The organism is Bacteroides sp. D55t1_190419_B8 (genome assembly GCF_015558905.1).
Lineage (GTDB): Bacteria > Bacteroidota > Bacteroidia > Bacteroidales > Bacteroidaceae > Bacteroides > Bacteroides vicugnae.
In genome coordinates, this window is record NZ_JADMOU010000014.1 from 1 (window position 1) to 57,671 (window position 57,671).

Consider the following 57,671-nt stretch of genomic DNA (forward strand, 5'->3'; position numbering starts at 1 on the left):
AAGGCTAAAAGCTGGGTGGGATGAAAAATATTTATCAAAACTTTTACAGGATAATGATTTTTAATGCGTCTGCCCTGTAGAGTGGAACGAATGAGATCCTCCTTATAAAAAACAGTATAACTTAGTGATTCACAAATGATTAAATAGTACATTTCATACAAATAAACAATGAACTGTTTGCAAGATGCTATTGCGTAGGAATAAGAGAACAGTACACAGAGAAAGCCATCCCTTCTGTGAATGAGAAATGCGACAGAATACGATGAGAAATACCTCTAACGAGTATGAGAAATGACCTGAATCCTGCGATATTTTGCCATAGTAGTATGAGAAATGCCTATTTAGAAATCATTTCTCATAGACTATCTATCTGATAATCTCTGCTTTATGCGAACATTATGAGAATATGAGAAATGAAAATGAAAAATCTTTTGCAGGGAAGCGGAAGTTGACAGAAAGAATGATAACCAATGAAACATATAAAATGATCATTAGCGGCATAGATAAACAGAAGAATTATTATCTTTGTTACTTGAATAAACAAAAGCAAGAATATTATGAAGAAGCTTTATCCCATCGGAATACAGAGTTTTGAAAAATTGCGTAAAGAAAATTATCTTTATATAGACAAAACTTCATTCGTGTATGAACTGGTAAAATCCGGTTCCTACTACTTTCTTAGCCGTCCCCGGCGTTTTGGGAAAAGCCTTCTTCTATCCACTTTCGAAGCTTACTTCCAAGGCAAAAAGGAGCTATTTCAAGGTCTTGCTGTTGAAAAAATGGAGAAAGACTGGATTCAATACCCCATTCTGCATCTCGACTTAAATACGCAGAAGTATGACAGCCCCGAAAGTTTGGATAATATACTTAACATGAAGCTGGATGAATGGGAATCGCTATATGGATCCAATCCGGTGGAAATAGGTGCACCTCTCCGTTTTCTCGGCATTGTTCGCCGCGCCGCTGAACAGAGTGGTCGGCGGGTAGTGATTCTCATTGATGAATATGACAAGCCGATGTTGCAGGCCATTGGGAATGAAGAATTGCAGGATAGTTATCGTGATACTTTAAAAGCGTTCTATTCAGTACTCAAAACGATGGATAAGTATATTCAATTCGCTTTTCTCACAGGAGTGACAAAGTTCGGGAAAGTGAGTGTATTCAGCGATTTGAATAATCTTAAAGATATTTCTATGGATAAACGGTATACCGAACTTTGCGGTATCACAAACGAAGAAATCCACCATTATTTAGAGACGGATTTACATATCCTTGCAGATACGCAAGGCATGAGCTATGAAGAGACGTGCCAAGAATTGAAAGAGTGCTATGACGGATACCACTTTACTTTCGATTCGGCAGGTATATATAACCCTTTCAGTTTACTGAATACATTCGACTCTATGTCATTCGGTAATTACTGGTTTGAAACCGGTACTCCTTCCTATCTCGTCAAACTTCTGAAACGGGATAATTATGACTTACACCAATTGGCCAATGATAAAGCGACTTCCGATACGCTGAATAGTATTGATTCTTCTTCCAAGAATCCTGTGCCCGTGATTTATCAGAGTGGTTATCTTACCATCAAAGATTATGATAAACGTTTCGGTATCTACTATTTAGGATTCCCCAACCGGGAAGTAGAAGAGGGATTCATTAAATACCTAGTCCCTTTTTATACTTCAATCGACGAAGGAAAGACCGCTTTCTACATTACAGAATTCGTCCATGATGTAGAAGAAGGTAATTATGAGGACTTCTTCATACGTCTGCAGAGTCTCTTTGCCGACACTCCTTACGAACTGATACGCGATTTGGAATTACATTATCAGAATGTATTATTTATCGTCAGCAAATTACTGGGGTTCTATGTACAGGCAGAGTATCACACCTCTGACGGACGCATTGATCTTACTGTACAAACTGATAAATACATTTATGTAATGGAATTCAAATTTGACGGAAGTGCGGAAGAAGCTCTTCAGCAAATTGAAGAAAAAAGATATATACTACCCTTTGCAAAAGATAATCGTAAGATTGTAAAGGTTGGGGTTAATTTCAGCTCAAAGACCCGGAATATAGAAAAATGGCTGGTGAAAGAAGTAGAATAATCAGACTTTATACCACTGTATGGATGGATGCATGTATGTATGCCATGCATAAAGTTATAAATGTACGCTTTTTGAGATAAGAACCCACGCCCGATAACTACTTTTTTTATGAACCGGCACCAATGGCAAATAGCCTGATTTTATTCTTCCTTGTTCTATCTCCAAAGGATAAGTCTCCTCCATTTCTTTATGTGCGCTCCAGGCTGCTCCTTCCGAAGGGTAATAGCTTATCTGAAAAGCTCCTGTCGAAACAGGATATATATAACGGTCATATATATGACGCGCCACCACTCCCATATTCATCCGCAAGTTGATTTCCACGCAGGGATGAATACGATAAACAGGGGAATCCGGGAAACGGCAGATCATCATATCCACTCCCAAATAACCATTATAAATAGTTCCGAACCGAAGAAGCAACTCTTGTTCAAGACGGTTACGCAGCTTATAAATTTCTTCAACAGGGATATATTCCGAAAGGTTCCGTTCGATGGCAGCATCCGAAATCAGCAAATTACCCTCATATGCCCCACTCCCACCCGTACGGAATTGAGAATATCCGGCAAAGTCAAATCTACCGTTACCCGAAGAACGAAATTCCATAGCGAAATCTTCCATCTTATTATATAAAGGTTCACCAATAACACCTCCTTGCTGATTGCCAATGCGTGAGCACCAACCGGAAATGGAAGGAGTATATACACCTTTGCACCAGTTCAATCCTTTTCCACTACCGGATAAAGGAGCTTTCAGTAAACAAGTATCATGTGATTCTACAAATGACTTCCATTCTTCGGGAATCGTCAGGTAAAAAGACTCTCCACAAAAACAAGCTCCCAGTTGTAACTGTGGTAATAGTTCCACAGCGCAGGAACGATGGGAACAAGAACGCAGTTTATCCAATTGCTCAATAGAAGGAAGTTCGCTTTCTTCCACTCCCAAATCCAACAGTCGTTTTCTTACTGCTATATCCCAGCCCCAAGGATGAATATCCAAATTCCGCTCGGAAGCAAGTTCAGGTTCTGTCATCAAATCAACCGAAAGTCCTAATAATTCCTGTATCTTCTTCACATAGTCGAGATTATAAGCGGAAGGAGCCAATACAACACTTCCCTCTTCCGCATACCACATCGGCAACAAAGCCAATTCGGATGCCATTTGCCGGGCGGAAGCCGGTGCCATATAGTTTGTTTCACCGCTGGCTAACGCCAAATCATGTTCCGGATTGAATATATAAAGAGCCTTTTTTGTCATTTTAAACGAATTCAAAACTTTATTCTGCAAATATATACAGGAAATAATCAGGAATAGCTACAATAAACAGAAAGTTGGAATTAAAAGCACAATTTTGCCATCTCTACTTTGCAAATCCTAAAAAAAGCAGTATATTTGCCACCCGAAAAACAAAGAACTGAAATGGAATCATTCTATCGCACACACGCCTACCTCGTTGAGCACACCAATGCCCCCGTTCGCCGCGATCTTATGGACGAGATCGACTGGAGCGACCGCCTGATTGGTATCAAAGGGACACGTGGCGTAGGAAAAACCACTTTCCTTCTCCAATACGCCAAAGAAAAATTCGGGAACGACCGCTCCTGCCTGTTCATCAACATGAACAACTTCTACTTCTCTGGCCACAGCATTGTAGATTTTGCTAACGAATTCCAGAAACGTGGTGGAAAAGTATTGTTGATCGACCAAGTGTTCAAACACCCGGAATGGAGCAGAGAGTTGCGCATGTGTTACGACCGTTTTCCTAATTTGAAGATTGTCTTTACCGGCTCATCCGTAATGCGACTGAAAGAGGAAAATCTTGAACTGCGTGATATTGCAAAGAGCTATAACCTGCGCGGATTCTCTTTCCGTGAATTCCTGAACTTGCAGACAGGCATGAAATTCAGGGCATACAGCCTCGAAGAAATTCTTAGCACTCACGAACAGATTGCCAAAGGAGTACTCTCCAAAGTTCGTCCGCTGGATTACTTCCAGGATTACCTGCATCATGGATTCTATCCATTCTTCCTCGAGAAGCGTAACTTTTCGGAGAATCTGCTGAAAACAATGAACATGATGGTAGAAGTAGATATCCTGCTCATCAAACAAATTGAACTGAAATATCTTTCAAAGATAAAAAAATTGCTATATTTGCTCGCTGTCGACGGACCGAAGGCTCCGAATGTGAGCCAACTGGCAAGCGACATACAGACATCTCGCGCCACGGTGATGAACTATATCAAGTATCTGGCAGATGCGCGACTCATTAATCTGGTTTATCCGAAAGGGGAAGAATTCCCTAAAAAACCGTCGAAGATAATGATGCACAACTCCAACCTGATGTACTCCATCTATCCGGTGAAAGTGGAGGAGCAGGATGTGCTCGACACATTCTTTGCAAATTCTTTATGGAAAGACCATAAGGTACATAAAGGAGATAAAAACGTCTCTTTTATGGTGGACGAAGTAATGCCGTTCAAAATTTGCCAGGAAGGCGCAAAGATCAAGAACAATCCGAATGTGACGTACGCGTTGCATAAGGCTGAAATAGGTCGGGGCAACCAGATACCTCTCTGGATGTTCGGCTTTTTATATTAAAAGATTTATTTACTTAAATATTTAATTTAGTTATGACTAAACAGAAGAAATTCATCACTTGTGATGGTAACCAGGCTGCAGCACATATCTCGTATATGTTCTCTGAAGTAGCGGCTATCTACCCCATCACTCCTTCTTCGACTATGGCTGAGTACGTAGACGAATGGGCTGCCGCAGGACGTAAGAACATCTTCGGCGAAACAGTATTGGTACAGGAAATGCAATCTGAAGGTGGTGCTGCCGGTGCAGTTCACGGTTCTCTTCAGGCTGGTGCGTTGACTACTACTTACACTGCTTCTCAGGGTCTTCTCCTGATGATCCCTAACATGTACAAAATTGCCGGTGAGTTCTTGCCTTGCGTATTCCATGTATCTGCTCGTACATTGGCTTCTCACGCATTGTGTATCTTCGGTGACCACCAAGACGTAATGTCAGCTCGTCAGACTGGCTTTGCGATGTTGGCTGAAGGCTCTGTACAGGAAGTTATGGATTTGGCTGGTGTTGCTCACTTGGCTACCATCAAATCCCGCGTTCCATTTATGAACTTCTTCGATGGTTTCCGTACATCTCACGAAATCCAAAAGATTGAAATGTTGGAAAATGATGATCTTGCTCCGCTGATCGACCAGGAAGCTTTGGCAGAATTCCGTGCCCGCGCACTGAATCCGATGAAACCGGTAGCTCGTGGTATGGCTGAAAATCCTGACCATTTCTTCCAACATCGTGAATCATGCAACAACTACTATGAAGCAGTTCCTGCTATCGTAGAAGAATACATGAATGAAATTTCTAAGATTACAGGTCGTAAATACGGTTTGTTCGATTACTATGGTGCAGAAGATGCAGAACGCGTAATTATCGCTATGGGTTCTGTAACAGAAGCTGCCCGCGAAGCTATCGACCACTTGGTAGCAAACGGCGAAAAAGTGGGTATGGTTGCCGTACACTTGTATCGTCCGTTCTCTGCTAAGCACTTCCTGGCCGCTGTACCTAAGACTGCCAAAACTATCGCAGTTCTTGACCGTACTAAAGAACCGGGTGCTAACGGTGAGCCTCTTTATCTTGACGTTAAAGACTGCTTCTACGGTGCAGAAAATGCTCCGGTTATCGTTGGCGGTCGCTACGGTTTGGGTTCAAAAGATACTACTCCTGCTCAAATCCTTTCAGTATTCGAAAACTTGGCTATGCCAATGCCAAAGAACCACTTCACTATCGGTATCGTAGACGACGTTACTTTCACTTCTCTTCCTCAAAAAGAAGAAATCGCTTTAGGCGGCGAAGGTATGTTCGAAGCTAAATTCTACGGTTTGGGTGCTGACGGTACAGTAGGTGCTAACAAGAACTCTGTGAAGATTATCGGTGACAACACCGACAAACACTGCCAGGCTTACTTCTCTTACGACTCTAAGAAATCTGGTGGTTTCACTTGTTCTCACCTGCGTTTCGGTGACACTCCGATCCGTTCCACTTATTTGGTTAATACTCCAAACTTCGTAGCTTGCCACGTTCAGGCTTACCTGCACATGTACGATGTAACTCGTGGTTTGCGTAAGAACGGTTCTTTCTTGCTGAACACAATCTGGGAAGGTGAAGAACTGGCTAAGAACCTGCCTAACAAGGTTAAGAAATATTTCGCACAGAACAACATTTCTGTATACTATATCAACGCAACACAGATTGCACTGGAAATTGGTTTAGGTAACCGTACCAATACTATCCTTCAATCTGCCTTCTTCCGTATCACAGGCGTTATTCCTGTAGAACAAGCTGTTGAGCAGATGAAGAAATTCATCGTTAAGTCTTACGGTAAGAAGGGTGAAGACGTTGTCAACAAGAACTATGCTGCCGTTGACCGTGGTGGTGAATACAAGACTTTGGCTGTTGATCCTGCTTGGGCTAACCTGCCGGATGACGCTAAAGCTGAAAACAATGATCCTGCATTCATCAACGAAGTAGTTCGTCCGATCAATGCACAAGACGGTGACTTGTTGCCAGTATCTGCATTCAAGGGTATCGAAGACGGTACTTGGTATCAAGGTACTTCTAAATACGAAAAACGTGGTGTAGCCGCATTCGTTCCCGAATGGAATCCTGAAAACTGTATCCAATGTAACAAGTGTGCATACGTTTGTCCTCACGCTTCTATCCGTCCGTTCGTACTCGATGCTGAAGAGCAGAAGGGTGCTAAGTTCGAACAACTGAAAGCGGTAGGTAAAGTATTCGATGGTATGACATTCCGTATTCAGGTTGACGTTCTCGACTGTCTGGGTTGTGGTAACTGTGCTGACATCTGTCCGGGTAATCCGAAGAAAGGTGGCAAAGCATTGACAATGAAACACCTCGAAAGCCAATTGGCTGAAGCTGACAACTGGACTTACTGTGCTGAAAACGTGAAGACTAAACAACATCTTGTTGATATCAAGTCTAACGTGAAGAACTCACAGTTCGCTACTCCGTTGTTCGAGTTCTCTGGTGCTTGCTCTGGTTGTGGTGAAACTCCGTACGTGAAATTGATTTCTCAATTGTTCGGTGACCGTGAAATGGTTGCTAACGCTACCGGATGTTCTTCTATCTACTCTGGTTCAGTTCCTTCTACTCCGTATACTACAAACGAAAACGGACACGGTCCTGCTTGGGCTAACTCACTGTTCGAAGACTTCTGTGAATTCGGTCTGGGTATGGAATTGGCTAACGAAAAGATGCGTGCCCGTATCGTGAAAGTGATGAACGAAGCTATTGCTGCTGACTGTACTCCTGCTGAAGTGAAAGAACTATTCGCTGAATGGATCAACAATATGCTGGATGCAGACAAGACTAAGGAATTGGCTGCTAAGATCATTCCTATTGTTGAAGCTAACAAAGATAAATGCAACCACTGCAAACAAATCGCTGAACTGCAACAATATCTTGTTAAACGCAGCCAGTGGATCATTGGTGGTGACGGTGCTTCTTATGATATCGGCTACGGTGGTCTTGACCATGTAATCGCTTCCGGTAAGGACGTTAACATCCTCGTTCTGGATACTGAAGTTTACTCTAACACAGGTGGTCAGTCTTCTAAGGCTACTCCGGTAGGTGCTATCGCTAAGTTCGCTGCTGCTGGTAAGCGCGTACGTAAGAAAGACCTCGGTCTGATGGCTACTACTTATGGTTATGTATATGTTGCACAGATCGCTATGGGTGCTGACCAAGCTCAAACTCTGAAAGCTATCCGTGAAGCTGAAGCATATCCTGGACCATCTTTGATTATCGCTTACGCTCCGTGTATCAACCACGGTCTGAAAGCAGGTATGGGTAAGAGTCAGGAAGAAGAAGAAAAGGCCGTTAAGTGCGGTTACTGGCACTTGTGGCGTTACAACCCTGCTTTGGAAGAAGAAGGCAAGAACCCATTCCAGTTGGATAGCAAAGAACCGAACTGGGAAGAATTCCAAGGTTTCTTGAAGGGTGAAGTTCGTTACGCTTCTGTAATGAAACAATATCCTACTGAAGCTGAAGAACTGTTCAAGGCTGCTGAAGAAAACGCAAAATGGCGTTATAACAGTTACAAACGTTTGGCTAGAGAAAACTGGGGTGCTGAATAATTAATCACACTCAGATAAATATAAAAAGGGAGTCATGCATTGAGCAGACTCCCTTTTTTATGTCTAAGCCAATTTCATATCTAGGCCGGTTTTGAATCAATTTTAGACCGTTTTTACTCTTATTCAACTACAGATTCGCATTATTTAATCAGTCTATTCATCTATTTATTCCTTTGATTTCGGTATCCAGCTATCAACCAGTTCCCGGTGTTCATCCCTCCATTTACGGGCTATTTCTTCTTCATCCATCCGGGCATCCTTCATAGCTGTCATAAAAGAGCTAAGTTCTTCTGTCGTTAATTTGATATTACCGAAAAATTCAGCGGCAAACGGGTCTTTTTCACTGAAACCTTTCCAGGCAATGGCATGTATTTCTTCCAAATCTCCATATACTTTCTTCGGATCATCCAGGAATTTCAAGTCAAACTGATCGAACATCCAATGTGGTGTCCAACCTGTAATGACAATCCATTCTCCCTTATCCATCGCTTTTTTCAAAGATGCCAACATGGTTGAACTACTTGAAGTCATAAGAGCATATCCGTCAAGTCCATAAGCAGCAATGGCCTTATCCGTAGTCTTCATAATTCCTGCCCCGGCATCAATTCCCACTATTTCAGAAGAGAAACGGTCTTTATAATCTGCCAGTTCACTAATAGATTGAATCGTGACATATTCAGGTACGACCAGCCCGATGCGAGCTTCTTCATATACCTCACCCAAGAATTCGATGCTATCACCATATTGGTCCATATAATCTTTCATCGTTATCGGTAGCCAGGCATCCAGAAAGACGTCTGACTTTTTCCGAGACATGGATACAAAAACAGGGGCAAGATCCGCATTTTGCAGTTCAACCTCATATCCATGTTCCTCCAATACCACCTTAGCCAAATGACTCATGGCAATGCCTTCCAGCCAATTGGCATAAGCTATTTTTACTTTTTTCTTATTTGGGTCGGAATTCGTGCAGGAAGCTAGCAAAAGCAGAGCGGACAGTACTATTCCTACTAATTTATATATTCTCATTTTTCTTCCTTTCTGTTTTTAGTCCTTTTGGGGTTAGTTCTTTCCATTTTAATCCTGTTTATTTTTTCTTCCTGCCATTCCTTGTGTGATACGGTCCAGAATGATAGCCAAAATAACAACTGCTATACCACCTTCAAACCCAAGTCCGATTTTCATTTGGGTAATACCTTTCAATACGATTTCTCCCAAACCACCGGCAGCAATCATTGCAGCGATTACGACCATAGAAAGTGACATCATTATTGTCTGGTTTACACCAGTCAGGATGGTGGGCAGCGCCAAAGGAAGCTGTACTTTATATAACAGCTGCCAACGGGTAGCTCCGAACGAACGGGAAGCTTCCACTACATTTTTAGGAACCTGCCGGATTCCCAACCCGGTAAGACGGACCACAGGAGGCATGGCAAATATGATTGTCGCAAAAACTCCGGGCACTGTTCCCAATCCGAAGAACAAAACAGCAGGAATCAGATAGACAAAGGCAGGCATTGTCTGCATCAAATCGAGAATAGGGCGAAGTATTTTATCCGCACGCGGACTGTTTGCTGTCCATATTCCTAAAGGTACTCCAAAAATCAGAGCCAGGCAGGTAGATGATAAAACGAGAGCCAGAGTTTGCATGGTTGCCTCCCAAAACCCCATTCCATAAATCAATAATAATCCTAATACGGTAAAAATGGAAATACCCCGTCCTGCCTTTACCCATGCAATTGCGGCAAGTACCAAAATCGTCAGATAAAATGGAATTCCGAAAAGAATGTGTTGGAAACCTGTAATGAAACTACCGATGCCTGTATTCACGGCATCAAAGAATGTGGAAAAATGTACCATCATCCAATTGATGGCAATTTCTATATATTGTCCTATATTTATCATAAGTCTATTGCGTTTTGAATTATTTCATTTATTTCTTCTTTATCTTTCCCGGTCACTTCTATGATTAAGGATGAAAGTGGGATTGTTCCCAAAAACTCGTGTGTTTCATCTATCACCCATACCGGTGAATTGCTCTTTGTCATTAGAGGAAGTATATCCTCGAGCACTGTATCACACAACACTGAATGTACTTCTTTACGCACAACCGCTTCAATGGATTTTTCCTGTTTGCTACGCAGCTTAAGCAAATCGTTCAAATGTACTTCTCCGACCAGTTTATCGTCGGCATCTATTACTGGTAATACAGTTATATTCTTCGCACGCATCTTACGAATCAAAACTTCGGGACCTTCTTTCTTCAGACGGGCTACCAACGGTTTGTCAATCATTAAAGAAGAGGCGGTAATAATTTTGCTCCTGTCCACGTTTTCAACAAAACGGGCTACATAATCGTTAGCCGGTTCAGTCAGGATTTCCTCCGAAGTACCTACCTGCACCACTTCTCCGTCTTTCATAATTGCAATACGGTCACCTAGTTTAATCGCTTCACTCAAGTCGTGGGTAATAAAGACAATCGTCTTTTTCATCTTTGATTGCAAGGCCAGTAGTTCATCCTGCATCTGCACGCGAATCAGAGGATCGAGCGCAGAGAAAGCCTCATCCATTAAAAGTACTTCGGGATTATTGGCCAGGGCACGTGCCAGTCCGACACGCTGTTGCATACCACCGGAAAGTTCACCTACCATCTGATTCTCATATCCTTTCAGCCCGACTAGCTTCATACTTTCCATGGCTTTCTTTTCACGCTCTTCTTTCTTCACTCCCTGAAGTTCAAGGCCGAACGCAATATTACTCAATACAGAACGGTGAGGCAACAAACCGAAATTCTGGAAAACCATCGCCAGCTCTTTCCGGCGAACCTGCAACAATTCTTTTTCGGATATTTTAGATATATCTACTCCATTTACAAGCACTTGTCCGGCTGTAGGACGTATCAGACGATTGATACAACGCAGTAATGTCGATTTTCCACTTCCCGAGAGCCCCATTATCACAAAAAACTCTCCTTCATTTATTGAAAGATTGGCGTCTTTCACTCCTACCGTACAACCGGTATCTTTCAGTATTTCCGCCTTACTCTTATCTTTTTTCAGCATCTTGAGTGCTTTCTGCTTCTCGTGACCAAAGATAAGGTACAAATCCTTTATTTCTATTTTACTCATATAATATATTGGTTTAGATTATAATATTTGTTTTGTTCTCAACTGCTGCGTCCATTATTCTCACTTACGATAAACAAGTTGAATATCCGCATGGTTCAATCCTGTCACATGGCAACATGACAATCCGATGAGTTTCTTAATGATAAAAAAACAGACTGAGTAGTTTAAAAGGAATAGAATTTGATAAGATTATCCTCTCAATGAACAGTAAAAAACAGTATTTTCATAAATAAATAACAGTCTGTTCTTGCATATTGTTGGCACAAAGGTAAGGAAAATAGATTAAACATGCAAATTTTATTCAGAAGTGGAGTAATTCCAAAGATGCTTTTTCAGGTCTACACATCCATTTTGCTTGAAAGAAATCCCCTCTTCCAGCAAGAGCTGCTTTTGCTCTGTCCAACCGGGTACAAGGCGTCCCGACACATTGACAACCCGGTGACAGGGTGCAGATAAATCATCCGGAATCTGCTTCAAAGCACGCCCCACCATACGGGAACATTGAGGCATTCCCAATAATGCTGCGATTCCTCCATAGGTAGAAACCTTACCTACCGGAATTTCCCGGACAACCTGATACACCTCTCGACAAAAGGATGCGGAAAGGCTCGCCTTGTCTACTTTATAATCTTTCATCACCTAAACTTTACTTATTCACTCCTAAAACTAAATAAAAAGAAAAGAATCTGCAAATAATATCGCCTCTACAATCATAAACACCCCAACCTTAGCCGTTTCTTCTATATGTATGTACGCCAGGTTTGCGCAATTCACGCCTAAAACATAGTACATACACTTTTACTATACCTCAATCAAAGAAATAAATGCTATCCTTTCCGCTTCAACAGATCCGTCGGGCTTTCTCCAAACTGTTCCCGATAACATTTGGTAAAATAAGAGGGAGAACTGAAACCAACCTCATAACCAATCTCCGCCACTGTCATATCCGAGGAAGCAAGCAAAGAAGCTGCTTTTTTCAAACGGGCGATGCGAAGCAATTCATTCGGAGAATAATTAGTCAGGGATTTGATTTTACGATAGAGTTGCACACGGCTTAATCCCATATCTTTGCCCAAGTCTTCCACATTCAGATTAGAGTCTCCCATCTTAGCCTCAATCAAAGCCTTGAATTTCTCCACAAAGTCTTTGTCCATATCGCAGACATCTTCTTTGGCCAATGTCTGCCCGTCACCAAAGAATTGTTTCAGACGACGATGTGAGTCTATCAGGTTGCGGACACGTGCCACCAGTAATTGCGAACTGAAAGGTTTGGATATATAGGAGTCTGCTCCGCCATCATATCCTTGAATCCGTTGTTCGTCCAGAGAACAGGCTGTCAACAGAATGACAGGGATATGACACGTTTGCAATTCGCTTTTCAAACGACGACAACATTCAATTCCATCTATTCCGGGCATCATTACGTCGGAGATAATCAAGTCTGGGACATATTTCATAGCTTTACGAATACCTTCCGAGCCGTCTGCAGCTTCTATAACAGTATAATCGGTATGGAGCAATCCGTGCACATATAAGCGAATATCAGCGTTATCATCAATAATCAGAACGCAAGGTTTGGAAGAGTCGTAGCTTTTTTCCAATTCCTCTTCTTCGTAAGTTAAAGCATCATTCAAGCTCGAAGAACCGGAATAACCGGAAGTTGCAGGAGTTACGGGAGCCCCAGCAACGGCAGAGATTGCTGCATCGGTGGAGGTTACAGAAGTAGCAGGCACAGAGAATGCCGGAAAGTTTTCAGAAATAACAGTCTCGCAAGTCTGTACAGGCAAATCAATGGTAAAGATAGTTCCCTGCTTTTCATCACTTTCCACCGTGATGGTACCTTTATGCAATTCCACAAAAGCCTTTACCAATGCCAATCCAATACCCGAACCGGCATGGTGCATATCTATCTTATAAAAACGGTCGAAAATATTCCGGATATGCTCCGCAGAAATCATTGAACCGGTATTGGCAACGGTAAAGCGAATCCAGCAATGATCGTCTTTAGTCAGGGAAGATAAGCGTACAGTTACTTTTCCGTTTTCCGGAGTAAATTTGAAAGCGTTGGAAAGGAGGTTGAAATAGATGCGTTCCAATTTCTCTGCATCTGCCAACGTGCGGTAATCCGTATCCGGCATATAATCGAATGAGAAATGAATATGTTTCTTCCGGGCTGCAGCCATGAAAGATTCGTTCCATCCCTCAAAAGAAGAAAGAATGTCTAACGAAATAGGAGTATATTCCATTTTTCCATTCTCATACTTACGAAAATCCAGAATCTGATTGACAAGATGCAAGAGGATATTCACGTTTCGCTGAACTAACAATAACATTCGTCGCTGGTCTTCATTCAAAGACGAATCAGCCAGTAAATGCTCTACCGGGTCGGCAACTAATGTCAGTGGAGTACGAAAATCGTGAGATATATTTGTGAAGAAAACCAGCTTGGCATGAGTCGCTTCTTCCAGTTGGTGAGAAAGCTGGATAAGCTGATCCCGCTGTTCCTCAAGTTTGTCCCGCTGTTCTTCAAGAATATCCCGCTGCTCTTCGAGTTTATCGCGTTGTTGCTCTACTTGTTTCTTCTGTTCGGACAACTCTTTATTCAGGCGATTCTTGGAACGGAGGGATTTATAAACTACCAACAACAATCCCGCTACTAATAAAAGAATAACCAAGCCGCCATACATCACGACCTGCTGCGTAGCTACACGCGACAGATACCCACCGATACGTCCGTTCAATGTTTCAATCTTCTGATCCAGTTCCGAGATATGGGTAGTCTGAAGTTGCATAACGTGCGCGTTCGTGCGGTCTACAACGGCAGTATTCATGACCGTTTCGCGAGGATAAGGCTTCTTCTCAAGAATATTCATAGCCAGTTGCATCACTTTGTCCCCATTAGTCGGATAAATAAAAGTTGCATCCAGCACATTGTCAAGCACCAATTCAAGCCCATTTCCTTTGCCGGGCAGTGCATCAATGCCAACAAAAATCATTTCTTTTTCACGTCCGGCTTTCTTCGCAGCCTGATAAGCTCCCGGAGCGATACGGTCGTTATGTGCATACACCGCATCAATCTTCGGATGACGGCGAAGCATACTATCCATTTCCACTTCTGCCGGTTCACGTTCCCAAGCAGCATCCGCTTTATCAATCAGTTTGATATCCGGATAATTGCTGATAGCGGCCATAAATCCCTGATGGCGTTCCATGGCAGGGGTGGAACCACCCAGTCCGGTAAGCTCCACTACATTCCCTTTCCCTTTCAGACTTGATGCGATATAATTTCCTACCGCACGACCTATTTCATAATTATCGGCACCGATATAGGCAGTATATTTATCAGAAAGTATCTTCCGGTCTACAAGAATGACGGGTATTCCTTTCTGATAGGCCTCCTCCACAATTGGAGTCATGGGAGCCGCTTCATTGGCGGAAATTATCAGTAAATCAACTCCTTTATCTATAAAATAATGAACATCTTCCGCCTGCTTACGGTTATCATCCGCCGCCGAGCGGATTTCAACCGATACTCCATCATAAAACATCGCTTCACGAAGAATCTCATCATTCATCTTGTGCCGCCAAGAGTCATCGCTGCATTGGGCCACCCCAATACGGAAACGAGGCGCATCCTGCCGACAGGCCGCCAAGCCCAAAAGACAAAACAAGACTGTTATCCACTTCGTATATTTCATCGCTTCAATCATTCCCTTTCTTTCGTATATCTTTTGTATTTCTTTCTGTAATCCAAATTTCTCTCCCCGCATTATTTGCATTCACCACCGGGAAATACATCAGTTCCACTTTCACAGGGTTCAGCGTGTATTTTCCAGTAAAACGTGGAAGCAAAAGAACCGTAAACTGATAAGTACCTACCGGTAATTTTTCGCTAAAGATAACAGTTTTCTCTTTAAAATACTCACGATACACTTCAGAACGAGAGAAATTAACAGGTTTTGAGGCATAACTACAACCTGCCGGAACAGGAACTTCAAGCATCACGTATTGCGCACCCTCCTGTTTCACCTGCAAGGTAACTGTCAATGTAACAGGTACACCCGCCACCAAAGAATCTTTGTCCAAAGTCGCCTCCACCTTGAAAGCATCACTCTGACGAGCATCCATCACACGCTTCATTGAATAGACACTATACAATAAAGGCTCTTTTCCCGTTTTTGAAATAAGCAGACTGTCGCCTGCTGTCAGCCGGGTATGGTAAGGAAAATCCGTAATCCGTTGGTGATCCTTACCGCTCACAGATACCGATGTTCCTGACATCCCTCCGGAATCTGCCAGCAAATCGGTCAGAACAGTTGTCACAGCCGAAGAAGCCTGATACGTATTCCATCCGTGCTCCTTAGTCCGCAAAATATGCAATTGCATATTTTCTTTCAACTTACACAGAGAAGAGTCATTTTTAATAATCCGGTAGGCTATCAATGTATTTATCAGCTGATTTCCCTCCCAATAATAAGTACGCCGTCCGTCGTCACAGTAAACACCTCCGAGCAGATCCTTTTTCAGATAAGGACGTACACTATCACCCACATTCACCGAATCCACCTGTTGCTTGATTTCCCAGAGAAGCAGTTTCTCTTTCAGGTAGGAAAGAGGACGATAATACTTGTTTCTATTTGCCAACGAGTCTTCTTTCTGTTCCAATTGCCGGACGAAAGGTTCCAATAATCTGACTGCCGAAGAATAATCCGCCTCCACTTTCCACTCATGAAGAGCATGAACTATTTCTATATCTTCCAGTTTCATTCCTCGATAAGGACTCGTATGAGCATACTCCACTTTCAAACCATTCAGATTCAACTCCACAGGATAACCTGCATCTTGCGCCATCTTCAAAGCCCGCAGGATATGCGCAGACATCCAGAAAGAAGTATTTTCAGAGTTCCCCCACCACGACCATAACTGATGTTTGTTCTGATGATTCGTCAGTCGATGGATAATAGATCGGATCGCTTTGTCTACTTTCACCTTTTCCCCCTTACTCTGCATATACTGTTGGTAAGCCAGCAGACCGATCAACTTGGATGCCAGCTGCTCATTGCACAAATATTTGTATCCTGTCAGATAATTCACCGATTCTTTATAGATATCCAACTGATTATCGGTGATACTCACTATCACTTCTTCATCCTCGCCGGATTGCACTTTGACCGTTTTTGCATCGGACAGAATCCCCAATGTGCCCTGTGCCAATTCAGTTCCCTGTGGTAGTATCGGAATCGTATATTCCTCTCCATCCTGATAGCCATCGTCGCGAGTGAAAAGATAGCTGATGGTCACGCTATCGGCATGAGCTGCCTGCATCGGCACTGTTTCATGAAATCCCTCCGTGAAACTCACCTCCTGCCGTTTCAATGTATCCGTTCCGACGCAGAACTGTGTTTTTCCGGCTATGTGCTGCCCATCCAGATAATTGCGGATAGTCCCGACCACCGTACTCTGATCCCCCTCCACCAAGAAACGGGGAGTTTTCAACTCCGCCATCAACGGTTTGTAAGAGCGGACGGAACGTCGGAAAGTACCCGTCTGCAAACGACGGTTCATACCATAAACGACAGTCTCCCATTTCGTTACGTTATCGGGGAAAGTTGTTTCAAACTGTACCGTTCCGGTTTTATCCGTAAACAAACGAGGTTGCCAGAAAGCCACATCCGAAAAATTCCGACGCAAGCCGTTCAATTGCATAAGTTCATTATACAACTGTTCGGTATCCGCTTCTTCTTTCGCTTCCCGATCCTGCTCCTCCAATTTCTCCAAAGGTGCGGTTGCAGCAGCAGAAGAAGAACCAGTCATTAGTCCGGCAACGGATCCCGTCAACGAATATCTTGAACGCGTGCCGTATCCTACAACGACCACTTCCTCCAGCGTCTGACTATTTTCTTCCAAAGTAACCAACAGATTGGCTCCGGGAGTTGCTCTCATCTCCTGCTGTTTAAAGCCGACATAGCTAAACAAGAGCTGCTCCCCTCCCCTGTCACAATCCATTTCAAAATATCCGTCCATGTCGGTGATCGTTCCCTCCGTCGTTCCTTTCACCACCACGCTACACCCGATTAAAGGCTCTCCGGTAGCATCCGTCACATAACCGGAGACTTTACCGCCATAATTGCGTACATACTGCCTGATTCTCATTTCCCTGTGACCAAGAAAGTTTGTACCGATCCTGCCAATTCCTCTTCCCAGCAAGAGCCACCCAGATGACAACGAATCACGTTCATGTAGAGGCAGAGACTCCATATCTACATCCAGATAGGTATATGATTGTATCTTCAGAGCATCCTGTTTCAGATACTTTCCATTGTTATAAAGTAAAATCGCATCATACGTTCCGGCAGGAAATTTGGAGTATATCCTGTTCATCTGCACCAAGGTATCCGGATAAACCAGTTCTCCGGTAGTGCAGTCTTTAAAGAGCAAATTAGCCACTCCGGTAGAATCTTTTTCTTCCGGAAGCCGGAAATTCAGCGTCTTATCCGGTAGGGAGAAATAAATCCGGGTAGGATGCCAACTCTTCCCCTTGCGAAGTTCTGCCACCAGACTACAGAATCTTTCCGGTGATAAGTGGTAATCATTCAAAGTCGGAATCTTTGCCACAGACGAAAAATTCAAATAAGCCGGACACAGTTCCTCATCCTTATATTTATAAACCACATTGCCCTCGAATTCATAAGAGAAACCTCCCTCATGCCGATACAACACACCATTCATATATTTCCAAGGTCCCGGCTCCACAGGACCTGCCAATATCTTTTTCTTGTAGCGCGACAGCTCCATGAGTGAAACCGGAAACTGCTTTCCATTATGTTCGAGCGAAGTATATACCGCCCCATCCATCACCGGAAGACGGCAAAGATACCGTTCATAACGCTTCTTCTCTTCCGAAGTAAATTTATACTCATCATATTTCCCTTTCTTCTGCCGCAACCAGACTACTTCCACTCCTTGCGGCAACTGATTCATATCGAAACTCAAAATCGTTTTCTTGCCCCGGTCGAAAGCCAGAGAATCAATGATGAAAGCCCTGTCGTGCATTCGCAACGTTATCTTCTGCTTTCCCGAAGGATGCAATACAGGAAAAGAATACTGCTTGGGCTGTTCCGTCCACGAAAAATAGCAGGGAACATCGTTCTGCTCAATCACATAGATATTCACCGCTCGTCCGTTCAGCATCACATAAGGAGCAAACTGGGTGGTTCCATCCGGTGTGTCAACCGTCTGACGGAACAGCTTTCCCGCAGGATAAGCAAACTGATAATAAGGCAACTTATCCAAATGAAGCAACTGGTTCCAATGCTGATAATCCAATGTGGCCGTATGCAGATACTCTTTTTGCTTCATTGAGTAGGAAGCACGTTGCTCGCGTGGACGGGGTGCACTCCCGTAATAGGGTAAATCAGGTACGTGATAATCCAGCTGCGTGTTGACCGCAAAAGCTGTCAGATCGACGTTGGATACCGGACGCCCTTGTATATTGGTCACGTTCAGTTTTGTTTTCACTTTCTGACCGGGATACACTCGTTCCGGCAAATCAGATTCAATCACCAGCCGTTCGGAGGGTGAAGTGTACGAGCGTTTCAACATACATTCCTTATTCCCCATGAAATAAAATACTTCTACGTAATAGACGGAAGAGGGATCGATCTCTCCGGATTTGTGTTCCATCTCTTTTCCCGAACCTTTCTGCAACAGGCGGTTGCCTTGATACACATACCAGGAAAGCTCCAGCTGCAAAGGATTGGAAAGGGAGACACAGAACGAATCTTTTTCTATGCCGCCATTCAGTTCCAGTTTGGAGTCAAGTGCGGCGGAAGCAATCGTCGTTTCATATCCTGTTTCCGGTATTTTGAAACGATAGTCCGTCACTGCCTGATTGAACGGTTCGCGATAGGGCAAACGCACTTTCTTCACTTCTTTCTTTTCACCATAGGTCAGTTCGGCTGCCACAGGACGCTCCACTCCCAAGTCGAAGAATGAAAAGCAAATGGTATCCGCCTGCGTAGTGCACTGCATATCATAGCACGAATAGTAGAAAGTCGCTTTGCTCTGCTGCTCCAAACGGTTATTGTCTGCCGTAAGCAAAACTACATTCACTGCATAGAAGCAATCGGAAGCTCCGAATATCCGAGCAGGAATATCTACCGAGGCTTTCCCGGAAGCATCCAGTTCCGCCTGCACGGACATCAGTGTATCGGGCAAAGAAAGTATCTGCGCATACGACTTCAGTACCTGCTGTCTGCCCACAGTCACTTTTACATTCACCTCCCGCAAAGGAAGTCCGTTGGCATCCGTTGCACTGATATCCATGCGGTTACTCTGCGGTGCATATTGCACATTCGAAGCCAGCTTCACCAACAACTTGTTTCCGTTCAGTTCGTAGTCTTCATATTTGAAATTGGTGGAGGCTACGATGCGTCCCCGCTTATCGCGAAGCTGTACAGTATATCTCTGATCGAGCTTCAGATTCAATGAATCCGCCAACAGGAATTCTCCGGCGAAGCCTCCCGGATGGTAAGGGACGACGGACATTATCTTCTTATAGTCACGCCAGGAAGAACCGACACGCATCCACAATGAAAGTTCCTGTTTCAAAGGGCGTTTATGTTCGGAGAGAGCATAAGACTTGAAACGGACAGTTTCGCCCGGTCTGTATTTATTCTTGTCAGTAATCAGGTAACTATAAAACTCCGGTGCATCTTGCCGGTCATAATCATTTTTATACCAGGGTGGTACAAGGTGTTTCCTCAAATCGAATACCGCACGAAACTTATCCACTTCAACCGTCAAAATGTGCTGTTCTTTCTGGGACCAGTTATCGTCAGTATATGTCTGACTGTCTTCATCGTAATAAACAACCTTGCTGCCTACCCGCACTTTGGCATCTTTCCTGATTGTTCCCCCGGCATCAACCACCTGCAAGGTAAGTACACCATACTCCTTGAAAAGGAAAACATGAAAAGGAATCACCGGAGCATAACGGTAATGAACTTCGTTCCGCTCTACATCAGCCAGCAGAAAATGCCCTTTGACCGGAGGGTTGTTCCAAGTTTCCGTGAAACGGGCAAAAGGAGTCTGCTGTATTTTTTTCCACTGTTTCTGTCGGAGTTTGCCTTTGAGAAGTTTCAAGGCCTCTTTGTTGGTCAGTTCGAAAACGATCGTTTCGGAAGAGGCATCGTCCCAGAGCATCGGTTGTCCGAATGCTCCATTGGCAAAAAGCAGGACTCCCAATAACAACAGGCTCTTTAGCTGGCATAGCATTGTGTTCATGGTATTCGATAAATAGATTGATTGAGAACAAAAATAGAAAATAAAACTGTGAGTATGCTATAAATCATCCGATTATTCGCAATCTTATCCTCTGAAAAAAAGTAAAAATAGTCCCCATACTTACCCAAGAAACCATTAACAAACGTATAAAGCGTGATACAAACACTTAATTGATGTTATAAAACATCTCTTTTTATTTGGATTATTTGCAAAGTTGACAGAAGTCCGTATCTTTGCAATGTGTTTTTCATAGTATTAGATTTAAGGTTAACAAAGGTTGGAGCAAGGCGTTGCTCCTTTTTTTATGCCTGTATCTTTCGTACGTACAAAAAACAAGAGGTACACCCCCACGAAATGAAATATACCTCTATGCTTACTATCAATAAAAGAATTACATCAGTCTATCTTTCAAAACCTGCGGAAGTTCGGGCATCGCACCGCTCTGTGTGCAGACATAAGCAGAAACCTCGACAGCCAGTTTATGCGCTTCGGGCACCGGTTTTCCATTGAGAATGGAAGCACAGAAAGCAGCCGTAAAAGAATCGCCTGCACCCACTGTGTCGGCAACCGGTACTTTGGGCGTCTCCTGGAAAGAGACAACGCCCGGAGTGAACACATAGCTGCCATTGATTCCACAAGTGAGAATCAGCATCTTCAGGTTGTATTTTGCCAACAGAATCCAGCATTTATCCTGCAAGTCGATACCGGGATAACCAAACATGCGGCTGATAGTTACCAATTCCTCGTCATTTATCTTCAATACGTTGCAACGACGGAACGATTCGCGCAGTACCTCTTTAGAGTAGAAATCCTGGCGGAGATTGATATCAAATATCTTGAGCTGTCCGTCTATATCGGGCATCGTATCCAGAAAGCGATTGATAGTGGCACGGCTCACGTCATTACGTTGAGCCAGCGAACCGAAGCAAACAGCACGTGTGCTCAAGGCCAGACGTTTCAGCTCATCCGTAAAGGGAATGTTGTCCCACGCCACACCCTCTTTGATTTCGTAACAAGGCACGCCCTCGTCATCGAGCGTCACCTGCACCGTACCGGTAGGATAGTCTACCTGTTCAATCTGCATCTTCAACTTCTTCTCGTTGAATACTTTCAGAATTTCTTCTCCCAGTTCATCCCTGCCTACGGCACTCACTACACGACTGTCAAAACCAAACTGTGATACATGATAGGCAAAGTTTGCCGGAGCACCACCGATTTTCTTTCCTTCGGGCAACACATCCCAAAGTGCTTCGCCCATTCCTACAATTATATTATTCATGATATACAGGTTTTATTATTTCCAAAGTTATAAAATTATTTTCTGATACGGAACGTATAATACAAGAGATAAAGCACGCCCACCGTCATTACGGCGATAGCACCATTCTGTCCCATGGAAGTATCCGAAGCCACTCCCATTGCCAACGGAAACACCGTCCCACCGAAAAGTCCCATAATCATCAAGCCGGAAACTTCGTTTTTCTTACCCGGCAGATAAAGCAATGCCTGCGAGAAGATAACGGAAAATACATTAGAGTTGCCGAAACCAATCAAAGCAATGCAAGCATAGATAATTGCCTTTTCATGGAAGATAAACAAACCGATCATGGCAATCAACATCATCACCACACTAATGCCGAAGAAAGATTTCGGAGACATCTTACGCAAGATGAAAGAACCCAGAAAGCAACCTGCCGTACGGAAAATAAAATAAAGACTGGTTGCAAAAGCAGCATCATCCAATCCCATGCCGATGCGCTCCATCAAAATCTTCGGGGCGGTAGTATTCGTACCTACGTCAATGCCGACATGACACATGATACCAATGAAACAAAGCAGAATAAACGGCTTGCCAAGCAGGGCGATGCATTGTCCGAAAGTAGACGGTTTGCCCTCTTCTTTTTCCTCTTCAATTTGTGTGACATTGAGTAGAAGAATAGCGATGACGGCCACAATCATATAAATAGGGAACAGGATGCGCCAGCCTAGATCGAAAGTCGGAATGGCCTGTGTCGCTCCCCACATGGCGATGTAAGGTGCCAGAAAAGAAGCAATGGCCTTCACAAACTGGCCGAAAGTCAGACTACTTGCCAGGCGGTCGCCACGCACGATATTGGAAAGTAACGGATTCAAAGAAGTCTGCATCAACGCATTTCCGATGCCCAGGAGGGAGAAAGAAATCAGCATCAGCATATAGCTGTCGCCGAAAACGGGTAGCAACAGAGAAGCGAAAGTCACAATCAAACTAAGCAATACTGTTTTCTTCTGACCAATGCGGCTCATCAGCATGCCGGTGGGTACGGAGAAAATCAGGAACCAGAAGAATACCAGTGACGGAAAGATATTCGCCTGTGAGTCCGACAGACCGAGGTCTGCCTTTACGTAATTGGAGGCAATGCCTACCAGGTCAACGAATCCCATGGCGAAGAAGCAAAGCATCACCGGGATTAGTTTGGAGAGGGAAGAGTTTTTACTGTTTTCCATTATTTTATCTTTTATATGATGAATTCTGTTTCCATAGGGCGGAGCACATAACCCTATAGCAATGTATGCATCAGTCCTTTATATAGTTGATGTATCTCCCGTTCCTTGTTACTTTAAAGCTACGGTCTTGTTGGGTTACCACGGCCGTGACGAACTAACAGAACCGTAGCTTTTGGAAAGTGTCTCCGCACTTTAGTAGAACTCTTCCACTAGGACAGACGTACTCTTCCATAAGGAAAGAAGTATTCTACTCTAAAGAAACGAGAAAAGAGCGCATAGAGTAAGAAGAATGAGCTTATTTCTTCAACTTATAGATCACAAACGATTCTACTTTATACGCTCCTCCTTTACTGTAAAAGTCGATATGAGTGTAAGGTTCCGACGGGAATACCTGATTAGTCATCACAAAACGTCCGCCATCACCAAAGGCTTCCACACTGGATTTATCGACAAAGAGACGGAGTTTCAATTCGTCTTTTCCACTTTCAATGGTCGTCCAGGTCAACATTGGGAAGTTCTCATTGAAACCTACATCTCCGCTCTTGCGGCGGTCCATCGAGAATTTCTTTTCTTTCATGTCATATTGCATATCCACTTCTTCGCCTTTGTCATTGTAGAGACGGAAGCCGATTACATCCGCATGTTGATTTTCGATAGTCAGTTCTATTTCGTATGCCCCCTCATTGCCGGCAATCATGTCTTTGATGGTACGTGTTCCGTTCACTTTAAACGAGCGTTTCTTGGAGATGTCACGCAGTTTCAGCAGTTCGGGAGAAGGAGCAGACTGAAGATAAGTCTCGCCATCTACGGTGAACAGGCTCAAATCGCGAGGAACAGAGTTCGGGCTACGGTATTGAGAGGTAGGAACATCGTTTGCATATTGCCAGTTGCTCATCCATGCGATAGCGATGCGACGGTTGTCGGGAGCATCACTCCAAGTTACAGTGGCATAATGGTCTTTTCCCCAGTCCATCCATTTGGTTTTGGAGGGTGATTCGTTTACAAATTCTTTTCCGTTGAATGTTCCGACAAAGTATTGAGTGGCCGAGTCACCGAAAGGACCGTCGCCCAAGCTGCAAAGTAATACCCATTTCTTTTCATTCGTTCCCTCTACCGGAAGTTCGAACAAGTCGGGACACTCCCAAACGTTTCCGTGAGCACCCTGTCCTTTGCCGAAGCTACTTTCGAATGTCCAGTCTTTCAGGTTGGGAGAAGAGAAGAATTGCATCTCCTGCCCTACTGCCAATGTCATAATCCAGCGTTGAGTGCCTTCATACCAGAAGACTTTCGGGTCGCGGAAGTCGCGTGCTTCGGATACTAGTACGGGATTGTTTTCATATTTAGTAAAAGAGCGTCCGTTGTCGGTGCTGTAAGCGATACTCTGCACTTGGCGGTCGCCATTTTGGGTATAAATAGCGATGATGGCGCCAGCACCGAAGCCAGCAGTGTTTTTGGAATCTACCACAGCCGAACCACTGAAGATGGTTCCGAATGCATCCGGCGCAATGGCTACGGGACGATGTTCCCAGTTGATGAGGTCTTTGCTGATGGCATGTCCCCAGTTCATATTGCCCCATTTGGAACCGTATGGGTTGTATTGATAGAACAGGTGATATTCTCCGTCTTTATATACCATTCCGTTGGGGTCGTTCATCCATCCGTAGAGAGGTGAGAAGTGGTAGGTGGGACGGAACTTTTCGCGATTGCTAGTGTCGAACGTGTCGGACAACTTCATTTCCTTGCAACAAGCCGTGTTATCCGGTGAAAGGTTGACACGAATCGGATCGTTCGAATTCATTTTAAATTTGAAAGAGATTTGTTTGCCGGAATAAGCCGAAAGGTCTACCGGGACAAAGTAATCGACTTTATGGATGGCCAGGCGGACATCGAAGTTATCCACTTCCTTATTATCGACAATCATGCGGATACGCACGTCGGGAGATGCATCTTCTACGGGCAACAACAGATATTTCTGATTAGTGTTGACACGTACAAGGCAATGTCCTTCTCCTAAATCTTTTATTAATAGAGGAGAGTTATCCGCGCGAGCGGATAGGGAGATATTCATCACAATCATGCAAAGTAAAACCGCGAAGGTTTGAATTTGTTTGGAAGAGAGTTTTAAATTCATGCTTTATGGTATTAAGGTTGTTACAGTGCAAAGATAGGCGCTCCGGAATGAAGCGCCTGTCACTTTTGTTTCAAACACTGTAAAAGATGTTACTTTTCTATTAATATGTGCTCACCTGAATGTTTGATACGGTGATTTCACCTTTATAACAGCAGAGTGACCATGGATTCTTCTGCATCTGGTAGATACGGTTTGTGAAAGATAACTGGTCGTTGATGTAAGTCACACAAACCGACTGGTCACTATAAATTGTCACACGGTATTCGTTATCGGCCGGAATGTTGAATTTGTTATCAAACAGATATTTGGCATCATCGCCATCTTTCTCGAAGTTAGCTTTGCCTTCATCAGCGTTGACATGGATACTGTACCATGATTTGGAGTCCGTTCCACGAACGAAAGAGATTCCAAAACGATCTGTATTCGAGGATGCCTTTACGGTAAAGGAAATCTTGTTATGTACTTTCAGTCGGTTGAAAATGACAGAAGCACCTTCGGCCAACGTATATGTCTTACCGCTTTCTGTTACATTTCCTTCTTTAGCCATTACTTTCACTTCTTGGGCAGAAGTGTATTTACGGTCGATTGCATCGGGAACTCCGAGCGTCAACGTACCGTCTTCGTGCTGAATCAAGCGTTGTGCCACCAGATTGCCTGCCCATTCGGGTTCTGCCTCACCTACGTTTCCGTTATCATTGCCGGCACGTGTGGGACACCAGCCCCAGATGTAACGGTTCGTTCCGTCGGAAGCGGTCTTGCCTGCGTAGAATGCACGACTGTCCAGCATACCTTCGCGACTGTCCGGCCATATTCCGGCGTCATTGGCAGTAGTTGCCTTTAAATCTTCCAGCGTTCTGCCTTTGAAGTATTGTACTTTGCGCATAAAAGAAGCCTGTTCGGAGTAAATCAAATACCACCAGTCTCCCATCTTGAATACGTCCGGACATTCGTAGAAACGATCCCACATCATAGTCATAAATGTTCCGGCAGATTCCCACTCTTTCAAGTCGGTAGAGGTAAATTCGGCAATGTGCCCTTTTCCGTTTTTACGGGTAGCGATCAACATGTGATAAACACCGTCTTCGGTCTGAAACAGGAACGGGTCGCGGAAGTCATTCTTATCATAGCCGTAAGTATCTCCTTTCAGGTAAAAAGTACGGTTTTTAGTCCATGTTTTGAAGTCAGGCGAAGTAGCTACCATCACGACTTGTGCATTCTGGTCGGAAGAGGGTTTGAACTTATTGCCGGTATAGAATGTGTAATAGAGTTTATCAGCCGGATTGTAGATTGTACCTCCTGTACCGATTGCCGCATCCTGTTCATCGCGGGCTCCGCAGGGAATCAGTTCGCCAAGGGATTCATAAGTGGCACCGTCTTTGGTTGCCACCCCGAAAATGGGGTGGTAAGTAGCTTCAGGGTTCGGACGGTAATCTTGCAGATACATCACTTTAAAATCCTTGGCAACCGGATCATAAAATGGCATCGGGTCACCGATAAAGCCTACCTGCGGTTTGTAATACATGGAGAAGCCATGTTCGTCGGTCGATTGGAAATAAGTGGCTGTACCATCCCAGTCTTTCTGGGTCAATACGGGGTCCATCTCATCACTGCAGGCGGTCATTGAGGCCAACAGCGTGGTTAATGCTATATGTAAGATCATATTTTTCATAATTATCGCTTATTCTTTTATTTACATAAGTAGTTGATTGCATTCAGAGTCATTTGCTCTACGTTATAGTGGTAGTAGTCGGCAGAAGCGTCTACTCCTTTACCATACCAGTCGTAACAACCGGAACCGATGCAGATCGTACGTCCACTATTGGAGCGCGGCTCGAATTCGGCAATGATTACCGCACCGTCGTCTCCGCATGCCACATCGATTCCTCCTGTTAGGTTACGCCATGCGTCCAGATCCTCATAACCTCCCCAGTCTGTTCCGATATGCCATTGGGCTGTGCTATTGGTAATCGCGTAACCTGCATCAAAGGTATAGACTCTTGTTTGGTCACCATCTTTCCATCTTAAATTCTGGAATAACGGATGTGATTCGTTGCCGGTAATCGGGAAGCTCCATGGTCCATCAACGATTTCGGGTGAGTCTTCGTTTCTTCCCCAACTGTTGTTCGGTACACATTCATCTTTTGCAATGCTAAGGTCCTTAATATAGAAAGTTGCGTAGCGGGTCAATAGAAGGTTACCACCATTCTGGTAATAGACTTTAAACTTCTCTACGGCTGCTTTTGCATCGTCCGGCAAAGGAGGATTGTCGCCATTATCTGCGTGGAAGTGCCACCAGATTGCGGTATATTTACCTAAATCAACTTTTCCATCTACTATATCTTTGAACGAGATATATTCGGACATTGATATATTATCCATCATCCATTGGGCAGCGGCTTTTTCTTCAGGACTTGTCAGCTGGCTCACGGAAGAAGCTGTACCGACAAAAGCAGTCGGAATCACATTTCCTTGAGTGACTGTCACTACATAAGGAGTAACTGCCGAACGGTAAGTTGCCGTATAGGTAACAGGATTTGTAAAGTCCTGGATACTTCCGGATGCCGGAGTCACAGTGGCTCCATCTGATACGGCAAATGTAGCTTTCAACTGGGTGATGTCCACCGTCAGCGGCACAACCACGGATATCGTTTTGGATAACTGATCTACTTTACCCACATAAGTATCATTCAGCTTGAAGGTCAGAATCTTCGCTTCATCTCTCTTCACGGTAATCGTGTAGCTCATTTGTACATCACCATTCTTCACTGTCAAAGATACGGGAAGAGAAAAGTCGATGGTCTCACCGATAGCGATGCTAGCCGTAGCTCCTTCGGAAAGATTCATTTCTGTGACTGCCATCCGGGTTACGTCATAATCGTAAGGAACTCCTACTACGATTGTTTTATTCTGATAATCGATCGTTCCCGCGTATGCATCCAGCTTGATAGCGTTCACCCATACATCTCCGTCCAGACGAAGATTGGATTTGAAGTCATCACTACATCCCGTGGCTGTCAGACATGCTACAGTCACCAACAGGATTATATAAAGTTGTTTTATGATTGATTTCATGTTATTCTTTGTTTTAAGATTGATGGTTACCAACCGAAATTCTGTGTATAATTTCCGTTACTAGCACTGATCTGTTCGAATGGAACAGGGAGGTATTCGTTCTTATTTTCTGTGAAACCTGCATTCTTGTAGACAGAGCAACGGGATGCTTCGGTTACATAATAAGCATTGATGACGTCTTTGGCTTCTCCCCATCTTACGAGGTCGAAGAAACGTGAGCTTTCCATTCCAAACTCTACACGACGTTCCCATTTCAGCATTTTCATTGCTTCGTCCTGTGCATAGGCTTTCAGTTCATAAGGGGTTACTTTGAAGTTTACTCCGTACTCTTCTTTGTAATTGAAAATCAGCATGGTACTTCCGGCTGCACGGCTGCGTACATCATTGATAAGTGAGATAGCGTCAGCGATACGTCCATCGTTCAACTGTATCAAGGCTTCGGCACGCATCAGCAATACGTCTGCATAACGGATGACAATATGGTTCAGAGAACTTGCCCAATAAGAACCTTTCTTCAAACAGTCACAATCCGGGTCTACATTCTCTTTGAGAGAAACATAATATCCGTAAAGTCCCTTGCTACGGCTCCAGTCATCATTCTTCTGAATCATGTAGCCTTCGTTGTATTTATAAGGGAAGCCCGGCATACCTACCGTGTGGAATAAACGGGGGTCTACATTGTCTGACGTAACCTCGTAGTTCTCATTATCATAAGTGCTGAACAGCGGTTTTCCCTGCGAATCAGTTTTGAAAGCATTCACCAGATTCTGGCTCGGCTTGTGGAAATCACAGCAACCGAGTATCTGCGGAGTTGTCAATCCCATTCCCCAGTTCAGGTTACCGTTGTAGGTTCCGTCGTTGATAGAATACTGAATGGCCCATACAGATTCTGAACCATTTTCGTATTGCGGCAGGAAGTTCATGCTATAATCAGTTTCCAGTCCGTAACCGGCTTTGGCCATGATAAGGGGATCGGTATATTTCACCACCTGTTTCAAGTCTTCTTCGTTGATGCCGGTAAGGTTGTTGTTCACTCCGTCTTGACGGTAAGCCTTATACAGGTAGGTCTTTGCCAGATAAGCGGCAGCGGCAGCCTGGGTAGGACGTCCTTTTTCCATTTGTATCTCCGGCAGATTATCGTAAGCAAACTGGAAGTCGTCTGCTATCTTTTGCCATTGTTCATTATTGGTATAAGTGGTATTCGAAAGCTCGTTGTAAGCATCCGGGTCCATGTTTTCATCGTTCACGATAACAATCTTCTTGAACAGTTGCTTCAACATAAAGTGAGCATGACCGCGCAAGAATCTCATTTCAGCAATGCGCTGGTTCTTCAGCGGATAAGTTTTTTCATCCATCAGGTCGAGTGACTGTAAGGCTGTGTTGGCACGAGTGATACATTGATACAGTCTTTTCCATATATCGTTGATGTTCCAGTCTGTAGTGTTGATACCTTTGGAAATCTCCAGTGCGTTGAACACACCACCGTCTTCTGTTCCGGAACCACCTTTATAACAATCGTCGGAACGTACATCATAATTCCAAAGAGAGAAAGAAGAGTTGATATCGTCACCTGTCGCCCAAATGGCGTAGGCTGAAATCACGAGGTTGTCCACGTATTCGGGAGAAGCGATCTGATCTCCGGTCACAATGCCCTGCGGAACCTGACGATCCAAGAAATCGTCACAACTGCTTGTCAGCAAGGTAAATCCGATGGTTGCTATATATAATATCTTTTTCATAATCGTTCGTTTTATAAATGAGGTGAATTAAAATCCGATGTTAAGTCCGAATGTGATATTCACAGGGATCGGATAAGAGAAGTTCGGATTCTCCGGATCTTCTCCTGTAAAGTCCTTACTTTTGATAGTCAGCAGGTTTTGTGCACTGCAATAGAAACGCAAGCGTTCCATTCTCAACTTCTTGGAGATGACTGCCGGAACTGTATATCCTAATTGGATATTGCGCAGTTTCAGGAAAGAACCGTTTTCTACAAAATAAGTGGAGACTCGCTGTTCATTGTTTGTATCGCTACGAGTCAATGCCGGGATATTGGAATTCGGATTGGTAGGCGACCAGGCATTGAGCAAACGGGTTCCTTTGTTCAGGAAGCCGACATTGGCTGCACTCCAGAAATCGCTTTTCTTCTTCACGTCACTAATAATATCCACTCCCTGCACGCCTTGCCAGAACATAGTCAGATCGAAGTTCTTATATTCCAGATAGATATTCAAGCCGTAGCTGAAAGAAGGAGTAGGATCGTAAATCCATTCCTGGTCTTTTTCATCAATCACACCGTTGTGGTCGATATCACGATAGCGAATACGGCCGACAGCTGCTCCTTCCTGGGTAGCATGATTGTCAACTTCTTCCTGTGATTTGAAAATACCATCGGCAATGTAACCCACTTGTGCATTGTAAGTATGTCCGACTACACTCTTTACTCCATTACCACCAAACTTTCCATTAGCAGCCACCGTCTCCGGTAATTCAAGAATTTCATTCCGGTAGGTGGAGATGTTTCCGTTCAGGTCGTAAGTCAGTCCGAAAGCAGTCTTGTTACGATAACCCAGATTGAATTCAAAGCCTTGGTTTTTCATCGCACCCGAATTAATCCAACGGCTGCCACCTTCTCCCAATACTCCTACACCGGCCATTTCGGTCAGGATGTCGGTTGTTTTCTTATAATAGTATTCCAATGAACCATAGAGGGATTGTTTGAACAGGCTGAAGTCGATACCGACATTGGTCTGTGTGGTTGTCTCCCACTTGATATTATCATTTCCGATCTGGTTACGTTTGAATCCGGAAGGTAGAGTGCTGCCTCCATTGGAACCGGTAATATCGTATGCCGTACCGTAGCTCTGACCTCCGAAGGAATCTGTTGTACCATAGTTAGGCGCGTAAATCGTGTAACGGGCAAGGTTGGAGATTTCCTGATTACCGGTCTGTCCCCATGAAGCACGCAGTTTCAAATCGTCCAGCCAAGTCAACTCTTTCATAAAGTTTTCCTGCGTGATGCGCCATCCCAAAGATACGGAAGGGAAAGTGGCGTAACGATGATTTTTACCGAAGCGGGAAGAACCGTCACGACGAATAGTCAATGAAAGCAGATATCTGTCAGCATAAGAATAGTTCATTTTACCAAAGAAAGAGACAAGTGAATAACCTTCACCGGCACCGTAAGCCTGTGCCGTACCACTACCTGCATCGGGCCACATATAATCCGGGGTAAGGATAGAGAAGTCTTCTTTATATCCGGAGAAATGGCTATCATCTTCACGGTTCAACTCCATACCTGCCATCACGTCTCCACGATGTTTGCCTATCTCCAACTGATAAGTGGCAATGGCATTCCACATCCATTTGGTCCAGTGTTCCTGTTTGGCTTCTACTGCGCTCTTGCCGTTGTTGGTCTGTGTTCCTTCCTGATAAGGATAAGTGAAGTAACGGGCTTGTTTGTTAGCATAGTCCAGACCGAAAGTAGACCGTACATTCAATCCTTTGAAAAGGCTTAGATTCACATAAGCATCACCGAACATACGCCAGTACGTGTATCGATTGTCTTTATTGTATTCGAGTACGGCACGAGGATTACGACGGTCCGGCCATCCTCCTACCGGTCCTCCCCATGAACCATCCGAAGCATAAACGGGAATGGCGGAAGGAATATCCAAAGCAGTTTCGATAATTCCGCCAGGAGCTTGCACTTCCGAAGTACGGTTTAATGTGAAATGCTGACCGATAGTCAATATATCATCAATTAATTTATAATCGCTGTTCATACGGGCCGAGAAACGGTCGAAGTCCGTATCTTTAATAACGCCCAAGTTTTTATAGTAGCCCAATGAGAAGAAGGAAGAACCTTTTTCCGAACCGTTGCTGACAGACAGATTGTATTGCTGGATAACACCTGTACGGGTGATTTCATCAAACCAGTCAGTATCTGCCACAGGCATCGTATTCTTCGAATCCAGATATTTGGAAAGACTCATACCATATAATACCGGATTTCCATCGGCGTTATATCCCCAGTTGTAGTTATATCCCAAGGCATTACCATTCGGATTCTCGCCATCGTTTACATAGGCCTGCCACATGGCACGTCCGTACTGTTCCGTATTGAGCACATCCATCTTGCTTTGGTACATGGAAGCAGAAACCGAAGCATCAAAGTTTACTTTGATCTGTCCTTTTTTGCCTTGTTTGGTAGTAATGATGATAACACCATTTGCAGCACGAGAACCATAGATAGAGGCCGAAGCTGCATCTTTCAGCACTTGAATGGATTCAATATCATTGCCATTCAATTCGTGCATACCAGCTTTGGTAGGAACACCGTCGATGATATAAAGCGGGTCGTTGTTGTTCAACGTACCAATACCACGAATACGTACGGTAGCCGATCCGCTCGGATTACCATCAGCAGTAATGTTCATGCCGGGAACACGTCCTTGAAGGGCTTTTACCGGATTATTTTCACCTTGTTTCTGGATTTCATCTACTTTTACTACGGAAACAGCACCGGTCAAGTCTGCTTTTCGCTGGGTAGTATAGCCTGTTACGACCACTTCATCTACCATTTGAGTGTCTTCTTCCAATAGTACATTAACGATTGTAGCCGATTTTACGGTCACCGGTTTATAACCAATATACGTAATCTTTAAAGTAGAGTTAGCCGGAACCGAAAGGGTGAAATTACCATCTAAATCAGTAATTGTTCCATTAGTAGTAGCTGAAGCTTCAACAACAGAGGCACCGATGACCGGCTGTCCATCCGTTTTAGAAGTAACGTTTCCCTTCACCGTTATGTTTTGTCCCCAAAGGACTGACATGAAAGTAAACAGGAAACAAACGCTGCAAAGAAGTTTTTTGTTCTTCATAATACTAAGCATTAGTTTGATGTTATTAAATTAAAAGTACGAATTTTATCTTTATCGATAATGCAAATTACGGTTGATTTACGTCAATCGACTGAAAAAAATGTTTCAAAGGCTGTAACATTTGTTGCATAGAACGCTATTTTATAGGGTTTTATACATTATTTTTCTCATCACAAGAATTATGGAGAAGATATTCTCTTGTCAGTGGGAAAATATTACCTTTGCGTAGTGATATAAGCTTTTAAAAAGTAGTTATAATTAAAACGATTAATAAAAAAAGTCAGTTACCGATTGTAACCAACTGAAAATTGAACGATATGAAAACAATCTCCAACGAACAACTTACCATTCAAGTATCTCCGCATGGAGCGGAACTTTGCAGCATCTTCGCCAATGGAAAAGAATACCTGTGGCAAGCGGATCCTGCTTTTTGGAAACGTCACTCTCCTGTCCTATTCCCTATTGTCGGAAGCGTATGGGAAAATGAATATCGCAATGAAGGGATTCCTTATACACTTACCCAACATGGATTTGCCCGCGACATGGAATTTACGCTTGTTTCCGAAAAAGAAAATGAAGTACATTACCGCCTTATCAGCAATGAAGAGACTTTGCAAAAATATCCGTTTCCATTCTGTCTGGAAATAGGTTATCGCATTCAAGGAAAACAAATTGAGGTGATATGGAAAGTAAAGAATACCGGCGACAAAGAAATGTATTTTCAGATTGGGGCACATCCTGCTTTCTACTGGCCGGAGTTTGATGCGAACAGTTTAGAAAGAGGGTTCTTCGGATTCGACAGGAAAGATGGTTTGAAGTATATTCTTATTTCTGAAAAGGGATGCGCTGATCCTTCTGTTGAGTATTCCTTAGAGTTGGCAGACGGATTGTTACCATTGGATACTCATACTTTTGATAAAGATGCTTTGATCTTGGAAAACGGCCAGGTTCGCAAAGTCACCTTATTTAATAAGGAGAAACGGGCTTATTTAAGTTTACACTTCAATGCTCCGGTAGTCGGCCTTTGGTCGCCACCTGCAAAGAATGCTCCTTTTGTCTGCATCGAGCCTTGGTATGGACGTTGCGACCGCGCACATTATACAGGGGAATATAAAGATAAAGACTGGATACAGCACCTGCAACCGGATGAGATATTCCAAGGGGGATATACAATTGAAATCGAAGAATAATCGACAATAGCCAACAAGACCCGGCAAATAAAAAGTAGCTGCCGGATTTCACATCTGACAGCTACCAACACCTAATTCTAATCTACAAAACCTAACTTATAAATCTAACCTATGAACCTTTAAGCAACTAATACCCATTGCTCTTACTGAATCTATGAAAATATCTATTGTGTAAACCTCTACCTTATATTATAAACCTAATCGATACGCATTGAATGAATCAACATTGAACGTTCCTCCTTTACTATAAAAACACATACGGTTGTATGGTTCCGATGGAAAAACCAGATTCGTCATTGCTATTTTTCCTCCATTCAGGAATATTTCTACAGAACACTTATCAATAAAGATATCCAAAGCGTATTTATTTTCTTTTTTTATCGGCGCCCAGGTAGCTAATGCGAAATCATCGATATAATTGATCGAAGTCGTCTTTCTACGGTCATGAGCTTCTATTTCATGAGGGACGCTATTCTTTCCGAAATCTACGATACCACTTTTCGTCCGGTCCATTACCAGTCTTTTTTCAGGAAGATTGAAATAGATATCTACCTTTTCACCTTTATCATTAAAGAGACTGAAGCCCATAATCTCCGCTTTGCCGGTAGTAATCTCCAATGCTAATTCATAAGCTCCGTTATTATCAGTCAGTAGAGAATCAATATGATAATCATTGGATACGGTGAAAGAAGGAATCTCCTTGTTTTCTTTCCGCAAAGTTTTCGTCTCTGCCACCGGAGCCGCTGAAAGATAAAGCTCACCGTCTTGTGTATAAAGTCCCAACTCACGCGGTAAAGCATTGGCACTACGGAATTGCTTTGTCGGAACAATATTGCAATATTGCCAGTTACTCATCCAAGGTATGGCAACCGTCCGATCACTTGTGTTCGAAAAACAGACCGTAGCATAATGATCCTTTCCCCAATCCAGCCATTTCGTGACATTTGGCTGATTGTCACAAATAAATTTCGTTCCGTCAAAGTTTCCTGTAAAGTACTGGGTTGCACTCCCTCCGAAATAGCATCCCGGATTCACGTTTACTATCAACGCCCATTTCTTCCGATTTATGTCTCCATCTATCGGAAGTTCCACCATATCCGGACATTCAAACTGACAAGGTTGCACTCCGTACCCTTCTCCGAAACTGCTCATATAATTCCAGTCTTTCAGATTCTTCGAGTCATAAAAACGCATTTCCTTATCGGCAGAAACAATCATAACCCACTTATCTTCCGGTTCATACCGGAAAACTTTCGGATCGCGGAAATCTTTCAAACCGTCAGAAGGACAAAGGATGGGATTCTTCTCGTATTTAGTAAATGTCCGTCCGTTATCTTTGCTAAAAGCAAGACATTGGATCTGCCCGTTTTTGTCACTGGCAGAAGTATAAAAAGCCAGAATACTCCCCGCTCCATAGCCAGCCACATTCTCCTTATCAACAACAGAACTGCCGGAAAAGATATGTCCCAATGTATCACGGGCAATAGCCGGAGGCAAGTGTTCCCAATGCACAAGATCTCTGCTGACGGAATGTCCCCAATGCATATTTCCCCATTTGGAACCGTAAGGGTTGTATTGAAAGTACAAATGATATTCTCCATCTTTATAGACCAACCCGTTGGCATCATTCATCCAACCATACAGAGGAGTATGGTGATAAACTGGACGAAACTTATCTGTATTGGCTGTATCAAATGTATCAGATAGTTTGATTTCTTTCCAGCAAAGTGCATCCTTTGATTTATTACGCACACGTACGGTAGCAGTCTTTGCTCCGGCAGGTAAGGCAAGCGGAACAAAATAGTCCACTTTTGTCTGTGCCAGACGAATATCCATATCGGTATCTGTAGCCTCTCCTGTATCCAGAAGAACCTGACTTTCCATTGCTTCCTCTTCTATAGGAAGCAATATATAATTAGCCGGATAGGTGATGTGAATGACAGTCAGGCTATCACCTTTCTGTTCCAAAGTCAACTTGCTTTTAGTTGTATGGCAATAAGTCAGTCCGTAAGAGACTGCTAATGCAAGTGCCGCACCTTTACATAGTTTTATCCAAGGGGTTGTTTTCATGGCAACAAAGTATTCCTGATTTACACAAGCTTTTAATCAAAATAGATGAAGGCAAAGATAGGGGGTATATTCACCTTCGTCTATAAACCTTGTTTCAAAGGGTATCAATTTTGATACATCACCTTACTATTTTTCTACCAGAATTCAAAACAATCAATATTCATAGGACCGAGTATATGAATTTTCATCATATGAATACCGACTGATAATTGTATGTTTGATACTATAAAATCATCATAAACAGTCCAGTTCCCTGTAGTTGTGACAATGGTCCAACTGTATCCCTCCATCAAAAGAAAGGGCGAACTTTCCATCTTCTTCCACTGTCGTACAAACTTTGACTATAGGGATTCTTATCAATCACCTGAAAAATAAGCTGTCAAGCGTAAAACAAAATCATCCTTATTCATAATATTATCCAAGCCTACAAAAGATGATTAAAAGTCTTTTTTCTCCTTTACTTAAAGGAAAAACAAATATTTTTATGCAATTAATCACTTTTTAATCCCAGATTAAGCCATTTCATTCCTCCTTTTTAATACTTTTCCTTTTACTTTGCCGTTAACTAATAATATCAGAAAAACTATTAATGTACAAATATGAAAAAAAATCTAATCCTATTGTGCAGTTTGCTGGCAAGTTTTACCTTACAGCCCGTACAGACAAATGCACAAACGGCGACTAACAGTCAAAAATTACTCTATCCCTATCCTTTCGCTCCCAGTGAAGGTCTGGTGAATAAAACCGAGAAAGAGCATCGCCAAGAAATTTGTTTAAATGGCTATTGGGATTTCCAACCCATTGCTTTACCGAAAGACTATAAACAAGGTAAAGGAGCAGCTCCCGAATTACCACTCCCGAAAGATGGTAGTAACTGGAGTAAGACACGCATCAAAATACCTTCTCCATGGAATATCAACGCTTTTGGTTATCGTGATCTCGAAGGTCCCGACCACCGTAACTATCCGTCTTATCCGAAAGAATGGGAACAAGTGAAAATGGCATGGATGAAAAAAAATATAACAATTCCTTCCAACTGGACAGGCCGGCAAATCAAACTTTACTTTGAAGCCGTCGCAGGATATTCAGAAGTCTATGTCAATAAGGAAAAAATAGGTGAAAATTTCGATTTATTTCTGCCATTTAGCTTCGACATCACGGATAAAGTCACTCCCGGTGAAACAATAGAGGTGCTTGTAGGCGTGCGCAGCCAATCCTTATTTGAAGATAATTCAACTATCGGCCGCCGTATTATCCCAGGAGGCTCTATGTGGGGATATCACATCAACGGTATCTGGCAAGATGTATATCTGTTAGCTTTACCCCAAATACATATAGAAGATGTATATGTGAAACCATTGGTTGCCAAGAATACATTAGAAATCGAAGTAACCATACAAAACAAAACCAACCGGAAAGCTGACATACAACTGCAAGGCAATGTCAGAGAATGGATAAATTACGCCGGAACGGACATAAACTCCGCTCCCGTTCCCGCATGGACACTGGGTACGGAAGCATTACAGGTCGCACCACGCAAAGTTTCAATTGCAGCTAATGCATCACAGATAATAACACTGCAAGTACCTGTCAATGAGAATATACTACAATATTGGACTCCCGAACAACCGAATCTGTATGCCTTGTTACTTTCTATCAAGGACAAGAAACAAACTATCGACACGAAATACGAACGTTTTGGTTGGCGTGAATGGACATTACAGGGAACCACACAATACCTCAATGGCAAACCTTATGCTCTACACGGAGACTCCTGGCACTTCATGGGTATCCCGCAAATGACACGCCGCTACGCATGGGCATGGTTTACCGCTATTAAAGGCATGAACGGCAACGCAGTTCGTCCGCACGCACAGGTTTATCCTCGTTTTTATATGGATATGGCGGATGAAATGGGAATCTGCGTACTGAATGAGACCGCTAACTGGGCTAGCGACGGCGGTCCGAAACTAGATTCAGATCACTTCTGGGAAGCATCGAAAGAACATTTAAAGCGTTTCGTCCTGCGTGACCGCAATCATGCATCCGTTTTCGGTTGGAGTATCAGCAATGAAAATAAACCTGTTATCCTGCATGTATATAACCGTCCCGAATTAATCCCCGCCCAACAAAAAGCATGGAAAGAATGGCGTAACATTGTACGTCTGTACGACCCTACCCGTCCTTGGATTTCATCTGACGGCGAAGACGACGGTAATGGTATATTACCCGTGACCGTAGGACATTACGGAGACATCAACTCCATGAAAAACTGGATTAATATCGGAAAGCCTTGGGGAATCGGTGAACACAGTATGGCATATTACGGCACACCTGAGCAAGTATCCAAATATAACGGAGAACGTGCCTACGAATCACAAGAAGGACGTATGGAAGGGTTAGCTAACGAATGTTACAACCTAATAGCCAACCAACGCCGGATGGGGGCTTCATACAGTACGGTTTTCAATATGGCATGGTATGCGCTGAAACCACTCCCACTCGGTAAAAAAGACATTACCAAAGCACCTGATGTTAGAGAAGATGGTGTATTTTTCGGTGAGTACAAAGAGGGGATTCCGGGTGTACAACCAGAACGTGTGGGACCTTATTGCACTACATTCAATCCTGGCTATGATCCCACCTTGCCACTCTATCAAGAATGGCCGATGTATAGTGCCTTACGTGCTGCCAATGCTCCGGGCGCACCAGCATGGTCTCCTTATGCCATCATCGACAAAGAGCAATATAAAGCTCACAAAACTACCAATCCGGACAAAAATTATAAGGAGGTAGTATTTATCGGCAATCCAGAAAGCAAAGTAAAACACCTGTTAAATGCACAAGGAGTAGCATTCGCTTCTAAAATCACCACTCCCTCCTCACTGCTTTACATCATAGATGGCAGCCAAGTGTTAGATGACACTACCCAAAAGGAAATACAGAAACAACTCGCCAAAGGTGCAGATTTATGGATTTGGGGAATTACACCGGAAACAGTAGGCAGATACAATGATATTCTACCACTTCCTGTCGCACTGGAACCACTGAAACGTTCCTCTTTCCTACCTGTGCAGAAAGCATGGATGCAAGGACTTAACAATTCTGATTTCTATTTCTGCGAACTTCAAAAAGCGGATGCTTCCAATTATTCATTAAAAGGCACATTCGTAGAAGAAGGGGATATCTTGTTGAACGCTTGTAAGACTGACTGGCGCAAATGGAACAAGCGTCCGGAGGAAATCAAAACTGCCGGAACAATCCGCAGTGAATACGAATGTACGTCCACTACTCCGGTATTTGTTAAATACCAGCAAGGTGCTTCCTCCTTTTATTTAAGTACATTGACCGAATTCGCCAATTCAGAAAAAGGATACAACACATTAAGTATGATCTTAAAAAATGCAGGAATAAGCTATCAGAAGCCAGAAACCAATATTAATGAAGTATTCTTCCTGCGTGATGAACAGATAAACTTCCCCGTAGCAACCAAAGAAAAATTCGTAAAGAAAGATAACGGATGGACACTGGAATTCTACGTATTCAGCCCGCGCCCTCTGGATGACCTGCTGATAGAGCCTAATATGCCAAAACTCTCTCTGATGTTAAAAGCAAAAACTCGTGAATTATTCATTAATGACACCCCCTATACAAGCATATCTCACGACGGACGTAACGAGGTAATCTATAAAGAAATCCCTCTATTGCAAGGATGGAATAAACTGGTTATTAAAATAGGAGACGGAGACCGGAATGATTTCAGCGGTTTCTTTAAATGCGATAACAAGAAGGATTTTCTTCCGACTTTGAAAGCTGCCTTCACAAACCCGGAAGCCAGATAAAATGAAGATAAAAGAGGATTAAAAACGATTAAAAATAAAAGTACCATGAGAATCTTACATTTCTTTGCTACGATCACAGTTGCTGCAATGTTAAGCGGATGTAATAGAGAGCAATCACAAACCACTAACCGGACACCGGTCGACTATGTCAATCCATACATAGGGAATATCAGCCATCTGCTAGTTCCCACGTTTCCGACCATTCAATTACCAAACAGTATGCTTCGTGTCTATCCCGAACGTGCGGATTATACCACCGAATTGTTAAACGGGCTGCCGTTGATTGTCACCAATCACCGGGAACGTTCCGCGTTCAACCTTAGTCCTTATCAGGGAAAAGAGCTTCGTCCGATCATAACCTACAACTACGATAACGAACATATCACGCCTTACTCGTATCAAGTAGACCTGAACGACAACAGCATGAAAGCAGAATATGCCCTTTCCCATCAGTCGGCTCTCTACCGGATCACATTTGAGGCAGACAAACCTGCCTATATCATTATAAACTCCCGTAATGGTTCGATTCATGTAGGCGAAAACTTTATCAGCGGGCATCAGCAATTAAGTGCCAACACCAATGTGTACGTATACATCGAACCACAGGAAAAACCGGTAAGCACTGGCATCTTAAAAGACGGAGTCATCGAAGCCAGCAAAGACAATGCGGAAGGCATCAATGCTTGTGCAGCATGGCGTTTTGCCGATGGTACAACAACAGTCAGTCTTCGTTACGGCATATCTTTCATCAGTGAAGAACAAGCAGAAAAGAATATGCGTAATGAACTGAAAGACTACAATATAAAAAACCTGGCAAAAGCAGGACGCCAAATCTGGAACGAAACTCTAGGACGTATCAAAGTGGAAGGAGGAACAGAAGATGACAAGACTGTATTATACTCTTCATTCTACCGTACTTTCGAGCGCCCTATCTGCATGAGTGAAGCCGGTGGCCGTTACTTTAGTGCTTTTGACGGCAAGGTACATGATGACAACGGTACGCCTTTCTATAACGATGACTGGATTTGGGACACATACCGTGCGGCACATCCACTTCGTATATTGATCGACACCAAAAAAGAAGAAGACATCATTGCTTCTTTCCTGTTAATGGCGGAACAGATGGGAACAATGTGGATGCCTACCTTCCCTGAAGTTACAGGTGACTCACGCCGCATGAACTCCAATCATGCCGTTGCCACCATAGCCGACGCTCTGGCTAAAGGACTGAACATAAATGCGGTGAAAGCCTATGAAGCGTGCCGGAAAGGAATGGAAGAAAAAACTCTTGCGCCCTGGTCGGGAGCCGCTGCCGGATGGTTGGACAACTTCTACCGCGAAAACGGATATATCCCCGCCCTTCGCCCGGATGAAAAGGAAACAGATCCGAATGTACACCCTTTCGAAAAGCGTCAACCTGTCGCTGTCACATTAGGAACCAGCTACGACCAATGGTGTCTTTCTCGTATCGCAGAATTATTGGGTAAGAAAGACGAAGCCGCCCACTATCTGCAATGCTCTTACAACTATCGGAATATCTTCAATAAAGAGACCGGTTTCTTCCACCCGAAAGATAAGGAAGGCAAGTGGATTACACCGTTCGATTACCGTTATTCCGGTGGTATGGGCGCCCGCGAATATTATGGAGAGAACAATGGTTGGGTTTACCGTTGGGATGTACCTCACAATGTGGCCGACCTCATCAACCTAATGGGAGGAAAAGAGCAGTTCATCTCCAATCTCGACCGTACTTTCAGTGAACCGCTGGGACGCAGTAAATATGAATTCTATTCAAAACTACCTGACCACACGGGTAATGTCGGGCAGTTTTCTATGGCAAATGAGCCATCATTACACATACCTTATCTCTACAATTATGCAGGTCAACCCTGGAAAACGCAGAAGCGTATCCGTCAGATGCTGAAAACATGGTTCCGTAATGACCTCATGGGAATACCTGGGGACGAAGATGGCGGAGGTATGACTTCATTTGTTGTTTTCTCTTCATTGGGTTTTTATCCTGTCACTCCGGGCTTACCAATCTACAATATCGGAAGTCCACTTTTCACAAATACAAAAATAATACTCAGCAACGGTTCCGTATTTGAAATCGAAGCCCAGAATGCTTCCGACGAAAATAAGTACATCCAATCGGCTACACTGAACGGTCAAAAATGGGAAAAACCCTGGTTCAGCCATGACGATTTGAAAAACGGAGGTAAATTAGTACTGACAATGGGCAATAAACCTAATAAAGCATGGGGCAGCGAAGACAATGCCGTTCCTCCTTCAGCAAAAGCCAAATAAGTACTGCCCGATTTATATGAAGATGTCGCAAAATAGAATTTTCATTTCCTACATTCTATTTTGGGACATCTTCATATTTCATTAAACGTATGATCGTAATAACAAACGGTAGTTTGAAAGTATTGCCTTATAAATAAATTCTGATTCTTGGGGATATCATACAGTTTTTTGTATTTTTGCACTATAAATAAAGTACTATGAAATATCAACTACAAATTTTGCTCTTCGTCCTGCTTTGCATGGTAGGTAAAGTGGACGCATCTTCTTTGTATGATTATGGACTTTCTCTCAAATCCCATGCAGTAGCTGGAATTGAGAGAACAACCTTGTACTTGGATGATAACCAACCTTTCTCTATAAAAAACGATTTCACGATTTCTTTTCAAATGTATGTACGTGTCAATGAGCATGACTTCGGCTCTATTCTCCATCTGCATACAAACACCAATCAATATATCCGTTTTTCATTTGTCGCAGGTGAAGAAAGACATTTTCCAGCGTTGGTTCTCAATGAAGGCATCGTCAACATTAACAGCCCCATAGAACGAGAAAAATGGCTGGATGTTTCTTTGCACTTGCGTTTGAAGGATAATGTCATAGAAATAGATTACGATAACAAGAAAATATCAGCTATGGCTCCCTTACAAGGAGTGAAAAGTGTTACCGCTTTATTCGGACAAATGCAAAACTATCTGGCAGATGTAGCTCCAATAAATCTTAGAAATATAACCATCATACAAGATGGAAAACAGATACGTGAATGGAAGTTGTGGAAGCATAATGATAATGTCTGTTATGATGAAATAGAAAGAGCTGTGGCACGTGCTGTCCATCCCTTATGGTTAATAGACAATCATATCGAATGGAAACTTGTTCATCAGGCTAAAATTCCGGGAAAACTGAACGTGGCCTTCAATGCCCGTGAGGCCTTATTTTATTTAGTCAAATCCCAATCAATCGAAATCTTAGACGAGAATGGAGTTTTGCAGAACGAAGTGATAGTGCGTGGAGGCTATCCGGCTGTAGAATTCCCCAATCATCTCTTATATGATACTTTAAGCAATAAGCTTGTGTCTTATTATCCCAAGAAAGGCATAATTTCCAGTTTCTCATTTGACACAGAAAAATGGAGTAATGAGATACGCAACACAGAAGAAGCCACCAATTATAATCATGCCAAAACTTTTAATCCGGCAGACTCTTGTTTCTACTTTTTCGGAGGTTATGGTTTCTACCAATACCGCAACGATCTTTACCGGATGAAATCCGGTACTAACAAAGTGGAACAAATAGAATACGAACGTCCCCTCTACCCCCGTTATTCGGCAGCTATGGCTCTAGTGGGCGATGAATTATATATCTTCGGCGGTAGAGGAAACAAGTATGGCAAACAAGAGTTGAGTAGCCATTATTATTGGGGATTATGCTCCATCAATCTGAAAAATAAGCAGTCACGTATAGTCTGGCAACAAAATAATCCCAAAGAAGATGGTACGATAATGGCCTCTTCCATGTATTTCGAGCCATCGGATAGTTCCTTTTATGCTGTTTCGACAAATAAAGGAGGTGTGTTATGGAAGATTTCAATGAAAGATTCCGTCTATACGGAAGTTTCCAAGCCCATTTATAACGAATCAACTTATCAGGATTGTGACTTCAGTCTTTATACTTCTCCGTCACATGGAAAGTTATTCTTAGTATTAGATAAAATACTAAGTAACCACACACATGATGTGGCTATTTACGCCATCAATATGCCTCTCGTAAATGAAATGGATATCCGGCAGTCAACAGTTGAAGAAAGCGCTAACAGCCGATGGCATTTCTATACCGCCGGAGTCTTACTGCTACTTGCATTGGTCGGTTTAGTATTCTACCGTTTCAAATACAGCAGTAAAAAGAAAAAAGCATCTGCAGCCGGGAGGATTATAGAAGAAACTCCCACTGCAACAACTGAAGACAGCCTCAAACAACCAGGAATGTCTGAATCCAGAATCATACCGAAAAAAGAAAGAATACAAGACACGGAATCCGTTTTCACAAAAACGATCAATTATTATGACCGTAGCCGTGCATCTATTTCTTTGTTGGGCTGTTTCAATGTACGCGATAAAAATGGAAATGACATCACATCCAATTTTACCCCCCGTCTGAAACACTTGCTTATTCTGCTGATACTTTATACAGAAAAAAATGCCCAAGGCATCCTAACTTCCAAAACAACGGAAATACTATGGCCGGAAAAAGAAGAAACAGCCGCCCGCAATAACCGTAATGTAAATCTGCGCAAGCTACGGGTATTGTTGGAAAGTATCGGAGATATGGAAGTAATGATAGAAAACAATTTCTTGCGTATAAAATGGGGAACAAATGTTTTTTGCGATTACCACACATTACTTGCATGTACCAAACAATTCGAACAAGTGAAAAGTGAAGAATTGCTCAATAGAATTTTAGAGTTATTGCTATATGGTCCTTTATTACCCAATACCATTGTTGATTGGCTGGACGATTTTAAAGATGCCTATTCCAGTCATTCTATTGACTTATTAAAAAATTTGCTGGATATTGAAATCAGCCGGAATCATCAGGATATGATTATCCGCCTTGCCGACATCATGTTCCTGCATGACCCGCTCAATGAGGAGGCTCTGGCTGCTAAATGTGCAGTACTGGCCGCACAAGGGAAAAAAGGTATAGCTCGAAACCTATATGATCGTTTCTGCAAAGAATATCACGACTCGATGGGTGAAAGCTACAAAATCCCATTTGCCGACTTATAAGTCCGGCCGACAATTGCTTCTTAATTAATTATTCTATAAAACAAACCTCCCCCTCTCCTTAAACCACCGATACATATCAAGATGGAGGAAAGAGGGGGAGATTCTATACTTTCTTTATTACAAACGCGAATAATTCCAGTAATATTTTATAGCCCGTTACATTGTTTTCATCCAATACCAAGAAAAACAGCACCTATTTGTGAATGATTATAAGAAAAAAAAGACTTAATTCACATTTAATTGTTTTTTAATTCCCAATTAATCGCGAACACCCCTCTTTTTTTATCGTCTTATAGTTCTTTTGCTGAAAATTAATCTTAAAAAATATAATATTATTATGAAAGAAGAAAGAACACCTTAATCTGATTCGAATGACGAACCTTAAAACGAATTCAGGCTCTCTCATCCGATTAATTCTTAATTTAGTGATTATTCATAAATAAATTCATGAAAAACATGAAACAACGATTTTCTCAGTACATGAGATGCTATGAAAGAAGTCTCATTTTTATTTTAATGCTGTTCAGCGTTTCGGTAGTGCAAGCACAAAACCGGACAGTAAAAGGAACAGTGACCGACACACAAGGTGAGCCTATTATCGGTGCCAATGTAGTGATAGTGGGCGGAACAAAAGGTGTAATAACCGATCTTGATGGCAAGTATTCTATTCAAGTTCCTGAAAACGGTGCTGTATTGAAATTCTCCTATATTGGTTTTAAAACCAAATCATTCAATATAGTAAAAGGAAAGAATGTATTGAATGTGACGTTGGATGAAGATGCTGTAATGTTGGAACAGACAGTAGTAACAGCTATGGACTTACGTCGCGATGAAAAATCTCTGTCTACCGCCTTCCAGAAAATGGACATAGAAGGCATGACCGAAAACCGGGATGCCGGATTTGTAAATATGCTGGCTGGTAAAGTAGCTGGTCTGCAAGTGATATCAAATGGTGCTGCCGGTTCAGCCACAGTACGTATCCGTGGTGCCAATTCCATTTCCGGCAACAACCAACCACTCTACGTAATCGACGGTGTACCTATTATAAATGATGTGACTGGTGGTGAAATCGATTACGGTAACCCCGCTAACAGTATCAATCCCGACGACATTGAAAATATCGTAGTTTTGAAAGGGGCCAACGCATCCGCACTCTACGGTTCGGATGCCGCTAATGGTGCTATATTGATTACGACCAAAAAAGCCGGTCAAAAAAGTGGTCTGGGGATTACGTACTCTACAAATGTACAATTCACAGAATTTTCACAATACCCTATCTATCAGAATATCTATGGCGGTGGGCACATCAACCGTTTTGAAAATAACAAAGCCAACTCATTCAATGGTGACGTAAAGGTTCCTTATGATCCAAATATGCCTTATGGCATCCAACGAATGGAAGGTTACGATAATTCCCGTTCATGGGGTATGCCTATGTTAGGCTTTCAGGTAGTAGGACGCAACGGAGAACTCAAAGCCTATGTTCCTACTCCGGAAAATACAACCTCTATGTACCAGACTGCTTACTCCTGGACAAACAGTGTTTCTATAGAACGGGCCACCGAACATGTCTCTACCCGTATCGGCTTTACCAACCTGCGAAGCGACGACGTACTGGAAGGGTTGAACAAACTTACCCGTAACGCATTCAATGTACGTTCCAATGTGAAGTTGACAAAGTCATTGGATGTCGATCTGAATGGACGCTATACACATGAGCATGTCAACAACCGCTCTTATCGTAACAATTCAGACCGTAACCCTATCTATACACTGATGGATATGCCCCGTGACCTTTCCATACAGGAAATGTATCCTTGGAAAGATGAAAACGGAAAACCGACCGCCCTTCAATTTAAAAGTCCGGTATGGATGCTGAACGAGCTTTCCAACCAAGACAAGAAAGAATGGTTACTGGCCGATGTAACAGTAAACTACAAACTGACCAAAGATCTGAAGCTGCGTTTGAAGGCCGCTCTCGACCTGAATATGAAAGAGGGGTATGAATTCCGCAATATGTACACTCCGGGGGATGCCGACGGATTTTACAAAGAGTTCACAGAGAAAGCTCGTAACTATACTTATGAGGCTATGCTTTCTTACAACAAGACCTGGAAAGACTTCAATATATCCGCCAGCGTGGGTGCCAATTCGCAGGATTTCCTGTTTAAGAAACAAAACTCGGAAGTCGGAACATTGGCTACCTCCGACTTTATTTCTCTTACCAATAATGGCGCCACTATCAAATCATGGCCGGAATATAATGCAAAGAAAAAGCAAGCAATCTATGGAACAGTCAGTGTAGGTTATAAAGATTTCATTTATCTGGATGTTACCGGACGTAACGACTGGTCATCTGCCTTACCTTCTGACAACCGTTCTTATTTCTATTCCTCCTACGGCGTCAGTTTCGTACTGACGGAGTTGGTAAAAAGCATTCCAAAAGATTGGCTATCGTATGCCAAGTTCCGTGGTTCTTATGCCAAAGTAGGTAATGATACCGGTTTCGACCAGTTGCTAAATGGATTCAGTTATAACACTTCTTATCTGGGGGACATGGCGTGGTTCGAAAGTGAAAACAAACGGAAAACCAACACATTGAAACCGGAAAGTACCACTTCATTCGAAACGGGATTAGATCTGCGCTTCCTGCAAGACCGCGCTTCCTTTAGTTTCACTTATTATAATAAGAATACCAAAAACCAAATTTTGACTTCCACCATCAACGGTGTAAGCGGATATGGAGAAGCCTTGTTCAATGCCGGTGAAGTAAAGAACTGGGGATATGAAGTGACATTGGGAGTCGTTCCTTTTAGAAATAAAGATTGGGAATGGAAAGTAGACATCAACTGGGCGAAAAACAACTCAGAAGTAGTTTCACTGGCAAACGGAATGGACTACATGACACTGACTACCGTTCAAAACAGTGTAGAATTACGTATCGTGAAAGGTGAGCCGTTGGTAAGTCTTTATTGCCGTGAGCCATGGAAAACCAATGATGAAGGACAAGTATTGGTGGGAGCCAACGGTCGTCCCCTGTCAGGTGAAGCCAAATTCCTCGCCAGCGTAGAACCGAAATGGACGGGTAGTATCCGTACTTCTCTCCGTTGGAAAGACTTGTCTTTTTCTGCCATGCTCGACATTCGTATGGGTGGACACGTATGGTCGGAGACTGCCTTCCAATCTTCCCGAAATGCACAATCTATCATGTCACTGGGCGGACGTACAGAACATTTATTTGCTGATATGATTCTCAACGAAGGTGACCAGACGGGCTATCTCGGTATTCTGGATTCAAAATATGTACCTTCCGGCAAAAACAATATTTATATGGATGCTTCCCGCCCGAAAGGCATGAATATCCCCGGAGCCGTTTATGACAGTTCCGTACCGGGACTAGCGGGACAGCCTTGCCAGGCATGGATTAAACCAATAGACTATTGGACTAATGATAGTGGCAAAAACGGTGAGCTGTACCTGTATGACGCCTCTTATGTAAAACTGAAAGAGATTTCCTTAGGATATAATATTCCTAAGAATTGGTTAAGAAAGATAGGTTTCATACAATCTATGAGAATTTCAGCCGTAGGCAGAAATGTAGCTATTCTCCACCAGAAAACACCTAAGGGGATAGATCCGGAAGCAACTTCTTCCATGGGAATCCAACAAGGTTTGGAACGAGGTTTCAACTTACCGACTTCCAGTTACGGTTTCGATTTTAAAATAACTTTTTAACAGCGATGACAATGAAAAAGTATTTATATACATTATGTACCGCAGCTCTGTTGGGATTGGCAACATCTTGCGTAGATAGTTTCGACGCAACTAACCAGAACCCCAACAAACTATATCTGGATGAGATTGATATTCAGAAAATATTTCCAGGCACTATCTACAAGTCTCTGGACGTATTATCCGAAATGAATTATAACTATTACGCCTATATGGCACGCTACGTGGTTTCCTGGACCAGCCCGCAAAGTTCAGACAATGTAGGTGACAGATTCTATAACTTCTATAAGAAAGTATTGGGTGATGTAGCTATTATGGAAGATAAATACGCTCAGGACACCGATAGAAATTATTGGGCAATACTGATTACCTGGAAAGCCTACCTCTACTCCGTACTGACAGGCACTTGGGGACCGATACCTATGGACGCAGCTTGTAAAGAGACTTATGGAAACGTATATTACTATAACAGTGAAGCTGAAGCATATATGCAAATCCTCCGTTGGCTGGATCAAGCAGTAGAAACTTTCGACCCGAACGGACCCAAAATGCTGAAAGATCCTTTCTATCCTTCTGCCAGTGGTGACAGTGACATTGAAAAATGGCGTAAATTTGCCAACTCCTTGCGTCTGGACGTGGCTATCCGCATGATGAACATGAAAAAAAGCCCTGAAGCTATCTCTATGGCACGTGAGCAAATTGAAAAAGCGTTGAACGAAACCAACCGCAACTACTTATTCAGCTCCAACAATGACAATGCAGCAGGACGCTATGGTACTGACCCCAATGCCGACGTTTCCTTATATTACAACCGTATCCTGAAAGAATTCGATCTGGGCACCAAGCTGGAGACAGAAATAGGCGGGCTGACTTACCCGGCAATGAACGAATACTTCTTCTGTTATATGCGCTCTTACAAAGATCCCCGTTTGAGCAGATATGCGCAAACATCCCGTATCAATGAAACGGGTGATTACCGTGCCGTAGTAAGAGACTCCCTATGGTCGGAAGCAGAACAGAAATACGTACAAGTTTCATACAGAATACCTTTCCTACCCCGCTTCGAGCTGAAACAAACACCGAGTGGATGGATTGTCGGCAAGGATGAACACAACAACAACCTTCAGAGCCTTTATTCAACCGCTTCCGTAAGTATTGAAGGCTACACATATGCTCTGATTCAGCGCGATTTCATCAAACAGGATGCTATGGTGAAACTGTTGACATGGGCGGACGTAAACTTCATGCTTGCCGAAATCCAATTACGTAAAGATGAATGGGGTGTGAATGTTGCATTGCCGCAGAGTGCTGAACAATATTACTACAACGGTATTACTGCTTCCATGAACGAATATAGTGTTACTGCCGGAATCTCCGAATACATAGAACGTAACGGAGTCAAATGGAACACCAACGGACTGGGATGTCGTGACTACCGTGCCTTCTACAAAGCCGATATCAACGGAAAAGGCGGTTATAAAAACAATCTGGAACAAGTATGGAAACAACGTTACATCGCCGACTACTTCAACGGATTTGCCGGTTGGACACTGGAACGCAGAACACGTGTGATGAAATATCCTCCTATTTTCTATAACGGAACTCCGAACAATTACGGGACCTACGGGGCCAATCAATTCGATCCGGTTCCCGAACGTTTGCAATATCCTACAGACGAACGTAACTGGAACATGAACTATTACCGGGAAGCCTGCCGTATGCTACAATCCACTTCACTGGTACCTCGTTCCGACGGAAACTATAATGATAATTTCTTTACTCCATTGGGTATCGGCGGACCATACAATCAAGAAGGTCTATATGAACGTTGGAAAGGCGGTCAGTTAATGTATAATAACGAAATGGTAGCTCATTGGTATGGAGACACCATTGAAGAATTTGTCGAAAACGTATTGGAAGACTATCCCGAGTATGCTTCCCTACAAGGAGAAGAACGCTTAGCGGCAAGTATCAAGTTTGTACGCATAGAAGATAATAAATAATAAAATAAAAAGAAAGACAGTTATGAAACTAATGAAATACATTACGGGGTGCTCTGCCGCTTTATTACTTCTTGCGGGATGCAACAAAGAAGAGGGTCCGAACATCGATGACTACTTCTTGAACTACGAAATTCCGGAAATTCCTGTCACCGAAGATTATCAGGTTGGCATTTTCTACTACAAAGGGAATGATATTACCACCAGGCCGAACGGTGATCCCAACTTCACCCGCTGGGAGCTTCTGACGCTGACCGATAAGGAATTGAGTGCAAAGAATGACTATAATAACCTGACACCGCAAGTAATGCCCGAATCACAAAAAGACGGCTATTTACAGCCGGATGCAGGAAGTCAAAGTTACCGTATGATTCCAATGATACAACAACACGTGGACGATTGCATCGAAGCTGGGGCAGACTTTATCATTCTGCCCGAAGCAGGAGCAGATTTGGGTAAAGGACCCGGTACCGAAATTAATCAAGGTGACTCTCTGTTCATCACCTTGATGTTGGGACGCTCTGGCAGAGGCGGCAAACGCCTTCCGATGCCACACATGGGACAACCGGGTATAGACTTCGTCGACTTGAAAACGATGAAAATTGTGGTTAGTGTTAACTGGAACAACATCGTCGACCTGCCTCCTACACTATCTTCAACCAATTGTATCGAGACTGCAGCCGGAAAGGTATATGATGGTATCACATACACCCGCCAACAACTGCTGAACAACTTCTTCAGCAAAATCGGCTGTTACTTCTCTGACGACCGCTACTACAAAATCGGTGGCACGCGTCCGGTGGTTTACATTAAAAATAAGACTGGTGAAATCTATGCACAAGAATCCAAAGCCATGTACGATGGCATCCGGAAAGCTGTGAAAGAAGCTACCGGCTACGACATCTACATCATGGTGGAAAGTGCCGATGTATGGTGCAACCAGATGCGTTACCAATACTTTTACATGGAAGGCTGCGTAGACGCTGTAGCCAGCCGTAATATGTACGACCAGTCGGAAATGAGCCGCTCTTATATGTATCCGCAAATGATAGACCAGAACTGGAAGTACAACCGTGAGACTGCATTACCAGCATTTGGCGACGGAAGCATGGAGTTCGTTCCTACTGTTGGTCCGGCTTGGAACAAGCTGGTGCAGGATGGTCGCGGTTCTATCGGTAACTCACCGATTGTAAAAAAAGACCCTGCCACATATCGTACCATGTGTAACGTAGCCAAGATGAATGCCGGACGCAACCGTCTGATTCTGGTTGACTCTTACAACAAATATAATTTCGACTCATTCATCGAGCCGACAGTAGAAAATTATGGCAACGGATATGGAAGAACATATCTGGAAATCACCCGCCAGCAATTCAAGAAGAACTAAAATGTTAACTCTTTAATGATAAAAAGAATATGAGAAATAAATATTGGAAATACATATGTCTGCTAGGTTTGGGGGCTTTCTGCTGGACATGCTCTGATGACAATCCGAATGACGGGCCCGACGGTCCCGGCTCTGAAGGTGGACAGGGAACGGAACAAGAAATTGTACGTTCCTATAAAATAGGTACATTGGCTGGATTCGAAGGCAACTTGCGCCAAAAGATGGACAAGCCGTTCACTGACGTTTCTACTATGCACAACCGTTCATTATTCTGCCGTTACGTAGCTTCTGCTTATCCCGAAGCACAAGATGACAAAGCATATCCCGGTCCAATTACCGAAGCCGACTGGTGGGACAACTTCGTAGAAGAAATCGCTTACAGTGGTCAGGATTATGTTGCCATGAACTGTCGTGGTGAAGCAAATCCTGATATAGACCACGGTCGCCCCGACAAACTCCATGACTTGATGGCAGCTATCAAACGCAAAGGTGTGGAACATGAATTCAAGATCGCTATCTTTGATGATACCCCTGCCTCATGGTCGGCTGCACGCAATGCACATAAAGGATACGGATACGACAACAAACCGTTCAAAAATGGTAGCCGCGTAGAGGGTTCACACTATCCGCTACTCTTCCTCGACCCTGAGAAAGAAGATATGAAAGGTGCAAACAACGATTTCCGCAAAGAGATATATTACTACATCTGGGATGCCAACCTGAAACCATCGTTCGAAAATGTTCCGCGTGACTATTGGTTTGAGATAGACGGACGCCCTGTCATCCTATTCTGGAACCCCAATGGATTCCTACAGGACAGTTATCTTAGCGAACTGATGAAGAAAGACCCGGTAAAGTACAAAAGTACGACCGGACTTGACGAAACGAAATCAGATGCCTATCATGGAAAGTTGAGTTATATTCTGAAGTGTATCAGCGACGACTTCAACACCACATTTGGCGTACGTCCGTTCCTCATCATCCAACGCGAATGGACTGACCGGGACTACTCACTGGTGGACTGCCCCTATCTGGATGGTATTCACAACTGGTTTGCCGTTCCTACAATGGATATGGCAGAGGACGTATATAACGAAAACTTGCTCTACAACACCTATATTTCCGCTTACAACTTCAAAGGTTTCAGCGTAGGCAGCGGATGTCCGGGATTCGTACAAGGTGATCTAGCTCGTCCGAACTGGCAATTTATAGATGCCGACCACGGCCGTTATGCAACCAAGATGATGGAATCTTTCCTATCCAAGAAGCCTGATCTGGTATTCCTTGAAGGATTTACCGACCTTGCAGAAAACGCTGCATGGTGGCGTAGTTCGGACAAGATCTATTACGATTATCCCAACCAGCGCATCAACCTGCTCCGTAAGTATAGCAATCATCCTTTCCCGACCAGACAGAAACTGGAAGCTGAAGCTTGTGACTACTGTTACCAAGGCACTGTTTCCGGCAGCAAGATAGAAACATCTCTGACGGAAGTGGAAATGAACAATGCTCCCGAACAGGGAGCAGTAAAATATTGCAACGACACGAAGTATAACGGTGGTTGGCATACCAACCTCACTTCCGGTGGTCTGAACACACTGAAATGGAAAGAACTCCCTTTCAGAACCGGAAAATCAACTATCCATTTCCGCTATTCCAGCAATGGTGCTGCCAGCGTACGTTGCCAGATTGGCGATACAATGACAAAAAGCGTAAGCCTCCCCGCAACAGGCAGTACATGGGAAGAAGTCGAAATAGCAGTTTATTCTCGCGATGCACGTGGATATGCCGACTTCAACCTGATAGTGACCGAAGGTGACATCAGCCTGAATTATGCAGAGATTATCGCAGAGAAATAAAGAAACAAGAAAAATGAAATATTTATCAAACTAAAAATTTACCTATGATGAACAAAAGAGTATTAAACAGTTTTCTCTATGGAGCACTGTTGTTTTCATTAGGAACAGGAGTTGTTTCCTGTAAGGATTACGACTCGGATATTGAAGGACTGAACAACCGTATCAGCACGGTTGAATCTGACATGGATAGATTCAAAGAAAAGATTGAGGCTGCATTGAACGCCAATCTGACAGTACAGAGCTGGTATCCCAGTGAAGACCAATCACAATACACAATTGTATTAAGCAACGGAGACGAATTATATGTACAGGCTTCCAATAAAGCGACTCCTTTCTACCAGTTCAAGGTGGAAGAAGGTACATGGAGATACACCAAAGACAAAGGTGCAGGCTGGTACAAGGTGTTGACATTCGGCACTGAACAGGAAATCCCCGGAACAGATAAAGACCAGTTATACTACGACAAGAGTAACGGTTACATCTACATCCAAAAAACAGAAGGACTGGTGCAAACCACCATCACAGCTGATAAAGACACTCCGATTCTGGCAGAGAACAAAGAGAATAAGACGCTCTCTGTCTATATCTACGGTGAAAACTATATCCTCCCCGTACAGGGCGGTGGTTTCAGCGGTATCAGCTCTATCCTCTTCCAAAAACAATTTGTTTTTGAGGAAGACGAGTTCCTGGAAGCAGCCAGCTATACTAACAAACTAGGTAAAGTGGTTACTGCCCATACAGCTACCGCCAAGTTCAAGATTCTGCCTAAAGACATCGACTTGTCCGAAGCAGACTTCCAGTGCGCGGATATCCACGAATTGAAACTGACACGTGCGGAAGTGCCTCAACTGTTGGTAAATACCAATAAGAAACTGGACGAAAACGGCCTCCTGACCGTAGAACTGACTCCAAGCAACATGACAGCTCCATACTACGGTGCAGTGTTGGAAATCACATTGGACAAGACCACTACCAGTTCCAATTATTTCGTAGTGAAACCGACTTCTTACAGCGCCAGCAACGGTCTGTTTGCTTATCGTGAAACACGTACGCTTTATCAGGACTCGGAATCTCTGAAATTCATCAGCACCGAAAGTCTCGACCTTGCTAAAACAATAGGCTGGGGATTCGGCGAAAGCGGAGAAGTGAAGTTTGTAGACGAACTGGGATTCGGTGAATTGGCTATTGAAACAACTTATGAGTTGACAGAGAACCCAAATAACACATTCGAAGTAACAGATAAAGGTGTGTTAACCGCTAAAGCTGCCAACAAATCAGGTAAAGTGAAAGTGACTTATACTGTTGCCGAAGAAGAATTCTCTAAAGAAGTATTGATTTACTCACAAGATGAATCGACTGCTAAAAATGGTATTGGACTGACAGGTGTAACAGAACTGTTGAGCAATATCGAAAGTCTTTATAAAGGTACCAAAGTCATCAAAGTGCACAATGCTCAAACCACATTGGAAAATATGGGTGTTACTGCATCTAAAGCATGGAAACTGGGTACTCAACTTAACGGTGGCAGCTGGGAAACAATCCCTATGACTACAAATCTCGCAACGATTACACAAGAAACCGAGTTGGCTAATGGTGAAGTATGTCTTTACTATGATGCGGCTCAAAAGGCTAATTATCTATTGGTAGGTCCTCAAACTGAAGGTATAGATGGTGCTAACCTGTTCGCTATGAATGACGAGGGGACAGACAAAGCAGCTTTCACACTCAATGAAAAAGAAGTGGGATTGTATATAGGTAATGTAACTTCGAAGTACGTAGTAGAAGCTCCGACAAAGAAACCTGAATTGAATATCATGATTTACGGTAAGGCTGGTATCAACAATGAAACACCGTCCATACGTTTGGGCGAAAGATATACAATTCCGGGTGTATATGATGAAACGGAAGGTTATCACTTTACTAATGTGGATCTGCGCAAAACGTTATATAACTTCAAACCTGCCGATGCAGAATTCACCATCACGTTGAACAAAAACGATCAGAATACAAAAGTAAAAGAAAGATGGGATGCCAATAATGTAATATGGGATGCTGCCAATTACACACTCACACTGGTTCGTAACAGCCCGCACATGCAGTTATTCCAGCTTAATTTCAATGACAAGAAGATCAATGAAATGAATGAAGCTGACAACGGCCTCAAGTTCTCGTGGACATTCAATGCCGGAAAGGGAGAGGTGAAATCCGAAGGTAATGAACAGTGGTACATCAAAGACCCTGTACGCCAACCGGGAGAGCATACAATTTACATGGGTAGTGATAAACAACCGAATGCAACAGGAGTTGTAAGCAAAGACTATGAAATTAAAGTTTCTGAAATCACCGGTGATGACACGAAGACAAAAATGGCAGACTTGGAAGTAGGCAAGAAATACTACTTGGGGAACTATTTTAAGAATCATGCTTTCTGGACGAATGGTTGTTCTTGGGACGTATATGGCGGTCCGACCGGTCTTACTGGTACCAAGTTGCCTGTATTGCTGAAATATGACTCTGCCGGAAACAAGATTGTGATGACTGACTATTGCAAGAAATATTTCTGCAAACAAAACTATTCTTTGGTTTTAGAGCCACAAGGAAATGAAACGAGTAGCACATTGGACGTAAACAGCGAAGAACAATCTTTCACATTGAAAATTGTTCCGACCACTACTAACTTCCAATTCAAGTTTACCTTTATCAGCGACTACTCCAGTCAGAATATGTTCTTCAGAATCATCGAAGGATAATTCCGGAACCTATTCATAATAGAGTATCGTTATGATATTGAACAAAAACTAATCTATAAATAGCCATGCCACTAAATCGTAAGCTTGTAATCTTCGTTTTTTGGCATGGTTCTTTTTATTTTTCACATGGCATTTATGTCAAATTCATTGCAACATTTAGTTTTTCAATGCAGAGATTTAGTTTTTTCTGTGCATAGATTTAGGATTTTCTATGCATAAAACTAGAGGAGTTTATGCAACGGCATAGTTGTCATATTGCAACGGGACCATAGTCATCTTATAGTAAGACAAATGTCACCTTATAAGGTGAACAGCAATTTAAAAAGAAAGAGAAACCTATAAAGATACAAAATTAATCAACGAAAAACAAGAGCAAAGACAATTAAGCACATATTAAGTGTACATTAAGCGGTACTTCATTCTAATATTTATTGTCGAACCGTACTTTTATACCAAAATTATTATTAACTTGTAATATCAT

At 43.1% G+C, this 57,671-nt stretch carries 28 protein-coding genes (1 of these 28 running past the window's edge); 13 read left to right on the plus strand and 15 right to left on the minus strand.

Going from position 1 to position 57,671, the window contains the following annotated elements; genetic code table 11:
* Nucleotides 1-557: 557 nt before the first annotated feature.
* Nucleotides 558-2,114, plus strand: a complete 1,557-nt coding sequence (locus tag I2I13_RS13425; RefSeq protein WP_195649701.1) for an ATP-binding protein — start codon at nucleotides 558-560, stop codon at nucleotides 2,112-2,114.
* Nucleotides 2,115-2,168: 54 nt separating this feature from the next.
* On the opposite strand, the gene I2I13_RS13430 is transcribed toward I2I13_RS13425, so the two are convergent.
* Nucleotides 2,169-3,368: a hypothetical protein gene (locus tag I2I13_RS13430; protein ID WP_195649702.1), complete on the minus strand. Its 1,200-nt coding sequence runs from the start codon at nucleotides 3,366-3,368 to the stop codon at nucleotides 2,169-2,171.
* A 162-nt stretch (nucleotides 3,369-3,530) separates the two neighbouring features.
* Between I2I13_RS13430 and I2I13_RS13435 the strand changes: the two genes are divergently transcribed.
* Nucleotides 3,531-4,709, plus strand: a complete 1,179-nt coding sequence (locus tag I2I13_RS13435; RefSeq protein WP_008651863.1) for an ATP-binding protein — start codon at nucleotides 3,531-3,533, stop codon at nucleotides 4,707-4,709.
* A 32-nt stretch (nucleotides 4,710-4,741) separates the two neighbouring features.
* Nucleotides 4,742-8,290, plus strand: coding sequence for a pyruvate:ferredoxin (flavodoxin) oxidoreductase (gene nifJ, locus I2I13_RS13440; RefSeq protein ID WP_008651866.1), 3,549 nt, complete (start codon nucleotides 4,742-4,744; stop codon nucleotides 8,288-8,290).
* A 165-nt stretch (nucleotides 8,291-8,455) separates the two neighbouring features.
* Here the strand turns inward: nifJ and I2I13_RS13445 are convergent, their stop codons facing one another.
* From I2I13_RS13445 to I2I13_RS13505, 13 genes are all read right to left on the minus strand, one after another.
* Nucleotides 8,456-9,319, minus strand: a complete 864-nt coding sequence (locus I2I13_RS13445) for a glycine betaine ABC transporter substrate-binding protein (protein ID WP_008651869.1) — start codon at nucleotides 9,317-9,319, stop codon at nucleotides 8,456-8,458.
* A gap of 48 nt (nucleotides 9,320-9,367) precedes the next feature.
* A complete protein-coding gene (locus I2I13_RS13450; RefSeq protein WP_008651872.1) occupies nucleotides 9,368-10,195 on the minus strand; it encodes a proline/glycine betaine ABC transporter permease in 828 nt (275 codons plus the stop codon).
* Nucleotides 10,192-11,418, minus strand: coding sequence for a glycine betaine/L-proline ABC transporter ATP-binding protein (locus I2I13_RS13455; RefSeq protein ID WP_008651874.1), 1,227 nt, complete (start codon nucleotides 11,416-11,418; stop codon nucleotides 10,192-10,194). The genes I2I13_RS13450 and I2I13_RS13455 overlap by 4 nt, the downstream gene beginning before the upstream one ends.
* A gap of 297 nt (nucleotides 11,419-11,715) precedes the next feature.
* Nucleotides 11,716-12,054: an MGMT family protein gene (locus I2I13_RS13460; RefSeq protein WP_099146077.1), complete on the minus strand. Its 339-nt coding sequence runs from the start codon at nucleotides 12,052-12,054 to the stop codon at nucleotides 11,716-11,718.
* Nucleotides 12,055-12,245: 191 nt separating this feature from the next.
* Complete coding sequence (locus I2I13_RS13465) at nucleotides 12,246-15,116, minus strand: substrate-binding domain-containing protein (RefSeq protein WP_334313154.1); 2,871 nt, start codon at nucleotides 15,114-15,116, stop codon at nucleotides 12,246-12,248.
* A 4-nt stretch (nucleotides 15,117-15,120) separates the two neighbouring features.
* Nucleotides 15,121-20,703, minus strand: coding sequence for a carboxypeptidase-like regulatory domain-containing protein (locus tag I2I13_RS13470; protein WP_195649704.1), 5,583 nt, complete (start codon nucleotides 20,701-20,703; stop codon nucleotides 15,121-15,123).
* 391 nt (nucleotides 20,704-21,094) lie between these two features.
* Nucleotides 21,095-21,982: a carbohydrate kinase gene (locus tag I2I13_RS13475; protein WP_004311736.1), complete on the minus strand. Its 888-nt coding sequence runs from the start codon at nucleotides 21,980-21,982 to the stop codon at nucleotides 21,095-21,097.
* A gap of 35 nt (nucleotides 21,983-22,017) precedes the next feature.
* Nucleotides 22,018-23,187, minus strand: coding sequence for an MFS transporter (locus tag I2I13_RS13480; protein ID WP_074556869.1), 1,170 nt, complete (start codon nucleotides 23,185-23,187; stop codon nucleotides 22,018-22,020).
* 295 nt (nucleotides 23,188-23,482) lie between these two features.
* Nucleotides 23,483-25,318: a DUF4980 domain-containing protein gene (locus tag I2I13_RS13485; RefSeq protein ID WP_008651883.1), complete on the minus strand. Its 1,836-nt coding sequence runs from the start codon at nucleotides 25,316-25,318 to the stop codon at nucleotides 23,483-23,485.
* A 100-nt stretch (nucleotides 25,319-25,418) separates the two neighbouring features.
* The gene (locus tag I2I13_RS13490; RefSeq protein WP_195649705.1) at nucleotides 25,419-26,987 is read right to left on the minus strand and encodes a glycoside hydrolase domain-containing protein; all 1,569 of its coding nucleotides are present in this window, start codon (nucleotides 26,985-26,987) and stop codon (nucleotides 25,419-25,421) included.
* A 17-nt stretch (nucleotides 26,988-27,004) separates the two neighbouring features.
* Nucleotides 27,005-28,390 (minus strand): DUF4960 domain-containing protein, encoded by a 1,386-nt coding sequence (locus I2I13_RS13495; protein ID WP_148364655.1) that lies wholly within the window; start codon nucleotides 28,388-28,390, stop codon nucleotides 27,005-27,007.
* A gap of 26 nt (nucleotides 28,391-28,416) precedes the next feature.
* Nucleotides 28,417-30,129: a RagB/SusD family nutrient uptake outer membrane protein gene (locus I2I13_RS13500; protein ID WP_008651889.1), complete on the minus strand. Its 1,713-nt coding sequence runs from the start codon at nucleotides 30,127-30,129 to the stop codon at nucleotides 28,417-28,419.
* A gap of 27 nt (nucleotides 30,130-30,156) precedes the next feature.
* Nucleotides 30,157-33,270 carry a TonB-dependent receptor gene (locus tag I2I13_RS13505; RefSeq protein WP_195649706.1) on the minus strand — a complete coding sequence of 1,038 codons (3,114 nt, stop codon included), beginning with the start codon at nucleotides 33,268-33,270 and terminating at the stop codon, nucleotides 30,157-30,159.
* Nucleotides 33,271-33,587: 317 nt separating this feature from the next.
* Here I2I13_RS13505 and I2I13_RS13510 point away from each other — a divergent pair, with 317 nt between their 5' ends.
* Nucleotides 33,588-34,460 carry an aldose 1-epimerase family protein gene (locus I2I13_RS13510; RefSeq protein ID WP_148364653.1) on the plus strand — a complete coding sequence of 291 codons (873 nt, stop codon included), beginning with the start codon at nucleotides 33,588-33,590 and terminating at the stop codon, nucleotides 34,458-34,460.
* A gap of 189 nt (nucleotides 34,461-34,649) precedes the next feature.
* On the opposite strand, the gene I2I13_RS13515 is transcribed toward I2I13_RS13510, so the two are convergent.
* A complete protein-coding gene (locus I2I13_RS13515; RefSeq protein WP_008774815.1) occupies nucleotides 34,650-36,530 on the minus strand; it encodes a DUF4980 domain-containing protein in 1,881 nt (626 codons plus the stop codon).
* 599 nt (nucleotides 36,531-37,129) lie between these two features.
* Between I2I13_RS13515 and I2I13_RS13520 the strand changes: the two genes are divergently transcribed.
* The 9 genes from I2I13_RS13520 to I2I13_RS13560 all read left to right on the plus strand — a co-directional run.
* The gene (locus tag I2I13_RS13520) at nucleotides 37,130-40,372 is read left to right on the plus strand and encodes a glycoside hydrolase family 2 protein (protein WP_195649707.1); all 3,243 of its coding nucleotides are present in this window, start codon (nucleotides 37,130-37,132) and stop codon (nucleotides 40,370-40,372) included.
* A gap of 45 nt (nucleotides 40,373-40,417) precedes the next feature.
* Nucleotides 40,418-42,679, plus strand: a complete 2,262-nt coding sequence (locus tag I2I13_RS13525) for a GH92 family glycosyl hydrolase (RefSeq protein WP_195649708.1) — start codon at nucleotides 40,418-40,420, stop codon at nucleotides 42,677-42,679.
* A gap of 197 nt (nucleotides 42,680-42,876) precedes the next feature.
* Nucleotides 42,877-45,462: a hypothetical protein gene (locus I2I13_RS13530; RefSeq protein ID WP_195649709.1), complete on the plus strand. Its 2,586-nt coding sequence runs from the start codon at nucleotides 42,877-42,879 to the stop codon at nucleotides 45,460-45,462.
* Nucleotides 45,463-45,918: 456 nt separating this feature from the next.
* A complete protein-coding gene (locus I2I13_RS13535; RefSeq protein ID WP_148364649.1) occupies nucleotides 45,919-49,197 on the plus strand; it encodes a SusC/RagA family TonB-linked outer membrane protein in 3,279 nt (1,092 codons plus the stop codon).
* An 11-nt stretch (nucleotides 49,198-49,208) separates the two neighbouring features.
* Nucleotides 49,209-51,197, plus strand: coding sequence for a SusD/RagB family nutrient-binding outer membrane lipoprotein (locus I2I13_RS13540; protein ID WP_148364648.1), 1,989 nt, complete (start codon nucleotides 49,209-49,211; stop codon nucleotides 51,195-51,197).
* A gap of 22 nt (nucleotides 51,198-51,219) precedes the next feature.
* The gene (locus tag I2I13_RS13545; protein ID WP_148364647.1) at nucleotides 51,220-52,581 is read left to right on the plus strand and encodes a glycoside hydrolase family 99-like domain-containing protein; all 1,362 of its coding nucleotides are present in this window, start codon (nucleotides 51,220-51,222) and stop codon (nucleotides 52,579-52,581) included.
* A 29-nt stretch (nucleotides 52,582-52,610) separates the two neighbouring features.
* A complete protein-coding gene (locus I2I13_RS13550; RefSeq protein WP_148364646.1) occupies nucleotides 52,611-54,440 on the plus strand; it encodes a DUF5010 domain-containing protein in 1,830 nt (609 codons plus the stop codon).
* Nucleotides 54,441-54,484: 44 nt separating this feature from the next.
* Nucleotides 54,485-57,190, plus strand: a complete 2,706-nt coding sequence (locus tag I2I13_RS13555; RefSeq protein WP_195649710.1) for a hypothetical protein — start codon at nucleotides 54,485-54,487, stop codon at nucleotides 57,188-57,190.
* A gap of 479 nt (nucleotides 57,191-57,669) precedes the next feature.
* Nucleotides 57,670-57,671: a 2-nt sliver of a glycoside hydrolase family 2 TIM barrel-domain containing protein gene (locus tag I2I13_RS13560; RefSeq protein ID WP_195649711.1), read on the plus strand. The gene runs 3,700 nt beyond the window's last position; just 2 of its 3,702 coding nucleotides fall inside the window; only part of the start codon is in view: it crosses the right edge, with 2 bases visible at nucleotides 57,670-57,671; its stop codon lies beyond the right edge, outside the window.

Excerpts from the sequence above, each read along its gene's own strand:
- I2I13_RS13445 (WP_008651869.1), bottom strand. The coding sequence starts at position 9,319 with ATGAGAATATATAAATTAGTAGGAATAGTACTGTCCGCTCTGCTTTTG.
- I2I13_RS13460 (WP_099146077.1), bottom strand. The coding sequence starts at position 12,054 with ATGAAAGATTATAAAGTAGACAAGGCGAGCCTTTCCGCATCCTTTTGT.
- I2I13_RS13475 (WP_004311736.1), bottom strand. The coding sequence starts at position 21,982 with ATGAATAATATAATTGTAGGAATGGGCGAAGCACTTTGGGATGTGTTG.
- I2I13_RS13520 (WP_195649707.1), top strand. The coding sequence starts at position 37,130 with ATGAAAAAAAATCTAATCCTATTGTGCAGTTTGCTGGCAAGTTTTACC.
- I2I13_RS13505 (WP_195649706.1), bottom strand. The coding sequence starts at position 33,270 with ATGAAGAACAAAAAACTTCTTTGCAGCGTTTGTTTCCTGTTTACTTTC.
- I2I13_RS13485 (WP_008651883.1), bottom strand. The coding sequence starts at position 25,318 with ATGAATTTAAAACTCTCTTCCAAACAAATTCAAACCTTCGCGGTTTTA.
- I2I13_RS13525 (WP_195649708.1), top strand. The coding sequence starts at position 40,418 with ATGAGAATCTTACATTTCTTTGCTACGATCACAGTTGCTGCAATGTTA.
- I2I13_RS13490 (WP_195649705.1), bottom strand. The coding sequence starts at position 26,987 with ATGAAAAATATGATCTTACATATAGCATTAACCACGCTGTTGGCCTCA.
- I2I13_RS13550 (WP_148364646.1), top strand. The coding sequence starts at position 52,611 with ATGAGAAATAAATATTGGAAATACATATGTCTGCTAGGTTTGGGGGCT.
- I2I13_RS13470 (WP_195649704.1), bottom strand. The coding sequence starts at position 20,703 with ATGAACACAATGCTATGCCAGCTAAAGAGCCTGTTGTTATTGGGAGTC.
- I2I13_RS13430 (WP_195649702.1), bottom strand. The coding sequence starts at position 3,368 with ATGACAAAAAAGGCTCTTTATATATTCAATCCGGAACATGATTTGGCG.
- I2I13_RS13495 (WP_148364655.1), bottom strand. The coding sequence starts at position 28,390 with ATGAAATCAATCATAAAACAACTTTATATAATCCTGTTGGTGACTGTA.
- I2I13_RS13515 (WP_008774815.1), bottom strand. The coding sequence starts at position 36,530 with ATGAAAACAACCCCTTGGATAAAACTATGTAAAGGTGCGGCACTTGCA.
- I2I13_RS13455 (WP_008651874.1), bottom strand. The coding sequence starts at position 11,418 with ATGAGTAAAATAGAAATAAAGGATTTGTACCTTATCTTTGGTCACGAG.
- I2I13_RS13425 (WP_195649701.1), top strand. The coding sequence starts at position 558 with ATGAAGAAGCTTTATCCCATCGGAATACAGAGTTTTGAAAAATTGCGT.
- I2I13_RS13480 (WP_074556869.1), bottom strand. The coding sequence starts at position 23,187 with ATGGAAAACAGTAAAAACTCTTCCCTCTCCAAACTAATCCCGGTGATG.
- I2I13_RS13465 (WP_334313154.1), bottom strand. The coding sequence starts at position 15,116 with ATGAAATATACGAAGTGGATAACAGTCTTGTTTTGTCTTTTGGGCTTG.
- I2I13_RS13435 (WP_008651863.1), top strand. The coding sequence starts at position 3,531 with ATGGAATCATTCTATCGCACACACGCCTACCTCGTTGAGCACACCAAT.
- I2I13_RS13510 (WP_148364653.1), top strand. The coding sequence starts at position 33,588 with ATGAAAACAATCTCCAACGAACAACTTACCATTCAAGTATCTCCGCAT.
- I2I13_RS13535 (WP_148364649.1), top strand. The coding sequence starts at position 45,919 with ATGAAACAACGATTTTCTCAGTACATGAGATGCTATGAAAGAAGTCTC.
- I2I13_RS13500 (WP_008651889.1), bottom strand. The coding sequence starts at position 30,129 with ATGAAAAAGATATTATATATAGCAACCATCGGATTTACCTTGCTGACA.
- I2I13_RS13555 (WP_195649710.1), top strand. The coding sequence starts at position 54,485 with ATGATGAACAAAAGAGTATTAAACAGTTTTCTCTATGGAGCACTGTTG.
- I2I13_RS13530 (WP_195649709.1), top strand. The coding sequence starts at position 42,877 with ATGAAATATCAACTACAAATTTTGCTCTTCGTCCTGCTTTGCATGGTA.
- nifJ (WP_008651866.1), top strand. The coding sequence starts at position 4,742 with ATGACTAAACAGAAGAAATTCATCACTTGTGATGGTAACCAGGCTGCA.
- I2I13_RS13540 (WP_148364648.1), top strand. The coding sequence starts at position 49,209 with ATGAAAAAGTATTTATATACATTATGTACCGCAGCTCTGTTGGGATTG.
- I2I13_RS13545 (WP_148364647.1), top strand. The coding sequence starts at position 51,220 with ATGAAACTAATGAAATACATTACGGGGTGCTCTGCCGCTTTATTACTT.
- I2I13_RS13450 (WP_008651872.1), bottom strand. The coding sequence starts at position 10,195 with ATGATAAATATAGGACAATATATAGAAATTGCCATCAATTGGATGATG.